Source organism: Algoriphagus oliviformis (assembly GCF_017254915.1).
Classification (GTDB): Bacteria; Bacteroidota; Bacteroidia; order Cytophagales; family Cyclobacteriaceae; genus Algoriphagus; species Algoriphagus oliviformis.
Genome location: NZ_JAFKCT010000009.1, coordinates 57,672 through 115,342 on the forward strand (window position 1 = coordinate 57,672; position 57,671 = coordinate 115,342).

Annotated in this window: 48 protein-coding genes (2 of these 48 cut by a window edge); 46 read left to right on the plus strand and 2 right to left on the minus strand. The window is 51.6% G+C overall.

The window, feature by feature from the left end:
* The 15 genes from J0A68_RS18090 to J0A68_RS18160 form a co-directional block, all read left to right on the plus strand.
* Positions 1-258: the 3' portion of a hypothetical protein gene (locus J0A68_RS18090; RefSeq protein ID WP_206579646.1), read on the plus strand. The gene continues 114 nt to the left of window position 1, outside the view; 258 of the gene's 372 nt are visible here — the last part of the coding sequence; its start codon lies beyond the left edge, outside the window; the stop codon is at positions 256-258.
* Positions 259-530: 272 nt separating this feature from the next.
* The gene (rfbA, locus tag J0A68_RS18095; protein WP_206579647.1) at positions 531-1,415 is read left to right on the plus strand and encodes a glucose-1-phosphate thymidylyltransferase RfbA; all 885 of its coding nucleotides are present in this window, start codon (positions 531-533) and stop codon (positions 1,413-1,415) included.
* Positions 1,412-1,984, plus strand: a complete 573-nt coding sequence (gene rfbC / locus J0A68_RS18100; protein WP_206579648.1) for a dTDP-4-dehydrorhamnose 3,5-epimerase — start codon at positions 1,412-1,414, stop codon at positions 1,982-1,984. The genes rfbA and rfbC overlap by 4 nt, the downstream gene beginning before the upstream one ends.
* Entirely contained in the window at positions 1,977-2,831 is an 855-nt protein-coding gene (rfbD, locus tag J0A68_RS18105; protein WP_206579649.1) for a dTDP-4-dehydrorhamnose reductase, read from the plus strand. The genes rfbC and rfbD overlap by 8 nt, the downstream gene beginning before the upstream one ends.
* A 179-nt stretch (positions 2,832-3,010) precedes the next feature.
* Positions 3,011-3,529 carry a DeoR family transcriptional regulator gene (locus tag J0A68_RS18110; protein WP_206579650.1) on the plus strand — a complete coding sequence of 173 codons (519 nt, stop codon included), beginning with the start codon at positions 3,011-3,013 and terminating at the stop codon, positions 3,527-3,529.
* Between the two features lie 174 nt (positions 3,530-3,703).
* Entirely contained in the window at positions 3,704-6,310 is a 2,607-nt protein-coding gene (locus tag J0A68_RS18115; RefSeq protein ID WP_206579651.1) for an SLBB domain-containing protein, read from the plus strand.
* Between the two features lie 12 nt (positions 6,311-6,322).
* On the plus strand, positions 6,323-7,642 hold the full coding sequence (locus tag J0A68_RS18120; RefSeq protein ID WP_206579652.1) for a UDP-glucose dehydrogenase family protein: 1,320 nt from the start codon (positions 6,323-6,325) through the stop codon (positions 7,640-7,642).
* A gap of 343 nt (positions 7,643-7,985) precedes the next feature.
* Positions 7,986-9,080, plus strand: coding sequence for a Wzz/FepE/Etk N-terminal domain-containing protein (locus J0A68_RS18125; protein WP_206579653.1), 1,095 nt, complete (start codon positions 7,986-7,988; stop codon positions 9,078-9,080).
* 76 nt (positions 9,081-9,156) lie between these two features.
* Positions 9,157-10,401: a flippase gene (locus J0A68_RS18130; protein WP_262898041.1), complete on the plus strand. Its 1,245-nt coding sequence runs from the start codon at positions 9,157-9,159 to the stop codon at positions 10,399-10,401.
* Entirely contained in the window at positions 10,394-10,996 is a 603-nt protein-coding gene (locus J0A68_RS18135; RefSeq protein WP_206579655.1) for a class I SAM-dependent methyltransferase, read from the plus strand. The genes J0A68_RS18130 and J0A68_RS18135 overlap by 8 nt, the downstream gene beginning before the upstream one ends.
* A 39-nt stretch (positions 10,997-11,035) precedes the next feature.
* The gene (locus J0A68_RS18140; protein ID WP_206579656.1) at positions 11,036-12,034 is read left to right on the plus strand and encodes a glycosyltransferase; all 999 of its coding nucleotides are present in this window, start codon (positions 11,036-11,038) and stop codon (positions 12,032-12,034) included.
* A gap of 41 nt (positions 12,035-12,075) precedes the next feature.
* Positions 12,076-13,974 (plus strand): asparagine synthase (glutamine-hydrolyzing), encoded by a 1,899-nt coding sequence (gene asnB, locus J0A68_RS18145; protein WP_206579657.1) that lies wholly within the window; start codon positions 12,076-12,078, stop codon positions 13,972-13,974.
* Positions 13,962-14,759 (plus strand): glycosyltransferase domain-containing protein, encoded by a 798-nt coding sequence (locus J0A68_RS18150; RefSeq protein WP_206579658.1) that lies wholly within the window; start codon positions 13,962-13,964, stop codon positions 14,757-14,759. The genes asnB (J0A68_RS18145) and J0A68_RS18150 overlap by 13 nt, the downstream gene beginning before the upstream one ends.
* 21 nt (positions 14,760-14,780) lie before the next feature.
* Entirely contained in the window at positions 14,781-15,542 is a 762-nt protein-coding gene (locus J0A68_RS18155; RefSeq protein WP_206579659.1) for a hypothetical protein, read from the plus strand.
* An 18-nt stretch (positions 15,543-15,560) separates the two neighbouring features.
* Positions 15,561-15,752 (plus strand): hypothetical protein, encoded by a 192-nt coding sequence (locus J0A68_RS18160; protein WP_206579660.1) that lies wholly within the window; start codon positions 15,561-15,563, stop codon positions 15,750-15,752.
* A 187-nt stretch (positions 15,753-15,939) separates the two neighbouring features.
* Here J0A68_RS18160 and J0A68_RS18165 read toward each other — a convergent pair whose 3' ends face one another.
* Together J0A68_RS18165 and J0A68_RS18170 are read right to left on the minus strand one after the other, a co-directional pair.
* Positions 15,940-16,260, minus strand: coding sequence for a hypothetical protein (locus J0A68_RS18165; protein WP_206579661.1), 321 nt, complete (start codon positions 16,258-16,260; stop codon positions 15,940-15,942).
* Positions 16,261-16,296: 36 nt separating this feature from the next.
* Positions 16,297-16,605 (minus strand): hypothetical protein, encoded by a 309-nt coding sequence (locus J0A68_RS18170; protein WP_206579662.1) that lies wholly within the window; start codon positions 16,603-16,605, stop codon positions 16,297-16,299.
* On the opposite strand from J0A68_RS18170, the gene J0A68_RS18175 reads away from it, so the two are divergent.
* The 31 genes from J0A68_RS18175 to J0A68_RS18325 all read left to right on the plus strand — a co-directional run.
* Positions 16,574-17,455, plus strand: coding sequence for a glycosyltransferase (locus J0A68_RS18175; protein WP_236025660.1), 882 nt, complete (start codon positions 16,574-16,576; stop codon positions 17,453-17,455). The genes J0A68_RS18170 and J0A68_RS18175 overlap by 32 nt on opposite strands.
* 27 nt (positions 17,456-17,482) lie before the next feature.
* A complete protein-coding gene (locus tag J0A68_RS18180) occupies positions 17,483-18,574 on the plus strand; it encodes a DUF1972 domain-containing protein (RefSeq protein WP_206579664.1) in 1,092 nt (363 codons plus the stop codon).
* A 5-nt stretch (positions 18,575-18,579) separates the two neighbouring features.
* The gene (locus J0A68_RS18185) at positions 18,580-20,259 is read left to right on the plus strand and encodes a capsule assembly Wzi family protein (RefSeq protein ID WP_206579665.1); all 1,680 of its coding nucleotides are present in this window, start codon (positions 18,580-18,582) and stop codon (positions 20,257-20,259) included.
* Positions 20,260-20,474: 215 nt separating this feature from the next.
* Entirely contained in the window at positions 20,475-21,779 is a 1,305-nt protein-coding gene (locus J0A68_RS18190; protein ID WP_206579666.1) for a nucleotide sugar dehydrogenase, read from the plus strand.
* A gap of 61 nt (positions 21,780-21,840) precedes the next feature.
* Positions 21,841-22,653 carry a polysaccharide biosynthesis/export family protein gene (locus tag J0A68_RS18195; protein ID WP_236025661.1) on the plus strand — a complete coding sequence of 271 codons (813 nt, stop codon included), beginning with the start codon at positions 21,841-21,843 and terminating at the stop codon, positions 22,651-22,653.
* Between the two features lies 1 nt (position 22,654).
* The gene (locus J0A68_RS18200; protein WP_206579667.1) at positions 22,655-25,024 is read left to right on the plus strand and encodes a GumC family protein; all 2,370 of its coding nucleotides are present in this window, start codon (positions 22,655-22,657) and stop codon (positions 25,022-25,024) included.
* Positions 25,025-25,028: 4 nt separating this feature from the next.
* Positions 25,029-26,030: an N-acetylneuraminate synthase family protein gene (locus tag J0A68_RS18205; RefSeq protein WP_206579668.1), complete on the plus strand. Its 1,002-nt coding sequence runs from the start codon at positions 25,029-25,031 to the stop codon at positions 26,028-26,030.
* A 22-nt stretch (positions 26,031-26,052) separates the two neighbouring features.
* Positions 26,053-27,207, plus strand: a complete 1,155-nt coding sequence (gene neuC, locus J0A68_RS18210; RefSeq protein ID WP_206579669.1) for a UDP-N-acetylglucosamine 2-epimerase — start codon at positions 26,053-26,055, stop codon at positions 27,205-27,207.
* Positions 27,208-28,200: a polysaccharide deacetylase family protein gene (locus J0A68_RS18215; protein WP_206579670.1), complete on the plus strand. Its 993-nt coding sequence runs from the start codon at positions 27,208-27,210 to the stop codon at positions 28,198-28,200.
* 35 nt (positions 28,201-28,235) lie between these two features.
* Positions 28,236-28,937: an acylneuraminate cytidylyltransferase family protein gene (locus tag J0A68_RS18220; protein WP_236025662.1), complete on the plus strand. Its 702-nt coding sequence runs from the start codon at positions 28,236-28,238 to the stop codon at positions 28,935-28,937.
* A gap of 1 nt (position 28,938) precedes the next feature.
* Positions 28,939-30,654, plus strand: a complete 1,716-nt coding sequence (gene asnB, locus J0A68_RS18225) for an asparagine synthase (glutamine-hydrolyzing) (RefSeq protein ID WP_206579671.1) — start codon at positions 28,939-28,941, stop codon at positions 30,652-30,654.
* 1 nt (position 30,655) lies between these two features.
* On the plus strand, positions 30,656-31,513 hold the full coding sequence (locus tag J0A68_RS18230; RefSeq protein ID WP_206579672.1) for an ABC transporter permease: 858 nt from the start codon (positions 30,656-30,658) through the stop codon (positions 31,511-31,513).
* Between the two features lie 2 nt (positions 31,514-31,515).
* Positions 31,516-32,769, plus strand: coding sequence for an ABC transporter ATP-binding protein (locus J0A68_RS18235; protein WP_206579673.1), 1,254 nt, complete (start codon positions 31,516-31,518; stop codon positions 32,767-32,769).
* Positions 32,766-33,653, plus strand: coding sequence for a glycosyltransferase family 2 protein (locus J0A68_RS18240; RefSeq protein ID WP_206579674.1), 888 nt, complete (start codon positions 32,766-32,768; stop codon positions 33,651-33,653). Before J0A68_RS18235 ends, J0A68_RS18240 begins: the two co-directional genes overlap by 4 nt.
* Before the next feature lie 49 nt (positions 33,654-33,702).
* Positions 33,703-34,821, plus strand: coding sequence for a non-hydrolyzing UDP-N-acetylglucosamine 2-epimerase (wecB, locus tag J0A68_RS18245; RefSeq protein WP_206579675.1), 1,119 nt, complete (start codon positions 33,703-33,705; stop codon positions 34,819-34,821).
* Entirely contained in the window at positions 34,818-36,053 is a 1,236-nt protein-coding gene (locus tag J0A68_RS18250; protein WP_206579676.1) for a glycosyltransferase family protein, read from the plus strand. The genes wecB and J0A68_RS18250 overlap by 4 nt, the downstream gene beginning before the upstream one ends.
* Before the next feature lie 3 nt (positions 36,054-36,056).
* A complete protein-coding gene (locus J0A68_RS18255) occupies positions 36,057-37,457 on the plus strand; it encodes a hypothetical protein (RefSeq protein WP_206579677.1) in 1,401 nt (466 codons plus the stop codon).
* Positions 37,454-38,635, plus strand: a complete 1,182-nt coding sequence (locus tag J0A68_RS18260) for a glycosyltransferase family 4 protein (RefSeq protein ID WP_206579678.1) — start codon at positions 37,454-37,456, stop codon at positions 38,633-38,635. The genes J0A68_RS18255 and J0A68_RS18260 overlap by 4 nt, the downstream gene beginning before the upstream one ends.
* Positions 38,632-39,633 (plus strand): glycosyltransferase family 2 protein, encoded by a 1,002-nt coding sequence (locus tag J0A68_RS18265; RefSeq protein WP_206579679.1) that lies wholly within the window; start codon positions 38,632-38,634, stop codon positions 39,631-39,633. Before J0A68_RS18260 ends, J0A68_RS18265 begins: the two co-directional genes overlap by 4 nt.
* Positions 39,630-40,742, plus strand: a complete 1,113-nt coding sequence (locus J0A68_RS18270) for a glycosyltransferase family 4 protein (protein ID WP_206579680.1) — start codon at positions 39,630-39,632, stop codon at positions 40,740-40,742. The genes J0A68_RS18265 and J0A68_RS18270 overlap by 4 nt, the downstream gene beginning before the upstream one ends.
* Positions 40,739-41,815: a glycosyltransferase gene (locus J0A68_RS18275; RefSeq protein WP_206579681.1), complete on the plus strand. Its 1,077-nt coding sequence runs from the start codon at positions 40,739-40,741 to the stop codon at positions 41,813-41,815. The genes J0A68_RS18270 and J0A68_RS18275 overlap by 4 nt, the downstream gene beginning before the upstream one ends.
* Positions 41,812-43,224 (plus strand): O-antigen ligase family protein, encoded by a 1,413-nt coding sequence (locus J0A68_RS18280; RefSeq protein ID WP_206579682.1) that lies wholly within the window; start codon positions 41,812-41,814, stop codon positions 43,222-43,224. Before J0A68_RS18275 ends, J0A68_RS18280 begins: the two co-directional genes overlap by 4 nt.
* A gap of 14 nt (positions 43,225-43,238) precedes the next feature.
* A complete protein-coding gene (locus J0A68_RS18285; protein ID WP_206579683.1) occupies positions 43,239-44,282 on the plus strand; it encodes a glycosyltransferase in 1,044 nt (347 codons plus the stop codon).
* 6 nt (positions 44,283-44,288) lie between these two features.
* On the plus strand, positions 44,289-46,133 hold the full coding sequence (gene asnB, locus J0A68_RS18290; RefSeq protein WP_206579684.1) for an asparagine synthase (glutamine-hydrolyzing): 1,845 nt from the start codon (positions 44,289-44,291) through the stop codon (positions 46,131-46,133).
* A gap of 40 nt (positions 46,134-46,173) precedes the next feature.
* Positions 46,174-47,496 (plus strand): phenylacetate--CoA ligase family protein, encoded by a 1,323-nt coding sequence (locus tag J0A68_RS18295; RefSeq protein ID WP_206579685.1) that lies wholly within the window; start codon positions 46,174-46,176, stop codon positions 47,494-47,496.
* A complete protein-coding gene (locus J0A68_RS18300; protein WP_206579686.1) occupies positions 47,493-48,695 on the plus strand; it encodes a glycosyltransferase family 4 protein in 1,203 nt (400 codons plus the stop codon). The genes J0A68_RS18295 and J0A68_RS18300 overlap by 4 nt, the downstream gene beginning before the upstream one ends.
* Before the next feature lie 14 nt (positions 48,696-48,709).
* Positions 48,710-49,888, plus strand: coding sequence for an acyltransferase family protein (locus J0A68_RS18305; RefSeq protein WP_206579687.1), 1,179 nt, complete (start codon positions 48,710-48,712; stop codon positions 49,886-49,888).
* Positions 49,885-50,799 carry an NAD-dependent epimerase/dehydratase family protein gene (locus tag J0A68_RS18310; protein ID WP_206579688.1) on the plus strand — a complete coding sequence of 305 codons (915 nt, stop codon included), beginning with the start codon at positions 49,885-49,887 and terminating at the stop codon, positions 50,797-50,799. Before J0A68_RS18305 ends, J0A68_RS18310 begins: the two co-directional genes overlap by 4 nt.
* 5 nt (positions 50,800-50,804) lie before the next feature.
* The gene (locus J0A68_RS18315; protein ID WP_206579689.1) at positions 50,805-52,256 is read left to right on the plus strand and encodes an MBOAT family O-acyltransferase; all 1,452 of its coding nucleotides are present in this window, start codon (positions 50,805-50,807) and stop codon (positions 52,254-52,256) included.
* A gap of 2 nt (positions 52,257-52,258) precedes the next feature.
* Positions 52,259-53,401 (plus strand): hypothetical protein, encoded by a 1,143-nt coding sequence (locus J0A68_RS18320; protein ID WP_206579690.1) that lies wholly within the window; start codon positions 52,259-52,261, stop codon positions 53,399-53,401.
* Between the two features lie 224 nt (positions 53,402-53,625).
* On the plus strand, positions 53,626-57,671 hold the 5' portion of the coding sequence (locus J0A68_RS18325; RefSeq protein WP_206579691.1) for a PKD domain-containing protein. The gene runs 4,765 nt beyond the window's last position; the window shows 4,046 of its 8,811 coding nt (coding positions 1-4,046); its start codon is at positions 53,626-53,628; its stop codon lies off the right edge, out of view.

Here is a 57,671-nt window from a genome sequence, read left to right on the forward strand (position 1 = left end):
CCCAATGGGTTCGGCGGATTCATGGGAGGTGGCCTGGGGATGGGCCTGACTTGGCTCGGGCAGTGTATCTATTTGGCGATCAATACCAACAGCCCGCTTCCTGATCGGATGGGAGAGCTGATGGGGTTGGGATCGGGTATGACCCTGGTGGCGGTCACGGCTGTGTTGGGCTTTTTGCTGGGCGCATTCAGCGGCTGGGCCGGAGTCCTGTTTCGCAATCTGCTCCAGCATACTCCCGAAAACGTCTACAGGGGATAGCGGTCGGCTTGGCTGCGCCCCTTTCCTGCCGGACTTGTATTTTATTTTTACAGTCGATGGGAATGAGTACCTTTGTTGCTCACTTGATACGAAGTGTCAGAAAAATTCATGCAGTGGGAAGGTAGGTGACTATAACCTTTTTTCTATTCCTCTCCGTTTTGAGATTTTGAAATGTAAAAGAAATGAGGTGCCGCTTCGAACTCGGGAACTGTGCGGTAGCTTTTTTGTCCCAACACTATTTGTCAAAATATAGACCAGCTAATATCTAAATTATGAAAGGAATTGTTCTTGCCGGCGGATCCGGCACGCGGCTGTACCCGATTACCAAAGGGACTTCGAAGCAGCTGCTCTCGGTATATGATAAGCCTATGGTTTACTATCCGGTTTCCGTCCTGATGTTGGCGGGCATACGGGAGATTTTGATCATTTCCACTCCAGACGACCTGCCCAATTTCAAGAAGCTCCTGGGTGACGGGAAGGAATTGGGGCTGGAGTTTAGCTACGCGGAGCAGCCCAGTCCGGATGGTCTAGCCCAGGCATTCGTCATCGGCGAGGAGTTTATAGGAAATGATTCGGTCTGTCTCGTGCTGGGAGATAACATCTTCTATGGGCATGGCTTTACCGAACTGCTGAAGAAATCACTCCGAAATGTGGACGTGGAGGGCAAAGCAACCATTTTTGGCTACTACGTGAATGACCCCGAACGCTACGGAGTGGCCGAGTTTGACCAAAGTGGCACGGTCATTTCCATCGAGGAAAAGCCAAAACTGCCCAAGAGCAACTATGCCGTGGTGGGACTTTATTTTTATCCCAATTCTGTCGTACAGATCGCCAAGACGATCAAACCCAGCGACAGGGGAGAGCTGGAGATCACCACCGTCAACCAAGAGTATCTGGTGTCTGAAAACCTGAAAGTAGAACTTCTCGGTAGGGGTTATGCCTGGCTGGACACCGGAACGCACGAGTCTATGCTCGAAGCGTCAAATTTCATCCACACCATAGAGAAGAGACAGGGGCTGAAAGTTGCCTGCTTGGAGGAGATTGCCTTCGAATTGGGCTACATCGACGCCGAGCAGCTTTTGGCATTGGCTGAGCCGCTGAAGAAAAATGAATACGGCCAATATTTGATCAAAAAAGTAGAACAAAAAAGAAAATGAAGTTTCAGAGAACGGCAATTCCAGACGTGGTCATAGTCGAGCCCAGCGTCCATGGAGACGAGCGGGGATATTTTTCGGAGACCTTTCGCTTGGACAAGCTGGAGCAGTTTTTGGGATTTAGGTTGTCCTTTTGCCAGGACAACGAGTCAAAGTCGGAGTTTGGAGTCCTGAGGGGCTTGCATTTTCAGCTGCCGCCGTCCGCGCAGACCAAGTTGGTCCGAGTCACGGAAGGGAAGGTACTCGACGTGGCAGTGGACATCAGGAGAGATTCGCCCACCTTTGGCAAACATGTAGCCGTGGAGTTGTCAGCCGAAAACAAGCGACAGCTGTTTGTACCCCGCGGGTTTGCCCATGGATTTGTGGTGCTCAGTGAGTCAGCGGTGTTCAATTACAAAGTGGACAGCTACTACGACCCCCAAGCGGATAGAGGCTTGGCCTTTGACGATCCCGCGTTGAATATCGACTGGATACTAGATCCAGGCAAGTTCAAGCTGTCTGAAAAAGACCGAAAGCAACCTTTGCTCGCGTCCGCGCAAGTTTTTGAGAATTCACAAAATCTGTATGAATAAAATACTAGTTACGGGTGCTTCTGGCCAGCTTGGATCGGAGATCAGGCACCTTTCCTCCCAGTATCCCTTCGAATTTATCTTCACCGACGTGGCTGAGTTGGATATTACCGATGAGCAAGCGGTGAGGCATTTTTTTGAAACCAACAAGCCGAATGCAGTGGTGAACTGTGCGGCCTACACGGCCGTGGACAGGGCCGAGGAGGATATCGAAACGGCCGATAAGATCAACCATCTGGCAGTGAAGTATCTCGCACAGGCAGCGCAGGAGTACGGGGCAAAACTTGTCCATGTGTCCACAGACTATGTCTTTGACGGTAACGGACACCGGCCTTATGACGAATTGGCCACGCCCGATCCCCAAAGTGTGTATGGCGACACCAAATTGAAGGGGGAGCGTGCAATCATTGAGCTGGGGATTGCCGATTCGGCGATTGTCAGGACATCTTGGGTGTACAGTACCTTTGGCAACAACTTTGTCAAAACCATGCGTCGACTCGGTGCCGAAAGGTCCGAGCTCAACGTCGTGGCAGACCAAGTCGGTACTCCGACCTACGCCCGGGATCTGGCAGCGTTTATTTTGGACATGCTGCCGGATTTTGCCAGTCCAAAGACTGAGCTCTTCCACTTTTCCAATGAAGGCGTCTGCTCTTGGTATGACTTTGCGCTGGCGGTGATGGAAATGAGCGGGCTGGATTGCAAGGTCAAGCCTATCCCATCTGAGAAGTACCCTACTCCGGCCAAGCGGCCATTCTACTCGGTCATGAGCAAGGAAAAGGCGAAGGCGCAGCTTGGGGTGGAGATCGGCCATTGGAGGGATGCTTTGCAGCGATGTATAGGTGAAATGTAGGCGAGGTACAACAATCTGGAGGCTTGGGAAAGGGTAGGGGAAGAGAAGATTTTGAGCAGCAGGAAAGCGATGGGCGAGGCCAAATCGGGGGAACCCGTATTTCCGCCGCCTGTCGTATTTTTATTTTTACAGTTGATGGGAATGAGTACCTTTGTTACTCATTTGCTAGCTGACTTTTTATGCTCGAATCGTTAATCACTTCAAAGACCCGATTGCGGCTTCTGATAAAGTTTTTTGTCAATTCGCAAAACCACAGTCATCTAAGGGGACTAGCGGAGGAGTTTGGGGAGTCAACCAACGCAATCCGCAAGGAATTGAACAATCTGACTGATGCGGGAATCCTGGTCAAGCACTCCGACAAAAACAAGATCGAATACCAAGCCAATACGCTTCACCCCTTTTATACCAACATCCGTGACATCATCCGAAAATATCTCGGACTGGATATGCTTTTGGAGCAGATATTGGAAAGAATGGGCGATGTGGATCAGGTAGTTCTGACTGGAGACATCGCTAGGGGTAGCGATACGGGGACGATAGACGTACTGGTAACTGGAGCTAGCCTCAACGAGGACTATTTCCATCACCTCACCAAGCGATTGGAACAATTAATCGACAGAAAAGTGATCTTCAGCCTTTCCTCCGGGCGGTTTGTCTCGGATGGCTTGGTCCTTTTTGACCGGTCTACGGGAATCTGAGTTTTTATCGCGTGCTGAAATCGATGGACATGCTAGGCGCAAGGAATGTGACTGAAAGGGCGAAGCTGTGCGGGATTTGGAGAATTTCGACAAAAGATGCGACTTTAGCAGGTCTTAAAATTTGAACATTTAATTTTCAAGGATAAAATAGTGGAGCATTTTCAAACCCAAGTTTTGTACAAGAAGGCATTGCTGGCAGTGCTTTTTGTTCTGTTTGCCGGACTGGCTTGGGCCCAAAGCCTCAGCGATCTGAAAAATCTGAAGGTGGACAACCTGTCTGACGCGCAGATCGAGCAGTTGATCAAGCGAGCTGAATCCAGCGGATTGACGTCCTCGCAGATGGAAGCCATGGCAAGGGAGCAGGGGCTTTCGCCGATCGAGGCAAGCAAGCTGCGCACCCGCATCCTGAATCTCCAAAGGACCGTGGGAAAAAGCGGCAGCGGGATGATGGGAACCGGAGGTAACGACATGCGGCAGATGGAGGATTCTACGTCCGACTATCTTTTCGACTCGATCCGAAAGTCTGACCCCTACTACGATCTGACCCCGTTTCAGAAGAAGATTTTCGGTTATAAGCTTTTTCACAACCGGAACCTGAATTTCACCCCGAGCCTGAACCTCCCAACCCCGCAAGGCTACATCATCGGTGGAGGAGACCAGCTGCTCATCGATGTGTATGGTGCCTCCCAAGAGTCTTATGACCTGACGGTGTCCTCGGAGGGTCGCATTCTTGTGCCCAACGTGGGGCCAATCCAGGTGGGCGGCGCGTCTATCGAGGCGGCCACGGCCAGGCTCAAGACCTCCTTGGGCAGGATCTATTCGGGGCTGTTGGGGAGCAATCCCAATACTTTCCTCCAGGTTCGCTTGGGGAATATCCGCTCGATCAAAGTGTCCATGGTAGGTGAACTGTCGAAGCCAGGAACCTATACGCTGCCGTCCTTCGCCTCTGTTTTCAATGGCCTCTTTGCCGCAGGCGGACCAAACGAAAACGGGTCCTTCCGAAATATCCAGGTGTACCGTGACAGCCGTCTGGTGACCACGGTGGATATCTACAAGTTTTTGGCTAGGGGAGAATCCGAGGCAAACATCACGCTCCGGGACAACGACGTGATCATCGTGCCTCCCGTGCAGTCCCGCGTGGAGATCATCGGCCCGGTGAGGAGGGAGGGATTTTTTGAATCCCTGCCGGAAGAATCCCTCGCCGACCTGTACATCTACACCGGAGGCTTCAAGAGTGAGGCGTACCGGGATCGATTGACTGTCCGGCGCATCGAAAACAACGAACGGAAGGTAATCGACGTGCCCCAGGCAGAGCTGAAGAACTTCAGCCCAAAAGACGGCGACGAGATCCTGATAGGGGAGGCGCTGGATCGCTTTGTCAATCGCGTGCAGGTGTCAGGGGCAGTTCAGAGACCTGGGGAATACGCACTCGAAGATGGCATCTCCGTAAAAGGACTGATAGAAAAGGCCCAAGGGCTCAAGCCGGAGGCTTTTGTAAACAGAGCCACGCTCTACCGAACCAGCGATGACCTGACCTTGGCTGCAGAGCCCCTGGACTTGAAGGGGATCATGGATGGGACGATTCCCGATCTGGTCTTGAAAAATGAAGACCTCCTTTTTGTACCCAGCCGCTACGACATACAGGAGGAGACCTATGTGAAGATCTCTGGAGAGGTAAACGCTCCCGGCACTTATCTGTATGCTACGACGATGACTGTAGGCGACTTGATCCTGCAGTCGGGTGGCCTGCTCGAATCCGCGTCCAATTCGTACATAGAAATAGCCAGAAGGGTGCGGGATGCCAGCTCCGGTAGGCTTGCCGAACTCATCACGCTGTCCATCGATCCCAATCTCCAGCTCACCGAAGCCGAGAAGAACCATCCATTGATGCCTTTTGACCACGTCTTTATCCGCAAGAGCCCGGGCTTCGAGCGGGAGCTTTTGGTGACCATTCAGGGCGAGGTGAACTATCCCGGACAGTTTGCCATCTCGTCGGCTGACGAGCGCATCTCGGATGTGATCAAGCGTGCCGGCGGACTCAATAAGTTTGCCTATCCAAAAGGGGCGAGCTTGGTCAGAAGGACGGTTTACTTCAAGGAGCCGACGCCCGAGCAGGTGAAGGAAAAGACGCTGAGAGACATCCGGGACAAAGTAGACCCCGAAAAGAGAGATCAGGTCAACCAGGCCGAGCTCATCATCTTCGAAAGATTGGACCAGAAGATCACTGCCCTGGAGGAGGAAAAACTCATCGAAGAACAGAAGAAAATTCTACAGGCAAATAAGGAGTTGTTTTTTGCGGATTCGCTCATCAGAGACTCGCTCTTTAGCGAGGTGAGGTTTAAGCAACAGGACGTCATCGGGATAAATCTGGAAGAAATCCTGAAAAACCCGGGTTCTGGGGAAGACCTGATTCTACACGAGGGTGACGTATTGCGGATCCCAAAGGAGCTCCAGACCATCAGAATGGTGGGCGAGGTGCTGCTGCCTACTACGGCCCGCTATGTGCCAAAGGCAAACTTCAGGAGATATATCTCCCAAGCGGGGGGCTTTACCGAGGATGCTAGAAAGAGCAAAGCCTATGTCATCTACGCCAATGGAGACGCCAGAAGAACGCACTCCTTTCTGATGTTGAAGTTTTATCCACACCTGGAGCCCGGAGCCGAAATCGTGGTTCCCAAGAAGCCTGAGCGCGAGAAATTGGGTGCGGCGGCATGGCTAGGTATAGCGTCTAGCTTGGCGACCCTGGGGATTTTAGTACAGTCGTTGATCAACAATCAATAAAAGAAAGTTTTTATGAAAATTGCAGTAGTAGGAACGGGCTATGTAGGCCTAGTGTCTGGAGCGTGTTTTGCCGACGTGGGAATCGAAGTCACCTGCGTGGACATCGATCAAAGAAAGATCGAAAACCTCAAGAACGGCGTCATGCCGATCTATGAGCCAGGCCTGGAGGAAATCGTAGTCCGCAACTATAAAAGCGGTCGTCTGCACTTCAGTACCGATTTGGGAGAAGCAATCCAAGGCGCAGAAGTTGCCTTCATTGCCGTCGGAACGCCTCCTGGCGAAGACGGCTCTGCGGATCTCAAGTATGTGCTTGCCGTCGCCGATGAGATCGGGAAAAAGATGACCGACTACATTGTCGTGGCCACCAAGAGTACAGTGCCCGTCACTACCGGAGAGAAGGTACGGGCGGCCATCAAATCCGCGCTGGATGGGAGAGGCTCTGACCTGCCTTTTGCCGTGGCTTCCAATCCCGAATTTCTCAAGGAGGGCGCAGCGGTGGAGGACTTCCTCAAGCCAGACCGCATTGTCATCGGAGTGGATGACGAGCGGGCCGAGCAGATCATGCAGCGCCTTTACAAGCCTTTTCAGCTCAGCGGTGAGCGCATCATCTACATGGATATCCCCTCCGCAGAGATGACCAAGTATGCCGCCAATGCGATGCTTGCCACCAAGATTTCCTTCATGAATGATATCGCCAATCTGTGCGAACTCGTCGGAGCTGACGCCAACATGGTCAGAAGGGGAATCGGTACTGACCCGAGGATCGGAAACAAGTTCATCTATCCCGGTGTGGGATATGGGGGGTCTTGCTTTCCAAAGGATGTGAAAGCAATCATCAAAACCGCCAAGCAGTATGGCTATGAGCTTCGCGTACTCCAGTCTGTGGAGGACGTGAACGACGATCAAAAATACATCTTGGCAAACAAGGTCAAGGCCCATTTCGGTGGGGATCTCAGCGGGATGACCTTTGCCATGTGGGGGCTGAGCTTCAAGCCGAATACAGACGACATGAGGGAGGCTCCAGCCTCTGTGATCATTGACCAGCTTCGGGAAGCGGGCGCCAAAGTCAAAGCCTACGATCCCGTGGCCATGAAAGAGGCGGAGGCACACTATATCTTCGACAAGGTCACGTATTGCAAAGATGCCTACGACGCCCTGGTCGATGCGGATGCCCTGCTGCTGGTGACGGAGTGGTCAGAGTTCCGAATTCCCAGCTGGGAAGTCGTGGGCAAGCTGCTGAATAACAAGGTGGTGTTTGACGGTCGCAATATCTACGACAAAAAGTATCTGAATTCATTGGGCTTTACGCACTATGGAATTGGAAATAAATGAAACAGTCAAAGTAGGGGAAATCAAATCGATCCAAGAACTGTGATTGATGCGGCTCATTGAAATTTGGAGTTGCCCAAAAAAATTACAAGGCCGACTTGGGAAAGTTTGGTCGAGCAGGGACACTTTTCTCGCAAAAGTGTCCCTGTTTTAGGTAGCTACGTCACATAAGGATGTGGGATAGGCCCAGTACTAGGAAAAGGTCTCCGGAAAATAACGGTCAGTTTGTTGACAGAATTGAAGAGGTTCGGCTTTCCATCGGGCTGGATTTTGTCCTTTTTTGAATTTGCTTTGCAAAAAGCCTGTAGTGTATCCAGTTGATCTCATTTGGTAATTAAATAGTAGTATGTCGGAAAACGCCTCAAAATCTCCCTTTGAAGAACTCACGTTGAGCGGTCTTGCAACGGTTGTTTGGAACAGGCGCAAGGTAGTCTATCAGGTTACCCTCCTGTTTGTTGTGTTGGGAGTCGTTGTTGCACTGGTTTCCCCCAAAAGGTTTTCTGCTACTTCGACCTTCATCCCACAGGTGGGGGAGTCGCCTAGTTCCCAAGGAGCATTGGGTGGATTGGCCTCTTTGGCTGGGTTTAATCTTAGCGGAGTGTCAGGCAGCTCAGATGTCCCGCCTGCTTTATATCCCAAGATAGCCCTGTCCGTCAGCTTTCAAAAGGCTCTCCTCAATGCGAAAATCCACGTGGACGCTTTAGACAGCGCCATTACTTATCAAGAATACTACGATGAGATCTATTCGCCAGGAGTGATGGAGTCTGTCAAAGACTACACCGTCGGCCTACCTGGCAAATTGGTGAAAGCGCTGAAGGGAGAGCCTAAGGAAGTAATAGTCCAAGAGATCACGGGGATTGTCAGGGTGAGTCAGGAGGAGTACTCCCATTTCAAAAGACTCAATTCTCAACTGAAGGTCCTTCCAAACGAGAAAGACGGCATCGTGACTGTCCACTTCGAAATGCCCGAGCCTTTGATGGCTGCCGAGATGACCAAATTTTCGGTCGATTTGCTGCAGGAAGAAGTGATCCAGTTTAAGATAAAGAATGCGAAGGAGCAGTTGCGCTTTACCGAAGAGCGTTTTTCAGAGCGAAAGAAGGAGTTTGAAGATGCCCAAATGAAATTGGCCAACTTCAAAGACCGCAACCAGAATCTGAATTCAGCCTATGCACTCAGTCAGCTTCAACAGTTGGAAGCAAACTATAACTTCTATTTCGATGTGTACACCGAGCTGGCCAAACAAGTAGAGCAAGCTAAATTGCAAGTGGCAAAGGACACCCAAGTTTTTTCTATCCTTCAACCTGTCACTCTTCCAATAGAAAAGTCAAATATTCGAGGCTCTTTTGTCCTGATTATTTTTACAATGATGGGCTTTTCATTTTCGATTGTTTACATTTTGGTGTCTGAGTATTTTAAAAGACTGAAATTGCAATCGCAATGATATCATGTCGATAGACTCCGTGCCTGTTTACTTTCGCTATTTCCACTCAAAACAATTAGTTTAAATAGTATACTCTTTGGGTAGGGAAAGTCTTTTTTCAAACATTTTTAATTTACTTCTATTACAAGGTATGAACTATATCATGCCCTTGGTGACCTTTCCATATCTGGTCAGGGTTTTAGGAGTTGATCAATACGGAGTGCTGGCCTTTTGCCTGGCCGTTTCTTCCTATTTTATTTTGATTACTGACTACGGGTTTAATCTTTCTGCTACTAGGCAGGTGTCGATAAATAGGGATGATCCCCAGAAGATCAGTGAGATTTTTGGTTCAGTCCTGTTTATCAAATTGTTGTTGATGGCTGCCTGTTTCTTGGTGATGGTATGTCTTGTTTTCTGGATCGAGAGGTTCAGCCAAATACAGGGTCTGCTGTTTATTTCATTTGGGATGGTTTTCGGGCAGATTTTATTTCCCATATGGCTTTTTCAGGGGATGGAGAGAATGAAGTATATTACCTACTTGAGCATTTTGGCTAAGTTGATTTTTACTGTAGGTATATTTCTTTTTGTGAATAATGAAGCGGATATCTGGTTGGTTCCTCTACTCAATTCCATCGGTCTTATTTTTATCGGAGTGGTTTCGATTTTTATAGTCGTCAGGCAATTTGGGGTGAGGTTTTATATTCCAAATAGGCAAGTTTTAGTTTTTTACCTCAAGGATGGATGGGATCTATTTACGTCTAATTTGGCTATACTGGGGTATAAGAACAATTCGATATTGCTTTTGGCATTTTATCTTGATCCGATAAATCTTGGGTTTTACTCGATAGGCAAGAAGATTTTTGAGGCTATCAATGGATTGAATGTGGTGTTGTCCCAGGCCTTTTTTCCGAGTGTCTCCCAGGCCCAGAAAGACACGGGTTTAGCCATTTCCAATAGATTGAGAAGTCTTTTCTCTATTTCGATTATACTTTCTTTTTCGATTTTCCTTTTCACTTTTTTCTTCGCCGGTTACATTTCGTTGATTGTGTCAGGCAGTCAAGAGGCTGTCGTTATAGAGATTCTCAGAATGCTGGCAATTGCCTTGTTTATCATAGGTATCAATGTTCCTGCAGTGCAGTACCTTTTAACCACGGGGAATTCCAGAAGATTTAGTGTCATTGTGTGGTGTGGTGTCCTTATTGACCTGGCTTTGTTGTTTTTGCTCGTGCCGAAGTTTGACTATCGGGGGGCACTCTATGCTACCTTGATTTCCGAGACTTTGATCACGCTCTCATTATATTACTATAGCTATTCGATATTTAATAAGCGAAAATATGTTTGATGAAATTTTAGACCAGTACCAGAATAGATATGGTAAGAAAGTACTGGAGCTTGGGCCTGGAGAGACTAAGCAGTTTGAGTATTGTATTGGCTTGGATATGGTCAAGAAGGATAGTGTGGATTTTGTTTGTGACTTGTCTGAGGGCTTTTCTTTTATAAAGGATAGTTGCATAGACGAGATTCATACTAGCCACTTTTTGGAACATATAGATGATTTGCCTCTGTTTCTCAAGGAGGTATTTAGGGTCTTGAAGCCTGGGGGTAGGATGGTCAATGTCGTTCCCCATTTTTCAAATCCATACTACTACAGTGACTATACCCACAAGGGTTTTTGGGGCCTGTATTCTATTTCTTACTTCAGTAAAAATTCCTTTTTCAAACGAAGAGTTCCTATGTACTACAATGACATCGACTTCGAGATTTTGGATGTCAAGTTGATTTTCAGGTCTGACTTTCGGTTTAGAAACCTCTTCAAAAGGATGTTAACGTCTGTTTTTAATTCCTCCAACTACATGAAGGAGCTGTATGAGGAGACGTTTACATATATCTTTCCTTGCTACGAGATCTTTTTTGTCATCCAGAAAAGCAAAAACTGAAATAGAGTCGGAGACAATTGTGCTTTAAAATAGATCGGTTTGATTAACACTATTGCTGTAATTGTCACTTATGGCGACAGATTTGTATTCTTGGAGCAGGTGGTTCGAGCGGCTGTCAAGGAAGGTGTGTCCCAAGTTTGGATAGTGGACAACGCATCTGTGGCTGAATCGAAAAGGCAGATAAGTTCGCTGACATCGGAGCTGGGAAATGTGACAGTTTTCACCAATGAATCCAACTTGGGTACCGCAGGCGCCTATTCTCTTGTTCTTGATCATGCCTTTCGACTTCAGGACGAGTTTTGTTTGTGGTTTTTGGATGATGACAACTGCCCCAGATCGGGCTGCCTTGGCGCTCTGCATAGTGCGTATTCGCTGTTGTCAGAGGACTTTGCCCGTCCTGTTTTGTATTGCTACAGGGGAAACCATTGGCGGGATGATTTGCTCGCGGTTTCGACGGGCTTGATCAAAGGTCCGGTAGCCAATGGTTTTTGTGGGTTTGACATTGTGAGCTATTTGGGCGGCAAATTGGGGGGTAAAAGAGCGACTCCCGATGAAAACGACATTCAATTTCCTGTCATAAAGGTTAAATATGGACCGTATGGCGGACTTTTTACCCACGTAGATAATTTAAGGGAAATTGGTTTGCCCAAGAAGGAGTTTTTTGTCTATGCCGATGACCACGAATACACGATCAGGTTCTCAAAACTTGGGATAAAGCAATTTTTGGTTTACTCCAGCCAGATTGAGGACCTGGATATGTCCTTCAAGGAGGGGGAGGATATTTTTAGCCCGAATATATCGCTGTTTAAGTTGTTTTATTCATTTCGAAACACCGCATACTTTTACAATAGCATAAAAACCAATAGCTACAAGTATCACTTAAATCGGATTTCCTTCTTTTTGATTATTTGCTATTGGGGCTTTTTTAAGTTTCTAAAAAAGCCGGCTTTTATATATGGCCGGATCAAGTTCTTGTTTTCTGCGGTTAGACTGGGAGAGAAGGGCGTTTTTACAGTAGTTCCTGGTTCTTTTGAATAGTTTGTCTGTTCGTTTGATTTTCCTTTTGAAAAAGTAGCCTTATGTGTGGAATAGCCGGATTTGTTGACTTGAATTCGTCTTCAGATCAACATGTGTTGAAGAAAATGACCGATGCTATGTTGCATCGTGGACCGGATGACTCGGGATACTACTTTCAAAATGCGGCCTCGTTTCAAATAGGGCTGGGGCACAGGCGTCTTTCTATTTTGGACTTGTCGCCGCAGGGCCATCAGCCGATGGCGTTCGGGCAGTATCAGATTATATTTAACGGGGAGGTCTACAATTTTAAAGAGATCCGCACCGATTTGGAAAGGGAGGGTTTTTCCTTTAGTTCAAATTCCGATACGGAAGTCATATTGAAAGCCTACAGCCACTGGGGCAAGGCTATGGTCCATCGCCTAAATGGCATGTTTGCCATAGCGATCTATGATAGCATCCGGGAAGAGATCACGCTTTTTCGAGATCGCGCCGGAGTCAAACCAGTGTACTGGTATTTCAGGGATGGCTTGTTCATGTTTGCAAGTGAACTCAAAAGCTTTCATGAGCATCCCCGTTTCAAAAAGGAGATTAGCGAAGAGGGGTTGGGTCTGTTTTTTCAATATGGATACATTCCGCAACCCTATACGATTTTCAGACATACCCATAAGCTGAAGGCCGGTCATATGCTGGAATTCGCTATTTCCAATGCGGAGATCAAGACCTCTACCTATTGGGATGTCATATCATGCTACAATCAAGAGAAGCTTTCCATCAGCGAAGAAGAGGCCAAAGCTGAGACCGAACGACTGCTAAAATCCGCCTGTGAATATAGGATGGTAGCGGATGTCCCGGTAGGGGTCTTCTTGAGTGGGGGCTACGATTCCTCTGCCGTCACGGCATTGTTGCAGAGTTCTCGAAGCGAAAAAATCAAGACATTTTCAATTGGTTTTTTGGAGGAAAACTTCAATGAGGCCCACCATGCGAAAAAAGTCGCCGACTACCTCGGGACTGATCATACGGAATATTACTGCAGACCGGAGGATGCGGTGGACGTTTTGCCCGATTTGGCTTTTTATTTTGATGAGCCTTTTGCGGATAATTCGATGATCCCCACCATGTTGGTGAGCAAGCTGGCAAGGGAGAAGGTGACTGTTTCCCTGAGTGCTGATGGCGGGGATGAGTTGTTTGGCGGGTACGAGAAATATCTGATAGCGGGGAAATACCATGACAAATTCAGTCAGTTCCCCTATAGAAAGCAGATGTCCGGCGTATTGGAGAAGCTGTCACCCCGTAGGCTTCACCTCAATGCTGTTTTTCCCAAGTCCAGCGAGCGGTTTTACAGAGCCCTGTCCTTTTTGAAGTGTGAGTCCCCGGCCGATTTCATGGGCAGTTTTCAGAAGTTTTTCACTTCAGAGGAGGTGAAAGAGCTGGTTCATTCTGGATCGGGGCAGGTATTCACGGGTTTTGACGATTTGGAATATTTGTCGGGTGGGTTGTCGGATTTGGACAAGATGATGGCGATTGATTTTAAGACTTACCAGCAGGATGATATTCTGACAAAGGTGGACCGGTCCACTATGTCGGTAAGTCTAGAAGGGAGGGAGCCCTTGCTGGACTATAGGCTGATTGAATTCGTCTCCCGCTTGGATCCCAGCCTTAAGATCAAGGACGGCAACAGAAAGTACCTGTTGAAAGACATTACCCATAAGTACGTTCCAAAGGATCTGCTCGACAGACCAAAAATGGGTTTTAGTATTCCCTTGGAAAGATGGTTGGTTGAGGGATTCAGGGATCATCTGGAGTTTTATTTTCAGCCTGATAGACTGAAAGAGCACAGCTTGTTTGACGTTTTTGAGATGGTCAAGATAAAGGAGCTGTTTCTCAACGGACATTCTTATTTGTTGGGAAAGGTCTGGACTGTACTGGTGTTCCAAATGTGGTATGACAAATGGATGAGGTAAGGAAGAGTCGCTTGGTGGTCTATACCGCTCTTTTCGGTGACTATGATCAATTGATAGATCCGATTGGAAAGTTTGATCAAGTCGATTTCGTCTGCTTTACCGACCAAAACGATTTGAAGTCGGATATTTGGCAGATCCGACAGGTCAGCAATGCCGCGCTAAGTTCATTGGAGCTCAACAGGATGTACAAGTTTTTCCCCCATCGGTTTTTGGGAGAATATGAAATGAGCTTCTATGTGGATTCCAACATCCGCATAAAAAACGCGGCCAATAGCCTGTTTCGCCAATTGATCGATAGCGACTATACGTTTGCTCTTCCCGATCATTTTGGCCGACGATGCGTCTACGATGAAGCCAATGTGATCATTCTGTCCAAAAAGGGCAACGAGGAGGTCGTGAACTCCCAAATGAAAGGCTACGAAGCGGAAGGCTTTCCTGTAGGGTTTGGGTTGACAGAAAACAACCTTCTTTTCAGAAGACACACTGACCCAAAGCTGATCAAGACGATGGAGCTCTGGTGGGAGGAGTTTCAGCATAAAAGCAAAAGAGATCAGCTCTCGCTGATGTATGTGTTGTGGAAATCGGGTCTGGACTTTACGACAGGCGTATTTTCATCCCGACGCAGTCCCTACTTTTCGATGGAGCCGCATAAGGGTGCTGTCACCGGATTTACCAAGCTGATCGGCTACGTCAGATTCAAAAGATTCTATGACTCTAACCAGCCGCTACCTCTGGTTTTTGACTATTTGGACAGGATTTATGGGAAGATCGTCCGGATGCTTTAGTGTATATGCTTTCGAACTGTTTTGGAGACTAGGTTGACGACGGTCGTTTTTGCGATGTATGAGCGGAATGCCACACTGAGGGAGGATGTGATCGCCTTCTTGAACAGGATTTCCCAAGCGTCGGATTTCGAGGTGTTTCTGGTCTATAATGGCGAGCTGTCTAATCTGGACAGGCTCCCCAGCAGTGTTCGAAGCATTCCAAATCCTACCCAAGGATATGATTTGAATTGCTACATCAGGGGATTTTTGGAGGCTAGACTGACTGGGAGGGCGAGATTTGTATTTCTGAACAATTCGGTTTTCATCTCAAATCCCGAGGTGTTCATGCGCACCATTCTCTCCATGAGCCGAAAGCTGGAAGACAACCCATTTGTCGCCTTTAGCCTGAGCCATGAGATCAGAAAGCATTTCCAGTCCTTTTTGTTTGGGATTGATTTCACAGGCCATGAGCAGGTGATGGAGACGGTCACCGATACCTGTGTTCGCTACGACCGGGCCTTTACCAGGGAGGAAGTGATTGGGCTTTTTGAGTTGAAAAGCTATGACTATGTGGTCAAGGATTTCAAGTTGGGCTTTTCTGTGATGTTCCAACCCCACCTTTTGACCAAGCTAAAAGGGTACCTCGCCTTTTTGCTTCGGCTGGGATTCTTGGACAATATGCGGGGTCTGATCCATTTGGATAGAGTCAACTTCAGCCTGTTTCTCAAAAATGATATTGAAAAACAATTTGGCTTTAGAAAGATCAAGTCCACGACTGTATTAAACAAGCTGAATGAAAGTTAAGGACATCCATCTGACCAATTGGATTTTCTCTGTTTGGCCGTTGTTCTTGTTTGTCAGCCAGAAGGCCCTTCTTCCTTTGCAGTTTCTTTCTTTTTTGATTTTGAAGAAGGAAAAGCTGTTGGTTTACTTTCTGGTTTTTTTTTCCGCATTTGCCTGTTTTTTGACACTTTTTTGGCTGAACAACTCGATGAAAAACGACTTCGGCTTTAGTCATTTTTTGGGGTTTGTATTGTTTGTTGTTTCGGTTGTTCTGATTGGGCACTCCTGTAGAATAAGTTTTGACTTGGATCTGAAATGGATCACGATATTCAATTTCGTATCCATCGTATTGGCAATTGTATTCTTTGTACTCAACCTTGATTTCAGCTTTTTTAGGGGATTGAATTTTATCCGGGGTTCAGATGGAGCGATCCACCGGGTATTCATCGAGACCACTCCATTGCTTATTCTCAATGACTACAGCTTGTTCAAAAACAAGCTGCTCAACATCTTTTTGTTTTTGTTGACCTTCGTTTATGTTTTTGTGCTGTGCAAGAGTTTTTTCATCATCATTTTCTTTGTATGGAGGCTGTGGGTTGACCATAGTGATCTGATAAAGAAAAAGTTCTGGTATTTCTTTCCGCTGATGTTGGCGGGAGTGGTCTTCATGGGCGTCGAGCTGGTATCCTACGTGGTGAGAGCGGATCTTGCGTTGAGCATCGTGTTTAAATACAATCAACTGCTGGGTATCTTGGAGCTGATTAGCGGCGATTTTTTATTTTTTGGGAGAGGATTTGGTTTTGTTATTGAAGAATATGTCACGGATTTCAGCCAACCCTACCAGATAGAGATGCAGCTTCCGATGTTGTTTCTCCAGTTTGGATTGATTGGATTTCTCCTGTTTGCGACGTTTATCTTCTCGATTTTTTTTATCAGCGGAATACATAAGCCGCTGCAAAGCACCCTGATGTATTTTTCTGTGGGTTTTGTGAATCCCTGGTTGTTTTTGCCTATCTGGTTTTTGACCTGTTGTTACTTCTTTAGAAAATAGAATGTTGAAAATTGCCTTGATTTGTTCCCACAACGGGGAGGACTTTATAGCGCAGCAAGTCGAGAGTATAGCCAAACAGTCTTTGCCCGTGGATTTTATCATCGTGCATGACTATTCGTCTACCGACTCCACTCGGGAGAAGATCAAAGGCCTGAGCGAGAAGTACCTCAATTTGTCTTATGTTTTTTTCGACTTTGCCAAGTCGGCTTGCCATTCTTTTCTGAATTCGATTGCTGTAGTAAGAGAGGCGCAAGCCGGCTCGGAGTACGTTCTCTATCTCTGTGATCAGGATGACGTCTGGGCCTACAACAAAAATGAGCGGGTATTTGCGGAGATTCGGAAAGGTGCGGAGTTCGTATTCCATGACGTGATCATTTCCGACTCGGATCTAAATCCCATCAAAACATCTTTCTACCACAAGTTTTGGGATGTTCGTCGGGACTTTGTATTGCCCAGCTTGTTTTTGTCCAACTGCGTGATTGGGCACACGATTGCTCTATCCAGTGTTTTTTTGAGCCAATTGGATCTGGACTTCGACGAACGGATCCCGATGCATGACTGGTATATTTCCTTGTCGGTGCTCAATCGGTCAGTTTCCTATAGCTTCATTCCAGAACAGCTGAGCTCCTATAGACAACATTCCAGTAATGTACTGGGCGCTTCGCAGGCAAATCCCTTGGCGAAAATCAAAAAGTCCTATAGACATGGTAAGGCGCTATTGCTTTACCAAGAGTTTCTTTTGTCCAAGGGCTTTCCGACCACCACAAATCTGCTGCGGCTTTTTCGCAATTCACTCAGCCTAAGGCCTTTCAGCAAATTGGGGTTTATAGTTCTTACTCTGACTTTTTCGTCGTTTTTCAAGGCGACAAGACAGATCAAGTAGTCGCTCTTTCCAGAGCACGATATTAAAATGGCAAAACAAAAGTTAGCAATACTCGGTACAGTGGGCGTTCCGGCTACCTATGGGGGATTTGAGACCTTGGTGGACAATCTACTGGATCATCTTCCAGAGTTCTATGAAGTGACGGTATTTTGCGAGAGCAAATCCTATCCGGACAAGCGCAAACGCTACAAAGGGGCGGACCTGCTGTACCTAGACCGAGCGGCAAACGGCGCCAGCAGCATTATCTACGATGCCGAGTCACTGCTGAAGACCTACAAGAGCCAAGACTACATTCTGTTGTTGGGAGTCTCCGGGGCCTTGATGATCCCTTTGCTCAGGCCCTTTACAAAGGCGAAAATCATCACCCATATCGATGGGCTGGAGTGGCGAAGGGAAAAGTGGGGTTTTCTGGCAAAAAAGTTTCTGAAGTTTTCCGAAGCCCTTGCCGTGAAGTTTTCCAGCGGGGTGATAGCGGACAACAAGCACATCCAAGATTACGTGCGCAGCAGGTATGGAAAAGATTCGTTTCTGATCGCCTATGGAGCCAACCACGTGGCCGCTGTTTCTCCCGAACCCTTTCTCAAGAAATACCCGTTTCTAGGTACTCCGTATATGTTTACCGTCTGTCGTATCGAGCCTGAAAACAACGTGGAAATGCAGCTGAGGGCTTTCAGAGAGTCATCGGTGGGGATGCCGTACGTGGTGGTGGGCAACTGGAATGCCAGCGACTATGGGATGAGCCTGTATCGGGAGTACTCCAAAGTGGACAATATCATCCTATACAATCCGATCTACGAGATGGAGGAGCTCAACGCACTCCGTTCCAACTGCTATTTTTACCTCCATGGCCACAGTGCAGGCGGCACCAACCCCTCCCTCGTGGAAGCCATGTACTTGGGCTTGCCGGTGATTGCCTATGGGGTCAACTATAACCGGGAGACCACCTTTGGAAAGGCCCGCTATTTTGCGGACATCGAGGAGCTGAAAGGCCTGCTTTCAGAAATCCACTCCATCGATCGGGAAGAGATGAAGGAGACGCTGGCTGTACTTGCCAAGACACATTACTCTTGGGAAGCCATCAACAGAAAATACATGGAGATGCTGGAGGCCCTCAGATGAATTGGATGGCTAGCAGGTTTTTCGGTCTGCTGTTCCTCTCCGCTTGCCTCTGCTGGGGCGCGCTGGCCCAGACGATTCCGGCTGGGTTTCCTGTTTTGGAGGAAGCTGCCAGACGGAGAAATCTGCTCGACGTAGATTACAAAAACTCCTCCTTTGCCCTGAGACCGGTGCGGATGTCGGCATTTCCGGCGCTTGACATGGCTGGAGGCGTAGACTCCGTATCTGGGAAGAGAAAGCATGCGGAGTTTAGGTTTTTGCCGCTGTTGAACACCACGGTGTACAATTCCAATCGACCCTATGGCTGGGGCAATTCGGCTATGCTCAACGGTGCCGGCTGGCAAAATCTGTTTTCGCCGGGGATTTTTGCGCGTTTGTTTTTCCTGGAAATCCAGCTGCGCCCGGAGTGGGTCAGAAGTGAAAATAAGAGCTTTAGGGGGTTTATGGGTGGTTTTTCGGACAGGATCAATTTCGCCAGATTTCGATATTGGAATTTCGGAGACAATCCCGAGTATTTTGGGGACGGCTATTCCAACTTCCTGACTCCTGGGCAATCCTACGTCTCCCTGCATCTGGCCAAGATAGAGGCGGGAGTGGGGACACAAAACATCTGGTGGGGGCCTGGCCAATTTACTTCCCTGATTTTTTCGAACAATGCCCGGGGTATGCCGCACGCCTTTTTGAGGACTTCGGCACCGGTCAACATTGGGATAGGACACCTGGAGGGCGAGATAATCGCCGGTCGGGCAGAGGACTCCGGATTGGATCCTACCCAAAACGAGGCGCTCAACCGGCGGTATTTTCGCGCGCCCTCCGGCGACTGGAGGTATGTGACCGGGTTTTCGTTTACCTATCAGCCGGCCTTCATGAAAAATCTGTTTGTCGGTGTCAACCGGACGTTTCAGCAATATGAAAGGAATGTAGAGAACAGCTTTAAGGGTCGCCTACCGATCTTTGAGGCATTTCAAAAGAAGAAGTTTTTTGAAAACGGACACTCAGTCGGCTACGACGGAGAGCAACAAGACCAGCAGGTTTCGGTATTCTTTAGGCTAAAAGCCCCCAAGGCCAAAGCCGAGCTATACGCCGAATACGGGAAGCACGATCACAGCTATAATTGGAGGGAATTTATTCTCAATCCAGAGCATGCTAGGGCGTACATGTTTGGGTTTACAAAACTCGTGGCGCTCCCTGGCAAAGACCAATACCTACAGTTTAGGGGAGAGGTCATCCAGCAATCCGAGTCGATCAATAGATACGTAAGGTATACTGAGCTGGGAATATTGAATACCAGCTGGCACACCCACTATCAGGTACGGGGCTTCACCAACTATGGCGAGGCAATGGGAACCGGAATAGGGGTGGGATCAGACGCTCAGATTTTGGAGGTGGCCAAGGTGACCAGCCACCAGAAGATCGGGGTGCTGCTCCAGCGGATAGTCAATCACAAGGATTTCTATTACTTGGCTGCGACCGAGAGACCGGACACAAAGCCATGGATCGACTACAGTATGGGATTGCTTTGGGATCGCCAATGGGGCGGTTTTGTCCTGAGCGCTGTCGTCCAATCGATTTACGGCACCAACTACCAATGGAGGGGAGGAGCCACCAGCAGTGTTGATTTCCCATCAGGAAACAACATATTCTCATTTTCCAGCCAGATTAACTTGGTTTACACTTTTAATCAATGATCGTCTGCTGGAAGGGTTTTTTAGTCTAATTCTGTTAGTTTTGCGCACCGAAACAAGTGAGTAATTTTGGTACTCATTTGTGCGGTGCCTTTTTCTTTACCTACTGTCATCCAGGGGGAAACGTAAAAGCAGTCCTTTTTAAACAACAAGCAAGCCAAGGCTAAGTCTTTGTGACTGAGGAGGCGAAGCTGTGTCAAAACCATTCAGATCAATTTATGACTAAACCACAAACCAGTCCCAAGATTGCGATCATCGGCCTCGGATATGTAGGGCTTCCCCTGGCCGTGGAGTTTGCCAAGAAGTTTCCCGTAGTCGGTTTCGATATCGACCAAAGGCGCATTGCCGACCTTCTGCTGGGCAGAGACCACACCCTGGAAGTGGAGGATGAGCTGCTCCAGTCTGTGGTGTCACCCACTCCTCCGACTGTGGGGGAAGCGGGGCTGTATCCGTCCTTTGATTCCGATTCTCTTGCCGACTGCCAGGTGTATATCGTCACCGTGCCGACTCCCACCGACAGGCACAACCGTCCCGTATTGACGCCGATGCTGAAAGCGTCCGAAAACATAGGGAGGTACCTGAAGAAGGGCGATGTGGTCATCTACGAATCGACCGTGTACCCGGGGGTTACCGAAGATGAATGCGTGCCTGTTCTGGAGCGGGTGTCCGGACTGAAGTTCAACGAGGACTTTTTTGCCGGCTACTCCCCAGAGCGGATCAACCCCGGGGACAAGGAACATACCGTCGCCAAAATCCTCAAGGTCACCTCCGGAAGTACGCCAGAAGTGGCAGAATACGTAGACCAGCTCTATCGTCAGGTGATCACTGCCGGCACCCACAAGGCCTCCTCGATCAAGGTCGCCGAAGCTGCCAAAGTCATCGAAAACTCCCAGCGTGACATCAACATCGCCTTTGTCAATGAGCTCTCCAAGATATTCAACCTCCTGGGGATAGACACCCACGAGGTGCTGGAAGCAGCTGGGACAAAGTGGAATTTCCTGAAGTTCAAACCCGGCTTGGTAGGCGGGCACTGCATCGGCGTAGACCCCTTTTACCTTGCGCAAAAGGCACAGGAAGTGGGCTATCATCCCGAAATAATCCTTGCCGGACGCCGCCTCAACGACAGCATGGGCAAGCATGTGGCCACCGAGGTGATCAAGCTCATGATGCGAAAAGACCTGAAGGTGATCGACTCAAAAGTCCTCATCCTGGGCTTTACCTTCAAGGAAGACTGTCCGGATGTGAGAAATACCCGCGTGATCGACATCTACAGCGAGCTGAGATCCTTTGACATGGACGTCGACGTCTATGACCCCTGGGCCAATCCAGCCGAAGTACAGCACGAATATGGGATCAAGATCATTTCCGGAGAAAAAGCCCCTGCTTTGTCAGACTACTCGGCCGTCATCTTGGCGGTTTCGCACAAGCAGTTTGGAAAGCTGACGATTGCCAAGTCGCCCAGCCAAGTCGTCTACGACGTGAAGGGCTTCCTCGACAAAAAGCTCGTTGACGCGAGATTGTAGGCGAGGAGTTGAAAAATTATCCCAAATTGGCGCACGTTCCATGCAAAAGACAAACACAAACATGATGAAGAAAATAGGATTTGTTTTCCTGTTAGCTCTGACCTCTTGTATTTCAAACAAGAAGTTGATCTATCTGCAAGACCAGGGAGCCCAGACCCAACCTGGCTATCAGGCGTCCGAGAGAGTCCCCTACCGCTACGAAGAATACGTCCTGCAAAAGTTTGACATTGTCGATATTGAGATCAAGACCTCGATTCCCGAACTCAACGCGCTGTTTGAAGTGTCCAAGGCCAGCTCTGGCAGCATGAGCATGGTGGGGGGAAGCGAAGGTGGGGGAGATGTCTTCTTCATGAACGGCTATACCATCGATGAGGAGGGCAATGTGGAGCTGCCTCTGATGGGCAAGGTGGAACTTCATGGAATGACCGCCGAGGCCGGCAAGGAAAAAATCGAGAGGGAGCTTGTCAAGTTTGTCAACGAAGGCAATTTTTTCGTCCGGGTAAGACTGGGAGGCATTCGCTTCAGCGCCCTTGGCGAATTCAACAACCCTGGCAAACTGACCATTCTCCAGAGTAGGGCGACCATTTTCGAGGCGATTGCGGCTGCAAATGACCTGAGCATCATGGCCAAGCGAGACGAAATCGTCTTGGTGAGACAGTATCCTGACGGATCGCAGATACACCGGATCAATCTGAACGACAAAAACCTCTTGGCATCGGACTACTACTTCATCAAGCCAAACGATATCCTGTACGCCGAACCGTACAAAATCCGGGAATTTGGCAACACTACCAACTTCATCCAGACCTTCACCCTGCTGACCACCTTGGTGACTGCCGTGGCTCTGGTGCTCACATTAGTCAACAACAATTAACATGAATTTTGACCAAAACGACGACGAGTTCGTCCAGTCGGAGGAGTCATCCTTTGACTTAAAATCATTTGTAGGAAAGCTATTCAGGATTTGGCCTTGGTTTATCGTGTCAGTGGGGGTCTCTCTGGCCATCGGGTTTTACTTGTCCAAGACCACGGAGCCGCTTTACAGGGTTAGTTCCAAGTTTTTCATCAAGGAAAAGGAGTCCGCGCTGGCACTTTTTGAAAATCCCGCGATCACAGACGTGGGAAACCTGGGCCTGCAAAACGAAACCATCATCCTCAAGTCCAAGCCTGTAGCCGCCTTGGCAATCAGCCAGTTGGATTTCGACGTGGAGTATTTCGTGGAAGGGACCTTCATAGACCAGGAAATCTACAAAAACACGCCAGTCCTGATTACCGTCGACTGGACCAATTCCCAGATCATCAATGGGCTGGTCACCTTGGAATGGGAAAACAACGAGCAGTTTTCCTTGGCCTTTGACGATAAGGGCTATACCCAATACCTATCGGACGGTTCCTATGTCGGGATGAAAAACATGCCCGAAAAGCAGACGTACAAATTCGGCGAATGGGTGGAAAATGGCCAGTTCCGAATCAAAGTCGACAAGATAGACCCAGATCCAGCGGGCTCCATCATGTACAAGCTGAGGGACCATAAGTCGCTCGCAAGGATCTATTCCAACCTACTCTCGGTAGAGCCTGTGGACAAAAACTCTTCGATTCTTGAGCTGGGCATCAATACCCCCAACGTGGCCAAGGGAGAGGTATATCTCAACGCGCTGATGGGATCCTACCTGAGACGTGAGCTGGACGACAAAAACGAAGTCTATACCAACACCATCACCTTCATCGACAATCAGGTGTCGGGCGTGGAGGATTCACTCAGCTACTTTGAGCGCGAGCTGGAAAACTTCCGATCCAAAAACAGAATCTACGACCTGAGTTCCGAGGGTACGGCGGTTTTTGAAAAATTGTCTGGACTGGAGACCCAGCTGAGGAATGAGGAGTTCAAAAGATCCTACTACCAAAGCCTGAGAGACTACCTCCTCCAAGGCAACTACAAGGAGCTCGTCGTCCCATCGGGAATCGGAATCGACGACCCCATCCTGAATGCGCTCATCGAAAACCTGCTGGCCTTGCAGGTGGACAAGTCGCGGGCGCTAGCCACCCAGACCGAGATGTCCCCGGCTGTGAAGGAGGTCAACCGAAAGATAGAAGATGCCAACAAGAGCATCCGTGAAATCCTCAAGAACGTGGACGCAAACTCTGCCCGTGTCATCCAAGACCTACAGGCGCAGATCAGGGAGATAGACGTGTCCTTCAGGGCCTTGCCTCAGACCGAGCAGAGCTTGATCCGGATCGAAAGACAGTTCAAACTCAACGAGAACCTCTATACCTTCCTGATGGAGAAGCGGGCCGAGGCGGCGATCACCAAGGCCTCAAATGCCGCCAGCAACAAAATCATCGAGCCTGCCGAAGGTGGGATGATGATCAAGCCCCAGCCCGTAAGAAACTACCTGGCCTCCTTTGTGCTGGGCATGTTGATTCCGGTTTTGCTGTTGTTTTTGAAAGAATTTTTCAGGACCAAGATAGAAGATGTCAAATACCTGGAGAGCCGACTGAAGATGCCGATTCTCTCCACCATCTTGTTTAATCGTACAGACGATAGCCTGGTGGTGCTGAAACACGGGAAGTCGGGACTTTCGGAGGGTTTCAGATCTCTTCGTGCCAACCTCAAGTTTGCGGTGCCAAACGAGGATCAGATCACCATCATGGTCACCTCCACCATTTCCGGAGAGGGAAAGACCTTCTGCGCGATCAACCTGGCCTCCGTGTATTCGCTCACGGGCAAGCGGACTATCCTGGTGGGCTGTGATATGCGAAAGCCCAAGATTTTCCCGGATTTCTCCATCCCCAACGACCAAGGACTTTCCACCTACCTGAGTGGACAGGAGAAGGATTGGAAAAAAGTGGTAAAGCGATCCGGCTACGACAACTTTGACATTCTGGTGTCTGGGCCGATTCCTCCCAACCCAGCGGAGCTGCTGTTCAACGACCGCTTCAATACCTTGATGCAGGAGCTGAAGGAAAACTATGACGTCATCATCCTGGATACTCCGCCGGTTGGCTTGGTCAGCGAGACCCTGGATCTGCTCTCCAAGGTGGACGTGACGGTCTTTGTCTTCAGACAGAATTACTCACAGCGTTCTTTTATCGACGGAATCAATGGTCTCAAGATCAGCAAGGGCATCAAGAACATCTACTCGGTGTTTAACGGAGTGGATGGGAAGAAAGTGACCTACGGCTATGGCTACACCTATGGCTATGGCTATGGCTACTACGATGACGACAAAAAGAAGTCAAGCTAAGATCATGAAGAAGGCTTTTATCATAGCCGAAGTCGCGCAGGCGCACGAAGGAAGTCTGGGGATAGCCCACTCCTACATCGATGCTTTGGCTGAGACTGGGGTGGACGCGGTGAAGTTCCAGACCCACATCGCAGAGGCCGAGAGCAGTAGCTTCGAGCAGTTTCGGGTGAAATTCAGCTATGAGGACAATACTCGCTATGACTACTGGAAGCGCATGGAGTTTTCTCCGGCGCAGTGGGCGGAGCTGAAAAAGCACTGCGACGAGGCCGGTGTCGAGTTTATTTCTTCTCCCTTTAGCTGTGAAGCGGTGGATCTGCTGGAGGATATCGGCGTGAAGCGCTACAAGGTAGGCTCTGGGGAAATCACCAACCACTTGCTCCTGGACAAGCTTGGGCGCATCGGAAAGCCGGTGATCCTATCCTCCGGGATGAGCGACTACGCGGAGCTGGGTGATGCGTTGGCGTTTATGGAAGGTTTCGGGACCGAGGTCTCGCTTTTGCAATGTACTACGGCCTATCCTACGCTGCCGGCCCAGTGGGGGCTGACGGAAATCCCGAAGCTGAGGGAGCGTTTTCAGATTCCGGTAGGCTATTCTGACCATTCGGGTAGGATAGAGTCCAGCGTGGCAGCCTTCACTCTTGGCGCTTCAATTTTGGAATTTCACGCCGTGTTTGACAAAAGGATGTTTGGCCCGGACGCCAAGGCTTCCCTGGAAATCGACCAAGTGGCGGAACTGGTAAGCTCCGTGCGAAACCTTGAGGAGGCCTTTGCCTCTTCCCATTCCAAAGATGACGTCGCTGGCTTTGCGCCTTTGAAGACCATGTTTGGAAAGTCGCTGGCGGTCAACAAGGATCTGCCTGTGGGGCATAGGGTAACAGTAGCGGATTTGGAATCGAAGAAACCTGGAGACAGGGGGATATCGGCCAGACTTTTTCAAACCGTCCTCGGCAAGGAGCTGAAGAGGGCAAAAACCAAATGGGACTTTTTGGAGGAATCGGATTTTTGATCTTTTTCTCAAGCAAACAACTATGAAAAGGAAAGTAGCGGTAGTAATCACAGCCAGACCAAGCTATAGTCGGATCAAGACCGCCCTGTACGCCATCAAAAACCACCCGGAACTGGAGCTGCAGATCATTGTGGCGGCTTCGGCGCTTTTGGAGCGCTATGGGTCGGCGGTCAACTACATCGAGCAGGACGGCTTTGAGATAGCGGCAAGGGTGTTCAATGTATTGGAGGGCGAAAACCTTACCGCCGCGGCCAAGACCACCGGCATAGGGATATTGGAACTCAGTACGGTCTTTGACAATCTCAAGCCGGACGTGGTCGTGACTATCGCAGACCGCTTTGAGACGATGGCCACCGCCATCTCGGCTGCGTACATGAATATCCCCTTGGTACACATCCAGGGAGGGGAAGTGACTGGCAACATCGACGAGAAGGTGAGGCATGCTATCACCAAGCTTGCGGATTACCATTTTGTGGCCTCCAAGGATGCCTATGAGCGGGTGCTCAAGCTGGGAGAGTCGCCGGAGTCGGTATTCAATACCGGCTGCCCATCCATCGATCTCGCACAGATGGTCTTGGATGAGCCGAGCCTGGATTTTGACCCCTATCAGAAATACGGCGGGGTCGGTTTTAGCCCAGATTTGAGCAAGGGATACCTGGTGGTGATGCAGCATCCCGTGACTACAGAATACACCCAATCGCGAAACCATATCAACGAAACCCTGCAGGCGGTCAATGGCATAGACTTGCCAGTGCTTTGGTTTTGGCCCAATGTGGATGCGGGTGCCGATGGGACTTCCTCAGGCATCCGAGCGTTTCGGGAGAAAAACAAACCTGAACAGATCCATTTCTTCAAAAACATGGAAGGCCGGGATTTTCTGAAGGTCTTGTTGGCTTCCAAGTGCCTGATCGGCAATTCCAGCGTGGGAATCCGGGAGTGCTCGTTTTTGGGAGTGCCGGTGATCAACATCGGAACCAGACAAAACAAGCGGGAGCGTGGCCACAACATCATCGATGTGGGCTATGATCGCCAGGAGATAGCCAAGGCCATTGATTTTTGGCTCTCCAATCCCCGACCGGCCCAGTCGCACGTGTACGGGGGCGGCAGAGCCGGAGAAGAAATCGCACAGTTGCTCAGCAAGGTGGAGCTGAAGTTTTCAAAGACTATTTCCTACTAGATGCTGATAGCGGTCAATTTTCACTACATCCGCGAGGAGTCGAACTATCCTTTTTCGGCTATCCATGGATTGAGTGCAGCTCAGTTTAAGAGCCAGATCCAGAGCCTGGGCAAAGAGGGGACTTTTGTGTCCCAGGATGATATCCGCCGTTTTTTGGCCCATGAGTCCGAACTACCCGAGCGCAGCATACTGGTCACCTTTGACGATGGATTGCGAGAGCAATACGAGATAGCCTATCCTATCCTGCAGGAGCTGGGGGTTCCGGCGGTTTTTTACGTCAATCCTCTGAATATCCAGGAAGGAAAAATTTCAAACGTTCACCAGGTTCATCTGCTCAGGTCGTTTGTGTCCACGGCGGACATGCTGGATGGATTGGGTAAGCTCGACCTGCCGCTACAGCTGACGGATGCGGAGCGGCAGACTGCGGTCAGTCACTACAACTATGACTCCGCCGAGGAGGCGGTCTTGAAATACATCCTGAACTTCAAGATGGATTTCCACACCAAGGACGAGGTCGTAAACCGGCTTTTTGAGGAGACTTTCAGCGCGGAGGAGACGAAGCGTTTTCATGAGGCCTTCTACATGACCGACCACATGCTCCGGGGTCTGTCGGAGGACGGCTGCTTGGGCTCACACACCTATAGCCATCAGCCTTTGGGGCTGCTGTCTCCGGAGGAGCTGGATGCTGAATTTGAGAAGTCTCGTGCTTTTTTTGAATCCAAAGGCTTGGCAATGCCCCGCACCGTAAGCTACCCTTATGGCAGCAGGGCTAGTTGCGCACAGCCGGTTTTGGATAAGGCAAAGGAGTTCGACTTTGAATTTGGATTTACCATGGAGCGCGCCGGGAATATCCAAATCCGTGAAAACGCGTTGAATTTAGCCCGTTTTGATTGCAATGATGTGATCGGCGGGAAGTCCAACCTCTTTGAGGAGGGGCGGATGTTTGACCAGATTCCCGTAGCCTCTTGGGAGTTTTCGGGCTGTAGCGCCTAATACCAAAGGGATGGGCTTAGGCCCATTTACTGTTTTTGTCAAAGTTGAAAATACTCGGAATCATACCTGCCCGCAGCGGCTCAAAAGGCATACCTGGTAAAAACACCAAGTTGCTCAACGGCCTGCCCCTGATCGGATACGTGGCCCGCGACGCCAAAGAATCCCTGCTGCTCGACTCGGTGATTGTCAGTACCGACAGTGCGGAGATCGGGAGGATTGCCGAAGGGCTCGGCCTGGATTTTCCCTTCTTGAGACCAGACGAGATCTCCGGTGACAAGTCGCCTTCCATTGATTTCGTAAAACACGCCATCCTGGCGCTGGCCGAGCAGGGCAAGCACTATGACGCGATATGCCTTCTCCAGCCGACCAGCCCCTTCAAACCAAAAGGGTTCATAGATGCCTGCATCCGCCGATTTGTCGATGGAGACTTCGATTCCCTGGTTTCGGTATTGGAGGTTCCGCATGAGTTTAATCCCCACTGGGTTTTTGAGGAATCTGCCGATGGCTTGCTCAAGATTGCGACCGGGGAAGAACAACTGATCCCCAGACGTCAGGATTTGCCCAAGGCCTATTACCGGGACGGGTCGGTGTATTTGGCCAAGACGGACTTGATCCTGAAAGAAAGCAGACTGGTGGGAGGGAAGCTCGGCTACGTGCTTTCCGACGAGTCGTTTTATTGCAACCTGGACACCATGAAAGACTGGTATCTGGCCGAGGAAAAAGTAAAAAGCCTGTAACATGTGCGGAATCTCCGGAATAGTGGGCCCAATGAGTGACTATGCCGTCCCAGTGGGACAGATGGTACAGGCACAGCGCCACCGGGGGCCGGACGCGCATGCGGTGTACTGCGATGCGCAGGTCGGCCTGGGACACAACAGGCTCTCGATTATCGACCTGCATGAGACCGCAAACCAGCCTTTTCACAGCAGCTGCGGCCGCTATGTGATGGTGTTCAACGGAGAGATCTACAACTATCGGGAACTCAAATCCCGATTGTTTGGCCATCCATTCAGAACAAACTCTGATACCGAAGTCCTGGTGGAGCTCTACTCGAAGTACGGCACCGAGATGCTGGAATGGCTGAATGGAATGTTCGCCTTTGCCATATGGGACAAAAGCGAGCGCCGGCTGTTTTGCGCCAGAGACCGATTTGGGGTAAAGCCCTTCTACTACGCCATCCACCAAGGGAGCCTCTATTTTGCAAGCGAGATCAAGGCGCTACATGCGGCAGGGGTAGAAAAAAACATCGACCAAACCGTGCTCGCTGATTACATCGCCAAGGGCTCCTACGGCATGCCGGATGAGAGCTTTTGGAGTGGGATCAAGCAGCTGCCTGGCGGATGCACGCTGAGCTTTGAGCCGTCCAGAGGCCAGGTGGAGCTGAAGTCCTACTATGATTTTGTCTCCCGTGTCCAGCACACGGCGCAGCTGCACAGCGAGGCCGAGCTGAAAGCGGCCTACCATCCCCTGCTTCACGATGCGGTATCCCTTCGTTTTGTGGCGGATGTACCCGTCGGCTTCAACCTGAGCGGAGGGCTGGATTCCTCCCTGTTGCTGGCTTTCGTCAACGCTGCCAATCCAGACAAGGGAGAGCAGATCGAGGCCTTTACCTTTTACACCGGCGATCCCAACTACGACGAGCTGCCCTGGGTGGAACTCTTGCTGGAGCAGGAGAAAAATCCTCTAAATCGCGTGAAACTTTCCGTGGATGAGCTTCCACGACTGGCAGAGGAGGTAGCGAAGTTCCAAGACGAGCCTTTCGGGGGATTTCCCACGATCGCCTATTCCGGGATATTTCGGCAGGCGAGGGAAAAAGGCGTCAAAGTCCTCTTGGACGGGCAGGGCATGGACGAAGCTTGGGCAGGATATGACTACTACCGTTCTCCCGCTTCGCAAAGTTTGGTTCAGGGCACGAAAAGTCCCCTTACCCGCCCGGCAGTCTTTGAGGCTGACTTTCTCGGCGCCGGACGCAATGTGTCTTATCCCAAGCCTTTTGACTCGGAGCTGCTCAATCTCCAGTACCGCGACATATTCTACACCAAGATACCCCGGGCACTCCGCTTCAACGACCGCGTGAGCATGCAGCACTCGGTGGAGCTGAGGGAGCCATTTCTTGACTACCGTTTGGTGGAGTTTGGCTTTGCGCAGGAGCAAAAATGGAAAATCAGGAATCAGGAGGGGAAATGGTATCTCCGCCAGTTTGCGCAGGAGGTAGTGCCCAAGCGGCTTTCCCTGGCCCCCAAGCGCCCGCTGCAGACTCCCCAGCGGGAATGGCTCCGAGGTGAGCTGAGAGACTGGGCCGACTCCCACATCCAGCAGCTGGCGCAGCGTGACTTCATCCGGGGAAGCGAATTGTCCAAAGAGTGGGAGGCCTACCAAAAGGGCCTCTCTGACAACAGCTTCTACGTGTGGCAGTGGATTAATCTGAACATCATTTTGAATACGAATAACTAGAATGGAATCAAGCAATTCTTCCCAGGACTGGGATTTGGTAATCGAGAGCAAGAGTTCCCTCTTTGACCTGAAGCTCTATGATCTCTGGAGGTACCGGGATCTGCTTCGGATGTTTGTGAAGCGGGATTTCGTCAGCTTCTACAAGCAGACCATCTTGGGACCATTGTGGTTCTTTATACAGCCGATCTTCACCACGCTGGTGTATGTATTCGTGTTTGGCAACCTGGCGGGGATCTCCACGGACGGTCTGCCCCAGTTTTTGTTCTATCTCTCGGGGATCACCGCCTGGAACTACTTTGCGGACTGCATCACCAAGACCAGCACAGTATTCAAGGACAATGCGAATATCTTTGGGAAGGTCTATTTCCCGCGTCTTATCCTGCCGTTGAGCATCGTGGTGAGCAACCTGGTCCGCTTTGGCGTACAGCTGATCCTCTTCTTCTCGATGATGGTTTATTTCTACCTGGATGGCGCAGACATCCAAGTCACCTATGTCGCCTTGCTGTTTCCGGTATTGGTATTGTTGATGGCTTTTCTGGGCCTTGGGATAGGCTTGATCATCACCGCGATGACCACCAAATACCGGGATCTTTCTTTTCTGGTGACCTTTGGGGTTCAGCTGCTCATGTATGCCACCACCGTGATCTACCCGCTGAGCTCGGCTCCAGAGCAATACCGGGGATTTATCGAGATGAACCCGATGACACCGATCATCGAGTCATTCCGCTATGCGTTTCTCGGCGCAGGGGAGTTTAGCTGGAACAACCTGCTCTATACCACCCTCGTCACCCTGGTGGTCTTCATCCTCGGACTGGTGATATTCAACAAAACCGAACGAACCTTCGTCGACACGATCTGATCATGGGCAAGACAGCTATAAAAGTAGAAAACCTCTCCAAAATCTATCGCTTGGGCGAAATCGGAACCGGTACCGTCAGCAGGGACTTGGAGAGATGGTTTAGGATGAACGTGCTAAACCAGGACGATCCCTTCCTCCAAATCGGCCAAACCAACGACCGCGCCACCAAAGGCGACTCCAACGTAGTGTACAGTCTTCAAGACTTGAATTTTGACATCCAAGCCGGAGACGCGGTGGGGATCATCGGCAAAAACGGAGCCGGCAAAAGCACCCTGCTCAAGATCTTGTCCCGAGTGACAGCGCCCAGCGTGGGCAGTGTGAAGGTGAAAGGAAGGGTGGCCAGCTTGCTGGAAGTGGGGACTGGCTTTCACCCTGAGCTGACCGGAAAGGAGAATATCTATCTCAACGGGGCGATTTTGGGAATGACCAAGAAGGAGATCACCCGCAAGCTGGACGAGATCATCGACTTCAGCGGCGTGGAGCGCTACGTGGACACACCGGTCAAGCGCTATTCCAGCGGCATGTATGTCCGCTTGGCATTTGCCGTCGCAGCACACTTGGAGAGCGAAATCCTGATCGTTGATGAGGTGTTGGCTGTGGGAGATGCGGAGTTTCAGCGAAAATGCCTGGGCAAGATGGGCGAGGTCAGCAAAAACGAAGGCCGCACCATCCTCTTTGTCAGCCACAACATGAATGCGGTAAACAACCTTTGCAAAAAAGGGATAGTCCTGTCCAACGGCACCATGGCCTATCAGGGAAATGCGGAAAGCTCCGTCCACTACTACCTCAACAACAACCAAAACAGCAAAGGGGCGGATCTGAAACACAAAGAAGTGAGTATCACCGCCCTCACCATCAATTCCCGCTTTGGGGATGTCAACACGGTCGAGGCTTTTGAGCGATTTCAGCTGACCATTGAGTTTGAAATCGAAAAAGGCGAGATGCAGGACTTGTACCTGGGTGTGTTCTTCAAGGACGCGTATGGATCCCGGATCAGCTCCATTTCCAATTGGCTCAACTCCCAGGACTTCAAGGCAGCGAAGAAAAACAAAATCACTGTGGACTTGACCCACGGGGTTTCTTTCCGGGAAGGAAACTACTCTGTGGATTTGGAATTCTTCATCCCCAACAAGGTGTATTTCGAAAACGCCCTGAGTTTTGAAGTGATCAACTCTTCCACCACGGGCTACAAGAAGGAATTCAAAAGCGAGTACGGCAACGTGTACGTTCCCAACAAGATCATCCACGAGGTATGAGAATCCTCTTTTTTTCCTCAGTCTGCAAAAGCCTGGAGATCTTCCAAGTCGCCTCGGAAAGCTACCTGAAGCTAAATCGGGAGGGCTTTGAGCTCGACTATTTGTTTCTCGACGACAATCGGGACCCGAGGACGAAAGAGTACCTGGCCAAGTTGGTCGCAGAGCGGGAAGACGCCTCCTTTTTGGATTTCCAAATGGATACCCAGACGGAATATACCAACCACGACTGGGACAGCAAGAAGATCGACCGCATCATCGCAATCAAGAACGCGGCAATCCGGGAAGCCCTCAGTGGAGGGTACGACTACCTGTTTTTGGTGGACTCCGACCTGGTGCTGCATCCCGATACCTTGGCCAGCTTGGTGGAGGCCGGAAAGGATTTCATATTCAGTATATTCTGGACCAAATTTCGGGAGGATTCCCCCTATACGCCAAACGCATGGGATTTTCATTCCTGGAACTACCATTCCGAAGACTCCTACTATCGGCTCAAGGAGCCTGGCGTGTTCGAAGTGGGGGGAGGAGGAGCCTGTACGCTGCTCTCCCGAGAGCTCCTCGAAAAAGGACTGAACTTCAACCGGCTCAGCAGCATGAATTTCCAGGGGGAGGATCGGCATTTCTGTACCCGGGCGCAAGCCTTGGGCTATGGGCTGTTTGTCGACTCCAGGCTGCCATGCTACCATATTTTTCAGGATGAAATGGCCCCCGAGGCAGCCGCGTGGTATGCGCAGGGAGCGAGAAGGGATTTTTTTGACCGCTGGCTGGACGCACAGTGGAGACAGGAGGTTAAGAGGCGATTTGAATATGATCCCCGTTTTTCCGTGCGGGTGAAAAAGTTCTTGTACGAGGTCCGCAATTCCTTTTCCAACCATTTTTTGGCCTAAGCCAAGAGATGGGCAGTAGACGGCTTCGTCAAAAAAACAAATAGCTAAAATGCACAACCAAAAAGTAATCCTGGTTTTTGGTACTCGACCAGAAGCGATCAAGATGGCCCCTTTGGCCTTGAAGTTCAAGGACAATCCGGCCATTGACCTGAAGATCTGCATCACTGCACAGCATCGCCACATGCTGGACCAGGTGATGGAGTTTTTTGGGCTCCAGGCAGACTACGACCTGGATCTGATGAAGGCCAACCAGTCACTCAATCAGCTGGCTTCCAGAATACTGTCAGCTTTTGACGAGGTGCTGGAGCGGGAGCAGCCGGATTGGATCTTTGTCCATGGCGACACCACTACCAGCTCCATGTGCGCCTTGGCGGCGTTTCATCGCCGGGTGAGGATTGCCCACGTCGAGGCTGGACTCCGGACCTACATCAAGGATTCTCCTTTTCCGGAGGAGATCAACCGTCAGATGACCGGCAAGATCACCGATCTGCACTTTGCGCCTACGACCTCATCCCGAGACAACCTCCAGCGGGAGGGAGTGGAGGAGCAGGACATTCTCGTCACTGGAAATACCGTCATCGACGCCCTGCATCTGGCGGTACAAAAGCTCCAGTCAGGCTATGAAGACGATGAAATCGCCCAGCTGAAATCGGTCATCACCGCTGGCAAGAAGGTCATCACCGTGACAGGACATCGCAGGGAAAACTTCGGTGGTGGCTTTGAGCGGATCTGCGAAGCGATCAAAAAGCTGTCGGCCATCGAGGACGTGCAGGTGATCTTTCCCGTACACCTCAATCCCAACGTCCAGCAGCCTGTCAACGACCTGCTTTCCGGCATTGCCAATATACACCTGATCAGTCCCTTGGCTTATCCTGCCTTTGTGTACCTGATGCAGGCATCCCATATCATCCTCACCGATTCCGGTGGAGTGCAGGAGGAGGCGCCCTCGCTGGGCAAGCCGGTGCTGGTCATGCGCGAAAACACCGAGCGTCCGGAGGCCGTGGAAGCGGGAACGGTGAAGTTGGTGGGGACGGATCCCGAGAAGATCTATTCCGAAGTGGCCGCTTTGATCCAAAATCCGGAAAATTACCAGCGCATGTCCTCCGCATACAATCCCTATGGCGACGGCCAGGCGGTCGAGCGGATCAACCAGCTCTTTGTCGGATGAGAATAGCCGTCATCGCCGAGTCGATCAATGTCAACGACAGCAGTGGATCCAAGGTCAACGTAGAGCTGATCAAAAACCTGGCGAAAATATGCGAGCAGGTGACGGTGTACCACTACACCCAGCGGGACATCCAGCTCGCCGGGATTCCCTGCATCAGTATCCGGGAAAGGAAGCTGTCCCTAAACTACGTCCTGAGCAGGTCCCAGCGGTACTTTACCAAGTTTACCGGGATTTCGCTCCATCGTCCTTTGGAGAGCCTGTTTGGGTTTTCGTTTACCTTCTTCAGCGACACGCGGAGTATCCGGGCGGTTTTGCCTGAGATAGTCCAGGGAGACTATGACTCGGTGATCACGCTGAGCAAAGGCTCCAGCTTTAGACCCCACTATGCGCTGCTGAAGTTTCCGGAGCTGCATGGCAAGTGGCTGGCCTATATCCACGATCCTTACCCCTTCCATTTCTATCCAAGGCCTTTTACCCAGGTGTTGCCCGGCTATAGGCAAAAGGAGGAGTTTTTCAGGGAGCTTTCAAAAGTTGCCCGCTACGTAGGCTTTCCCAGTAAGCTGCTGTCTGAGTGGATGGGTTCCTTTTTCCCGGAGATGGTCGGCAAATCCGTCATCATTCCCCACCAGATCAGCGAGTTTGATCCCAACGAGCGCCTGGACCTTCCCGGATGGTCATCCGGCAATTTCAACCTGCTGCACGCCGGCAACTTGCTCAAGGAGCGCCCGGTGGATAGTTTGATTTTGGCCTTCCAACGCTTTCTGAAGCAGCATCCCGAGGCCAAAGCCCACGCAAGGCTGTTTTTCGTAGGTCCGGCCCAGCACCATGAAGCAAAACTCAGGGACTATTGCAGCCAGATCGAGGAGCTGACGGTGATTACCGATTTCATCCGCTTTGAGCATGCGCTATATCTCCAAAAGGAAGCCACCGTCAACGTGATCGTGGAGTCCAAGTCCGAGATCAGTCCCTTCCTTCCGGGCAAATTTCCCCATTGCGTCTTGGCCGATAAGCCTATTCTGCTGATGTCTCCCCTATATTCGGAGACCAGAAGGCTGCTGGGCAAGGACTATCCCTATGTGGCTGAGTCTGATGACGTCGAGGGCCTAAGCCAAGTCATCGCCGAGCTCTATTCCCAATGGGTAAAAGAAAAGAATTTGAAATTAAACCGTCCCGACCTGAAGGACTACGTGGGAGTAGACCACCTCAGGCAGGTCATGGCCAGTATCGCGTAGTAGATGAGTACAAAAAAAGTTCTGATTCTGATCCCCGATGGTGTGGGGCTGAGAAATTTCGCCTTCAGCAATTTTGTGAAGCGGGCCGAGGAAGCTGGATTGGAAATCGTGTATTGGAACAATTCCAGCTTTGGGCTGGCGGACATAGGGCTGACGGAAGTCAAAACACCCAAACCCCGACCTCACTTCCTCACCGATATCGTCAAACGCGTCAAGATCGAAAACTACATCGACTGGTATGCCGAGGAGTTTGAAGACCAGGCTTTCCACGACTATAAGTTTAACGCAGGCAAGCCGTCCAGCGCAAAAGACCGGGTCAAAGCCGCGTTTTTCAGTTTCTTCAAGATGTACCTGGCCGGGGATCGCAGGAAGCAATCCCAGCCGCTGATCAATGTCCTGGAGCGTAGAACCGCTTACTTTCGCGACTGCGTGGCCCAGCTCCAGCAGCTCAAGCCAGACTATGTCTTTTGCTCCAACCAGCGGCCGATCACGGCCGTGGCGCCCATCGAGGCGGCCAAGTCGCTCGGAATCCCTACAGGCACGTTCATTTTTTCTTGGGACAACCTGCCCAAGGCCACCATGGTGATCGATCCTGACCACTATTTTGTGTGGAGTGACTATATGAAAAAGGAGCTGACCAAATACAATCCCGAGATCGCTCCAGAGCGGATCACGGTGACGGGTACGCCCCAGTTTGAAATCTACAGGGATGAAGCGCTGCTTGCCAACAAGGAGCAATTCTCCGAGCGCCACCAGCTCAAACCTGGAGTGAGGTACATCTGCTTTTCCGGGGATGACCACACCACCAGCCCCTATGATGAGTACTACCTCCGGGACTTGGCGGAGTCCGTCCGCGAGATCAACGAAGAGGCGGGAGTGGAGCGATTCGGAATTCTGTTCAGAAGATGCCCGGTGGACAAAAGCCGCCGGTACGACCCTGTGCTGGACGAGTTTAGCGACCTGATCCGCGCGGCAGACCCCAAGTGGGAAGCCGCTGGGGAGGTTTGGAATCAAATCATGCCCATGCCCGCAGACCAAGAGATGCTGGTCAATACCGTCTACCATACCGATATCGTCTTCAATGTCGGCTCATCGATGGTCTTTGATTTTTACGCTTTGGGCAAGCCATGCTGCTACTTCAACTATGATCCGGCGGAGGCGGGGGGCGGGCGCTGGAGCGTCAAGACACTGAACAACTTCATCCATTTTCGCTCACGTCCCAGCGAGGACGCCGTATTTTGGATCAACGACAAAAAAGAGATCAAGGCGCGTATACTGGAATATTTTGCCCAGCCCAGCTCCTGGAATGAGCAGGCGACCAAGGCCTGGTATGAGCTGGTCATCCACCAGCCTATCGACCGGGCATCCCGAAATATCTGCTCCAAAATCAGGGAATTGGCTTGAGGCAGGAGCAGACCCCTACGATGAAGACCGTCGCCTTCCTCACCCCGGAGTATCCCCTGCCCAGCATGGGCTATACCGGAGGCATAGGAACGAGCATTAAAAACCTGGCCGATTTCTATGGAAGTCAAGGGCTCCGGGTTTTTATTTTTGTTTATGGCCAGCGGGAAGATAGGGTAGAGGAGCGCGAGGCCAAGACCTTCGTGTTTATCAGGCAGGTCTATGCCGGGAGCATAGGCTGGCTGGTGAACCGCTTCAGGATTCAGCGGGTGGTCAATCGCTGGGTCGCCAAAGCCGGGATAGAATTGATAGAGGTTCCCGATTGGACGGGGATTTCGGCGTTTATCCGTTTTGACTGCCCGACGGTACTGAAGCTTCACGGCTCAGACACCTTTTTTTGCCATCTGGAGGGGCGGCAGGTCAAGTCGAGAAACCGCTGGTTTGAAAAGACCGCTTTCAAAAGTGCAGACCATATCGTGGCAGTCAGCGATTTCGTGGGGCGAAAGTCCTGCGAGCTGTTTGGAACCCGGCGCAGCTACGAGGTGATCCACAACGGGATCCACTTGGATGCCTTGGAGCCTCAGACGGCCGGTTCACAGTCTGGTGCCAAAACGGTCTTTTACTTTGGAAGCCTGATCCGAAAAAAGGGCGTGCTGGAGATTCCCGCGATCTATAACCTCGTCCATCAGCAACACCCCAATGTGCGTCTTGTACTGGCTGGCAACGACGCCTTTGATATCCATACAGGATCGGGCTCCACCTGGGAACTGATGAAGCAGGCATTCAGCACCGAGGCTTTTCCCTCGGTGGAATACTTGGGACTGGTCAAGCATGGGCAGATCCGACGACTGATCCAGCAGGCGGATGTCTGTATTTTTCCGTCCTATGCCGAGGCCTTTCCGGTCTCATGGCTGGAGGCGATGGCTCAGGGCAAAGCGCTGGTGTGTAGTGATATAGGCTGGTCTCCGGAGGTCATTCTGGGAGAGGAAGTCGGCTTTACCGCCCATCCTGCTGATCATCGCGCTTACGCCGCGCATGTCGTCAATTTGTTGGAAAATGACCAACTGAGGGAGAAAATGGGCAAGTCCGCCCTTGCCTCTGTGCAGGCAAATTTCTCGATCGAACAAGTGGGGAGGCAGCATTTGGATCTCCTCAGTCAGAAAATCAAAAAAAGAAGATGAAAATCTCCCTCGTCATCTGCACCTACATGCGTCCGGATGCGATCATGGATCTGCTGGAGTCTGTGAAGCCGCAGCGACTACAGCCCCACGAAATCATCATCGTGGACGGGTCGACCAATGAGGAAACCAAGCGTGCCGTTTCGGGTTTTTCTTGCGAAGTGCCGGTTCATTACCATCTGGTGGAGCCCGGGCACAGAGGGCTCACCCGACAGCGGAATTTCGGCACGGCCCGGGTAGCCGCAGAGTCGGAGATCGTGGCCTTTCTGGATGACGACGTGGTACTTCACCCCCAGTATTTTGAGGAAATAGCCAAGACCTTCGCAGCGCACCCCGAGGCAATAGGAGTAGGGGGACTGGATGTCAGGGAAAACGGCTACTTCAAGCTGCAGCCCGGGCAGGAGGTTTCGAGGTTTTCGCACTATGTTTTTGACGGCTATGCGACCCCGGATTCGCTTCGGTTTAAGATCAGAAAGCTGTTTGGCTTGATGCCCGATTTGCCTCCGGATATCATTCCCGCCTATTCCCACGGTCGCAGCGGGCACCCGCCGAGCGGGAAGACGTATGAGGTAGAGCACCTGATCGGACTGAGCATGGCCTATAGGAAGTCGCTCTTTGGGCACATCCGGTTTTCTCCTTATTTCGAAGGCTACGGCCTGTACGAGGATTTTGACTTTTCCCTGCGGTCTTTGGCCTATGGCAAGCTGTACGTCAACACCAAAGCCACCCTGGAGCACTATCACGTGGCTCCCGGCCGCCCCAATTTCTACAAGTATGGCCAGATGGTCGTCACCAACGGATGGTATGTATGGAGACTTCGGTTTCCCAAAACCCGCCTTGCGGATACCCTGAAGTGGCACCTGACCTGTCTCCTCCTCACCCATATCCGACTGCTCATCGTGGTCAAAGGCCCCCACCGAGGAGATGCGGTGCGGGACTACCTGGGTCGGATGAAGGCTTGGTTTGTGCTTTGGTTCAAAAAGCCCCGGGTCGTACTATGAGGTTTTTGGTGGTTTCGCACGCGGCGCATTTTGCAAGGGAGGGAAAGTGGTATTCCTACGGACCTCTGGTCAAGGAGATGGTACTCTGGGAAAAGTGCGTGGATCAGATGGAGATCTTTGCTCCGGTAGTCCCGTCCAATGAGGATGCCATCAACCTGCCTTACCGCGCTGACAGTACCTTTGTGAACGAGTCGCCTTCCCTGGACTTTACAAGCCTTGGCGAAGCAGCCAAGAGCGCCGTCAAGCTTCCCTGGATTGTGGTAAAGATGTGGGTGGCCATGTGGTTCGCCGATCACATCCACCTGAGATGCCCCGGCAATCTGGCCTTGGTCGGCTGCCTGCTGCAGGTTTTTTTCCCTTGGAAAAAGAAAACCGTGAAATATGCGGGCAACTGGGATGCGAAAAGCGCCCAGCCCAAGACCTACAAGCTGCAGCAGTGGATCATCAACCAGCCCTGGCTGAGCCGCAACATGACCGTGCTGGTCTATGGCGACTGGGCCCACAGTTCCAGCAATGTCCGTCCCTTTTTCACGGCTAGCTACCAGGAGGCGGACTTTGCTCCTGTGGAAAAATCGCCCGTCTCCGAAGGGATCAAACTGGTCTATGTCGGGGGACTGGTGAGCGGAAAAAACCCAATGATGTCCTTGCAGGCGTTGAAGCTGCTGGTGGACGCGGGACACGATGCCCGTTTGGTGTTTTGTGGGGAGGGGGCCGAGCGAAAGGCCCTCGAAGCCTTCGTCGCATTGCATGGACTGGATTCGCGGGTGCTGCTGCGTGGCAACGTGAGTGCACAGGAGGTGAAGCAGGAGCTGGTCGAAGCCCATTTTTTGGTGTTCCTGTCCGACTCTGAGGGGTGGCCCAAGGTCGTCGCCGAGGCGATGAGCTGGTCCTGTATCCCCATCACGACTGCCGTCAGCTGCGTACCCGAGATGGTCGGTCGTGGCAGACGCGGCGTATTGGTGGACAAAGAGCCGACTCAGATCGTGGAGGCTATCCTCGCTATCAATCGGCACCCGCAAAAGCTCCGGCAAATGCAAGAGGAGGCTCGCGACTGGGCGAGGCAGTTCACCCTGGAGCGCTTTGCGGCCGAAATCGAAAAACTGGTATGAGGATACTGCAGCTGATCGATTCCCTGGACACCGGTGGAGCGGAGATGATGGCGGTGAATATTTCAAATGCCCTGCACGAAGACGGGAATCCCGTGATCCTCTGTGCTTCCCGCAGGGGCGGGGCTTTGCTCAACCGCAAGCACAAACAGGTACCCTACATTTGTCTAAACAAGGCGAATTCACTCGATTTCAGGGCCTTGTTTCGATTGGTCGCCCTCGCAAAACGGGAAAACATAGAGCTGATCCATGCGCACTCGAGTTCGGTATTTTGGGCTTTGTTTGTCAAGTTGGCGCTCTTTGGCCGAGTCCAAGTGCTCTGGCACGACCATTTCGGAAATCGTGTCCACGAAAAGGCCAACGTATTTATGGTGCTGTGTTCCTACCTGCTCGACTATGCGATCTGCGTCAACGAAGAGCTAAAGAACTGGTCTCTGGCCCATATGAAAATCCCACAAGACCATATCGCCCAGATCAATAACTTCCCTGCGCTGACCATCAGCAGAAAGAGCGGGTTGGAGACCATGGACAGTCCGAAGATCGTCTATTTGGCGAGTTTCAGGGAACCAAAAAACCACCTCAATGCCATCCAGGCATTTCAAAAATACCTGCAGCTGGGAAATCCAAACGCCCAGCTGATCTTGGCAGGTAAATACCACCAAAACACCTATTACCAACAAGTGACAGACTACATCCAAAGTCAAGGACTGTCTGGGAAAGTCCAGCTGACCGGCAATGTCGAGGATGTGGGCCTTCTCTTGTCCGAAATGCACATCGGGATTATCTCCTCTGATTTCGAAGGACTTCCGGTGAGTCTGTTGGAGTATGGCTTGGCAGCTCTGCCTGTGGTAGTCACCGAGGTGGGGGAGTGTCCCAAAGTCCTGGACTACGGCAGGTTTGGCAAAATCGTCGAGAAGGGCAATCCACTGCAGCTGGCCGAGGCCTTGCATGACTTGGTGGGCAACTGGGAGCAGGCCATCGCTACGGGGAGAGAGTTCAGGTCACACGTTGACGAAAATTACGGAACCCGTAACTTTCTCTCCACTTACTATCACCTGATAAAGGGCAATCGATGATCAAGCAAATCGCCTCGGTCAAATACCTCAATTTTTGGATTGTTTTCCATATCCTCCTGGGCGTGGCGACTACCGTCACCCCTTGGGCGCTGATCGGGTGGTACTATCTGGTTTTTGTTTTTTCGATCCCTCTGCTGCTAAACAAATCCAAGTACAACGGCTCGGTGAGCTACCTGCTGGTGTACCTGGTCTCCTTTGAAGTGTTTTCCAGGATGGTGAAGGCGACGCCTTTCATCAGCTATGAGCAGAGCAAATACATGACGTTTTTCCTGACTTCATTTGGGCTGCTCCATGGCGCCAACCGGATGGGCAAAGAGGGCCTGCTGATGGTGGTGTTGCTTTTTCCGGCCCTGTTCTACGACTTTTCGGGGATGGTATCAGTTCCCTACATCATCTTCGACGTGCTCGGGCCGATCAACCTGGGGCTTTGCATTTGGTTTTTCTCCAACCAGCGCTTTACTCCTTCGGGGTTTCTGGCACTTATCCGCCTGATGGTGTTTCCGATCATTTCGGCCCTGTTTTTCACGTTCATCAAGACTCCGGATTTCGATTCCATCGAGTTTGACCTCGGTGCCAATTTTGAGACCACCGGAGGCTTTGGCTCGAATCAGGTGTCGGTACTCTTTGGCCTGGGGATATTCCTGATGTTTATCTTCATCATTTTCAAATGGCGCTTTTCCGGCAATTTCTGGATTGACTCCTTTTTTCTCTTGGGATTTGCGTTCCAGGGCTTGTTGAGTTTTTCCCGTGGAGGCGTGATCGGGGGAGCAATAGGCATCCTGGGGCTGTTGTTTGTGCTGAAGCGGAACTCGGGGAAGATCAAGGATCTGGCAAACATCCCGAAAGTGGGCAGGTATCTGGTGCCTGCGATCCTGATCCTCATGGTCACCTTCGTCGTGGTAAACAATATCACCGGGGGCCTGCTCATGCTGAGGTACAGCGGGGAGACCGCCGGTACGATGGCTGGAGCAAAAGAGCGCTCTCTGGACACCTTTACGTCTTACCGCGCCGGGATCGCCTTGGAAGACCTGGAGATTTTCATGGAGAATCCCATTTTGGGAACGGGTGCGGCGTCTTCCAGATACCTGAGGGAGGAGCATTTTGGCACTGCCCCGCACATTGAGCTGAGCAGGCTGTTTGCCGAGCATGGCATGTTTGGCATCGCGTACTTCGTGGTCGTGGCGATGGTGTTTTTTGGCCTTTTCCGCAAAAAGGCCAATATCAAAGTCAAAAGTGTCCTGCTAGCCTTTGCCATGGTGGCGGTATATACCACCTTCCATGCGGCGACTCGGACCTACATCACCCCCTTGTTGTTTGGACTGGCGATGATCACCGTCACTACGCCCCGTAGGCGCAAGCTTGCGGACTCCAGCGATGGGCCCATCAAAACTCTGCCTACTAAAAAATAACCGGTTTTGGTCGAATGAAAATCTTGTTTTTGGGAGAAACCTACCGGGCGGATGCGATCACCTGGATGAGAGGGGTGGAGCAAAATGCCGGTGTCAAGCTGCAAACGCTGGAGGTCGCCCCGTCGCCCGTGCGCTGGAAGCGCGTGGCAAACCTTGGCCTGTTCTTTTTCAGCATCATCCAAATCAATCGGCAGCAGTGGGACTTGGTATTGGCGGAGCGGGCCACCAGCTATGGTTTTTTTTCCCTGTTTGTCAGGGCCAAAGTGAGAATAGTGGCGCAGCAGGGCATCACGGATGCCTTTCCCTTGGAGGGATTTGCGGTGCATATCAAAAGATGGCTGCAGCGAAGAGTCTATAGAAATGTCGACCTGATCCACGCTTGGGGACATGTGATGGTGCCTGCCATGCTCAACTCCGGGGCAGATCCGTCCAAAATCACAGTGCTGCCCAAGGGGATAGACCTGAATCGCTTCCATGGGCAGAAGCGCAAAGTGGAGAGCCCGCAGGGCAAGGTCATCGGGATAGTGACCCGCTCGCTATATCCCGAGTATCGCCACGAAGACATCCTCATGGCTATGGCGGAGGTGAGAAAAACCTTCCCGAATGTGGAGGTTTGGATCGTGGGAGATGGCGTGTTGAAAGCGGCATTGGAAAGGAAGTCCCAGGACTTGGGACTGGAGGAAAACCTGAAGTTTTTGGGCCGGATACCCAACGATGAACTCCCCGATCTGCTCGCCCAGAGTGATTTTTACCTTTCCGTACCCATTTCGGAGGGTGTCTCCGCCTCCCTGTTTGAGGCGATGGCCAGCGGCTGTTTTCCGATCGTGTCGGAGCTGCCGGCTTACAAGGCTTTTCTGAAAGACGGGCAAAACGGCCTCCTCGTGCCGGTTTGCGACAGCCAGGCTCTGGCCAAGGCGGTGCTACGCTATCTCGCTGACCCCGGGCGCTATGAGCCGGGAGTAATACAAAACAGGAAGTACATCGAGCAGCACGTGGACTTCCACCAAAACATGAAAGCGCTATATGGCCGGTATCTCGCCGAGCTGTCTAACAAATAAAATATTATGTGCGGAATAGCAGGTTTTTGGGAGTTTGAAAGTGAAGCTTCCCCATCCAAGATCAAAGCCATGTGCCAGGCGATCAGCCATCGCGGCCCCGACGCGGAGGGCACCTATGTGGATGGCAAGCTGGCCTTGGGACATCGCAGGCTTTCCATCTTGGACCTCTCCGAGGGAGCCAACCAGCCCTTTGTCAGCCCTTGTGGCAATTTCCACCTAGTCTACAACGGGGAGGTATTCAACTACCAGGACTTTTACCCGGAGTTGCGGCAGAAGGGCTACACATTCACCACCACTTCTGACACGGAGGTGCTGCTCTACCTTCTGATGGAGTATGGTACCCAGGTTTTGGGGAGGCTGAATGGCTTTTTTGCTTTTGCGTTTTGGGATGCGAGGGAACGAAAGCTGACCCTTGCCAGAGACCGTTTTGGCGTCAAGCCGTTGTTTGTGTCCACCAATGCGGAAGGGGTGTATTTTGCCAGCGAGCCCAAGGCGCTTTTCGCTGGCGGAGTAGCCAAGCAGGTGGACGAAAGCCAGGTGGACGAGCTGATGTTTTATCGCTATGTGTCAGGGGAAAACACCATTTTCTCCGGCGTGAAGCGACTGCTGCCGGGGTATGTGATGGAATTGAAGGGCAGCCCAGAGAAAGTAGTCAAACGTCGGTGGTACAAGCTTTCCGATGAGGCGCAACAGCACGATGCGATCAAAAATCCCCTGGAATGGTTTGAGGAGACTTTTCTGGACAGCGTGAGGCTGAGGATGATCTCCGATGTCAAGGTAGGCACGCTGCTGAGTGGGGGCCTGGACAGCAGCAGTGTCCTGTATGCCCAGCATGCGCAAGGATACCAGGACCTGAGCTCTTGGAACGTGATGTTCAAAGGCTTCAAGTACGACGAGTCCAGCGTGGCACAGCGTTTTTCCAACGATCTCGGAGTGCAGTACAACGGAGAGGAGTTTCTGGGCGATGTGCAGGTCGAGCTGTTGATGGACGCCATCCGCAACCATGACGAGCCGATCATGCACTACACGGACAACGTGGTGCTGGGCCTGGCCCGGATAGCGAAGCAGAAAGTTACCGTTCTGCTCTCCGGCGAGGGTGCCGACGAAATACTGGGTGGATACGTCCGCTACAAGCCCCATGACGGAATGATGCGGTATAACCTCCTGAAGACTATCCGCTTCATTCCCGATAACTACCTCAACAACCCCCGGCTCCTAAAGCTGAAAAACTACTTCCGTACCAACAACCGGGACTTTCAGCTGATGATGAACGCCAACGATATCTACCTCCACGACTTCGAAAAAATAGGGGTGGGTACGGCAAATCTGCTCCCGGAGTACCGGATTGGCGTATTGGAGGAGGCTAAAAAGCTCTATCCGGGCAATGTGTATCGCCAACTCCTCTACCTGGAGCAGCATACCCATTTGCAGACGTTGAACGACAAAAACGACCGTACCACGATGGGGGCGTCCCTGGAGTGCCGGGAGCCTTTTCAGGACTATCGCCTGGTCAATGGGGTGGCCTCGTTGCCGGATCGGTATTTCACTTCCAAGGGGAAGGGGAAGTACCTGCTGATGGATTCCATTGGCAAGAAATTGCCTGACTATATCCGCAAACATCCCAAAATCGGCATGTCCATGCCATGGGATGAATACATTCTCAACAATCCCGTATTCCGGGAGCATTTGGAAAAAATGCACCAGTCGGACTATTTCCAGTTCAGCTTCTTGAAGTACGTGGATGTCCAGGGCCTCGTGGAGCGCTTCAAGCAAAACCCCAAAGAGCACTACGGCTTTGTAAAGCAGCTGTTTTTCTGCTCACTTTGGTACGAGCTGAACTTCAGCTCTTGACGCGAGATGGACTTGTATTTGAAAAACCTAGAATCCCACTGTGATCAGTATCGTTGACCTGCTGAAGTGGCAGGGCTATCCCATCGCCGCCGCCCAAAAGAAGCTGGAGGAGATCCAGTCTTTTTCAAGGGACGAGTTTGCCGAGTGGCATCAGGCCAAGGCGTGGGAAATCGCCAGATTTCACTACCAAAACAACGCCCTCTATCGGAGTCTGGTAGGGCGGCATTTCCCCAGCCGCTGGGAAGACCTGCCGGTCGTGCGAAAAAAAGACCTGCAGTGCGGGATGGAACAGAAGCTCACCGGTTCCCTCGCCAAAAAGGACCTGCATTTTGGCAGCACCTCCGGATCGTCTGGCACGCCCTTGCGTTTTGCCAAGGACAAGTTTTGCCACAGCATGACCTGGGCACTGATCTTGGATCGGTATCGGGAGGTGGGCATCAGCCCCCATGACTACCAGGCGAGGTTTTACGGCATCCCGTTGGGCTTTCCCCACTATCACAAGGAAAGACTCAAAGACTACCTGATGAACCGGCTGAGGTTTTTGGTATTCGACCTTTCAGACAGACAGCTCGATGAAAATATCCGAAGGTTTTCCAAAGAGAAGTTCATCTACACCTATGGCTACACCAATGCCCAGACTTTTTTCGCAAGATATCTCAGGGGCAAAAATCTGGTGCTGAAGGATATCTGTTCCTCCTTGCAGGCCACCATCGTCACTTCCGAGCAATGCAGCGATGAGGACAGGGCGCTTCTGGAGCGGCAGTTTGGCGTGCCGGTGTACAACGAGTATGGAGCTTCCGAACTGGAGTTTCTGGCGATGACGGACTCCCGGGGAGTGAGGCGTCTGTCCTCCGAGACGCTGGTCACGGAGGTGCTGGACGAGAGCCATCAGCCCATGCCGGAGGGGGAGTCCGGCAGTCTGGTGTTTACCAATATCTTTAACCGAGCCATGCCCTTCATCCGCTATGAAGTGGGCGATGTGGGGGCTGTAAGGCAGGATCCCGCGCACCGCTGTGCAGAGCTCGTTCAACTCAGCGGCCGCCTCAACCATCTGATTTTCTTGCCTTCCGGCAAAAAGGCCGCAGGCTTTTCCCTATACTACATCTCCAAGCATCTGATGGCTTCCCTTAACGGCCTCCATGAATACCAGGTGCGGCAGGTCACCTTGGATACTTTCGAGGTGGATTTGGTCTTGGACGGGCAACTTTCCGCAGGGGATGTGAAAGCGGTGGAGGAGAGCTTTGGCCTGTATCTGGAAAAAGGGCTGAACGTGCTCGTAAGGCAGGTCGCCAAGATTGACCGGGAAAAATCAGGAAAGTTGAAGCATTTCATTTCCCATTTGGACAAGGAACCCAATTCATGAAGATCGTCTACTTCTACCAGTACTTTTCCACGCCCAAGGGATCCTGGGGCACGCGTGTGTACGAATTTGCCAAGGAATGGGTAGAGCAGGGGCATGACGTCACCGTCGTCACCAGCGTCTATTCCAAGTCGGATCTCAAGGCTGAAAAGCTCCTCGAGGATCAGGTGCACGAAGGCATCAAGCTGAAGGTGATCAACGTCCGTATCGACAACAAACAACCTTTTTTGAAGAGAATCTGGACTTTTGTCTTCTATTCCCTACTGTCCTCCTGGTATGCGCTGACACTGCCTGCGGACCTGGTCATAGCCTCTTCCGGCCCCATTACCGTGGGACTTCCAGGCCTCTTGGCGAGGTTTTTTCGCGGAAGGACGCTGGTGTTTGAGACCCGGGATCTCTGGCCGGAGGGAGCCATAGAGCTGGGCATCATCCGCAACAAATGGATGGTCAAGCTGGCCTATTGGTTTGAGGGAGTATGCTATCGCAATTCCAAACTGATCGTCGCCCTCTCTCCGGGGATGAAGCAGTATATCGAGGCCAAATCCGGACACCCCAACGTCATCTCCGTGACCAATGCGGCAAACATCGAGCTTTTTGCCCGGCCGGTAGCCTTCAAGGCCATCCACCCTGAGCTGCAGGCTGGACAGTACGCCATCTATACCGGAAACATCGGCCTAGTGAACAATAGCTATCTGCTGCTCAACGCAGCCCGCTATATCAAGGCAAAGGGCATCAGCGGACTGAGAATCCTGATCATCGGGGATGGGCAGCTCCGCGACGAGCTGGTGCGCGTGAAAGAACAAGAGGGACTGGACAGCCTGATCATCCATGGCTTGATCCCCAAGGTGGAGCTGGTAGGGCTCATCCAGCACGCACTTGCATCGCTGGTCCCCCTGCAAAACTCCCCAATCCTCGACACCTCTTCCCCCAACAAGTTTTTCGAATCTTTGGCGGCGGGAGTGCCGGTCATCCAAAATACACAGGGATGGATGAAAGACTTCCTTGACGGGCATCAGGTGGGCTATACGATCAGACACGACGATGCGGAAGCCCTCGTGCGCTGTCTCATAGAGCTGCGTGAGCAGCCGGCATTGCATGCTCAGATGGGGGAAAAAGCCCAAGTGATCGCCCGAGCCGAGTTTGACAAAGACGTGCTGGCTCGGCGGTTTAGAAATGCGCTGGAAAAACTGAACCCCGCCTAGCCACTCTGCCTGCCATGAACCTGATCGCTCTTTTCCGTCGCTCGACCAACTCCAAGAGTTTCATCCCGGAGATCGACGGCTTGCGTTTTTTCTCCATCGCCACAGTCGCGCTCTATCATCTCAACACGGCCTATTCCCGGCAGATCGGAATCGGTCTGGAAGGCTGGGGCGAGCAGGTGGGAATAGACCATATTACGCAGTTTGGCTGGTGGCTGATCCGGATGGATCTGGGAGTGAAGGTCTTCTTTGCGATCAGCGGATTTATACTTGGCTTGCCCTTTCTCAAATATTACTTTGGAGATGGGAAAAAAGTGGCGATCGGAGACTACCTGTATCGGCGTTTGACCCGTCTGGAGCCTCCTTTTGTGATCACCCTGCTCGGGTTTTACCTGGTGCACGTCTTCCTTTTGGGCGAGTCCGCGGCAGATCTGCTTCCCAATTTCCTGACCGGCTTGGTCTACAGCCACGTATTTGTTTTTGGGCTGCCCAATCCCATCAATCCGGTGACCTGGAGCTTGGAGACCGAGGCCCAGTTTTATCTGGTGCTTCCGCTTCTGTTTTTCCTCCTTTCCAAGCTCAGGCGACCCTTGCTGATTTTTGGCGCTTTTCTGGCGCTGCTGCTGGCTTCGGCCTATTTCCGGAGCTATTCCTTGGACTATGGCCTGCTGCATCTTTCCAGTTCGGTGTTTGCCTATTTCATCAATTTCGGGACGGGGATTCTCTTTGCCTACCTATATCTCAAGCGGCCCGCGTTCTTTGCCAAGACCAAAACCCTAGGCTATGACGGCTTGGTGATGGCGGCGATCGTGGGGATGTTTGTGTTTTACAAACCTCAAGCCTTGGTGTACAACAACCTGCTCTTTAACCTCTCAGTGCTGGCCTTTTTGGTCGGGACATTCCGCGGGAAGCTGGCCAATTGGCTGTTCACACGGCCGTTTGTCTATCTGGTGGGAGGGATGTGCTACACGATCTACCTGATCCACTACGCATTCTTCTATCTGGTCGTCGGCTTTACCGGCGGGATTTCCCTGGGACAGGGTTATTGGTTGGATTATTTTGTGCAAGGCGTCTTGATTTTCCCCTTGCTTCTGGTTCTTTCTGCGGCGTTTTTTCTTTTGGTAGAAAAGCCCTGCATGGACAAAAACTGGCCTAGTCAACTGAAGCACTCCCTAAAAACCAAACTCGCCGGATGAAATATCTGCTGACTGGAGCCAGTGGCTTTTTGGGGAGACATATATTGGCAGCCCTGCCCAAAGGCGCTGTCGTTACGTTGGGCAGAGGGCCTGAAAACGCTATCGAGTGTGATTTGGCCAGTTCGGTCCCAGACCTTCCCCCCGTGGACGTGGTGATCCACAGCGCGGGAAAAGCCCACATGGTGCCCAAGACGCAGGAGGAAGGGGAGGAATTTTTCCGGGTAAACCTCCAAGGCTCCAAAAACTTGCTTCAGGCGCTGGAGGACAGCCGGGCCTTGCCTCGGCAGCTGGTCTTCATCAGTACGGTGTCGGTCTATGGCAGGGAGTCGGGGGAGATGATTTCGGAAAACCATCCCCTCGAGGGTGAAAGCCCCTATGCGCTCAGCAAAATCGAGGCCGAGCGGGAGATGGAGCGCTGGGGGGAAAAGAACGGCGTGCCGGTGCTGATCTTGAGGCTGCCCCTGATCGTGGGAGACAGCGCTCCCGGCAACCTTGGGCGCATGATCCGGGGAATCCAAACCGGGCGATACGCTTCCATAGCCGGAGGGAAAGCCCGAAAGAGCATGGTGCTCGCTGAGGACGTGGCCGAACTGATCGCCAGAGTCGGAGGGCAGCGGGGCGTCTACCACCTGACCGATGGGTACCATCCTTCATTCAATGAGCTGGAGACGGCCATTGCCGCGCAGCTACACACCCGAATCCTGCTCAAGCTGCCCATCGCCGTCGCCAAAGTACTGGCCAAAATCGGCGACCTTCTCCCGTTCTTTCCGGTCAATAGCCGCCTGGTGGACAAGATGAGCTTGGACTTGACCTTCGATGATTCTCGTGCGCAGCGAGAGCTGTCTTGGGCTCCGCGCAGTGTTTTGGATTTTCGGTTTCTTGACATAAAAGGCCAGCAAGCCAACCAGTAAAAAGCATGCTATTCAATTCCTTTGATTTTGCCGTCTTTTTGCCCATCGTCTTCCTAGTCTATTGGGCTTTGAAGGATTTTCCGCTGAAGTGGCAAAATGTGGTCCTGCTGATTGCCAGCTACCTGTTTTATGGCTGGTGGGACTACCGTTTTTTGGGCCTGATCCTGATCAGTACGCTGATAGACTATGGCGCCGGTATCGCCATCCATAAGTATAGAGCGCAGCGGGACAAAAGTCGGCTCTTTTTGGTGATCAGTCTCCTGTCCAACCTGGGCCTGCTGTTTTTCTTCAAGTACTACAATTTTTTCGTCCAGAATGTGGACGACATGATGGTGGTCTTCGGCTATCATCTCAATACTTCCACGCTCAACATCCTGCTGCCTGTAGGGATCAGCTTCTACACCTTCCAGACGATGAGCTACTCCATCGATGTGTACAAAGGCAAGCTGGAGCCCAACCACGACCTGGTTTCTTTCGCCGTTTACGTGAGCTTTTTCCCCCAATTGGTAGCCGGCCCAATCGAACGCGCGGTAAACCTGATGCCCCAGTTTTACAGCAAAAGGAAGTTTGACTATGCCGAGGCGGTGCAGGGGCTCCGGCAGATCCTTTGGGGGATGTTCAAGAAGGTCGTCATCGCGGACAATTGCGCAGTCTATGCCAACCAGATCTTTGACCAGTATACCGACTACAATGGAAGCACCCTGATCCTGGGGGCTTTGTTTTTCACCTTTCAGATCTATGGGGATTTCTCCGGCTATTCGGACATTGCCATAGGGGTGGCTCGGCTTTTTGGCTTTACGCTGATGCGCAATTTTGCCTTCCCTTACTTCTCCAGGGACATCGCAGAGTTTTGGAGGCGCTGGCACATCTCCCTGTCCACCTGGTTCAAAGACTACGTGTACATCCCATTAGGCGGAAGCAGGGGTACGGTGTGGCTGGCGGTGCGCAATACCTTCGTTATCTTTTTGGTGAGCGGTTTTTGGCATGGCGCCAATTGGACGTTTATCGTCTGGGGGGGATTGAACGCAGTCTATTTCCTTCCCTTGCTGCTTTCAAACAAGAATCGCCGTCATTTGGGGGATATCGCCCCGGGGGGATTGCTGAGCGGAATCCGAGAGCTGCCCGCCATTTTGGGTACTTTCTGCCTGACAGTCTTTGCCTGGATATTCTTCAGGGCCGAGAGCATAGGCCACGCCTGGGGCTATATCAAGGGGATTTTCACGCAGGGGCTGTTTAGCCTACCCCATTTCCAGGGAATGACCGACGCTGCCTATACGGTCTTGTATGTCTGCTTGATGATCGTGATAGAGTGGCAGGCCCGCAATGAGGAGTATGCCCTGGAAACTATCGACACCAAACTGAGCAAGCCGCTGCGCTATCTGGGATATTATTCGTTGATAGCCCTTATATTCTTTTCCTTGGGCCAGGAGCAGGAGTTTATCTATTTCCAGTTTTGAGCATGCGAAAGTTCACAGTAAGACTTTCATGGTTTGTGTTTCCCGTTCTGGTTTTTTTGTCGGTTCCGGCCTATGTGTTTTGGAAGACCGGGGAGAGTTTTCTTTCCGAGTCCCAATTTAGGGAAGCCGTCGGGTCGGGAGACTTTTTGATTGGCTATCTATACAATGAATCCAACTATCGCGCCCTGAAAAAGGCTGCCGTGGAGTCGCGGCCTGCCGCGGAGGTGATGGTGTTGGGCTCTTCGCGGACTACCCAGTTTCGTGATTTCATGTTTGATGCGCCATTCTACAATTCCGGCTACACCATCGTCACCATCAACCAGTTCCAGGAATACTTGGAGTCGATGCCGGCTGAAAAACTCCCCAAGGTGCTGGTAGTAGGCTTGGATCAATGGATGTTTAACCCCCATTGGGACCAGGCCGATGCCATGTACGAGACCGACTACTTTGACCCCCAATCGGTCAGGATCTCCGAAACTCCCAAGCCCCAGCAAATCGAGGCCTTCTGGAGGGACTGGCTGTCGGGCAGCTACGCGTTGAAAAAGTCCGAGCTTGCGTCAGGGGCTGATTTCCAAACGGTAATCGGCCTCAACGGAAACTATTTCGCGATGGGCTTTCGAGATGACGGAAGCTTCTACTACGGGGCAAAAGTAGCCGGGCTCCTGAGGGGCGATTCCACTATTCAGGACTTTGGGTTTCGGGATACCTTTGAAAGGATAGACCGGGGAGTGGCGAGGTTTGAGTACGGCTCGGAGCTCAACGCCAAGGCAATGCAAAAGCTCGATGAGCTGGTTACTTTTTGTGAGGACAAAGGGATCAAGCTGATCGCCTTTTTGCCGCCTTTTGCCCCCTCCGTGGCGAAAAGGCTATCCGACTCGGGAAAGCATGACTACCTATGGATGCTGCCTGGCCAATTGGACAAAGCCTTGTCGGGCACGGGTGCAGAGCTTTGGGATTTTACCGACGTGCAGTCCCTTGGGATCGGAGATGATGCCTTCCTAGACGGCTTTCATGGAAGCGAATACTGCTACCTGAAGATGGTGGCAAACATGGTCGAGCGCCACTCCGTCTTGGAACGCTACGTGGACCTCGACAGAATAGAAAAGTTGGCCGCCCAGCCAAAAAACACGCTGGAGATACGCTAGGCCGTATCCTATTTTTTGGGGCCCTGGAGTAGGGTCCTTCTCGATTTTGACTGGCACCTTGCCGTCCCCCTCCCTTTGTTCCCCTGATTTTTTTCGCAAAAGGGGATCCCCGGATCTTTTCGTACGGTTTTTGTAAGTTCTAGGCGATCTCGTTTGGGGTTATTTTGGCCCCAGCCGCAAGGTTTGCTTTTGAAGCCTTAATTTTAACCAATCTTCTTCCTAATTTGCCAGCAGTATTACCCATCGGTGACATGTTCAGGATGCTGAAAAAAGAGTTGAGTAGTAAGAATTGGACTTTCAGGGTAATCGTTGGCCTATCCCTATTTTGGGCCATACTCGGAGAGGCGACAGCTCAGATTCAGGTGTCCAGACAGGGCTTTCCTTTCTGCGAGCCCTTTACCAGTACCGCCTACAATGAGGACGTGGTCAAAGGGATCAATTCCGACCCCAACAATTGGGCGCAAATCCGCAACAGCTCCCTTCAGCTGACGGATGATGTGGTAGGCCACTATACTATTCCTAACACCAGTCCACCTATTTCCGTCGACGGCAAGTTCGGCTATGTGTTCTTGGACGTTCCCTTTTCCTCGGAGTATGGTGTCAAAGCATCCTTCGAATACTTCATGTATGGAGGAAGCGGAGCGGACGGGTTCAGTTTTTTTCTGTTTGATGGAGATATAGGAGAAAGTGATTTCCGGGTGGGGTGGCCTGGGGGATCACTTGGCTATGCCCAGATAGATGTTCCTGGCAAATCCTATCCGGGCTTGAAAGGGGGGTACATCGGTATCGGCTTTGACAACTTCATGAACTGGGGCAGCTATTGGCAAGGCAAGGAGGGAGGCTTCAATGATCCTGACTATTCCCAAAAAAACGAGCTGAATCCCGGGGACAGCCTTAGGCATTTCAACTCGATTGCCATCCGTGGTCCGGAGTCCTCCAAGTACAAGTTCATCACCGGTAAGCGGGTCAACGACGGTCCAGACACCGACTCGGCCTCGATGAACCTGGATCCCAAATACTACCTCTATCCCAATCTCTTGGACAAAGGCAAAAGGTTTGATCTTTCGTCCGGATCGACGCGGGTGGAGTCCTGCCAGCTGCCAGGGTATCGGAAGGTTTTCTTCGACCTGTCCCCAGATCCCGGCAATCCAGGATACTACCTGGTGTCGGTCTCGGTCTTGGTGAACACCGCGACCGGAGGCCTGCGAGTCGAAAATATCATCGACAAGCATCCCTATCCCTATCCCGCTCCCCCCACGCTCAAGATCGGGTTTGCGGCCTCTACCGGCGACGACACGAATTTTCACGAGATCAGAAACCTGGCGGTCGATGTGGCCAAAATCGAGAGTCTCAATGACGCCACTGCGCCCGAAGTCGAGTTTGAGATTTGTGAAGACGCTCCCTACACCATCGAGTTTTTGTTGGATGAAAGCCAGCTCACAGACCCCAACGCGTTCATCCAGTGTATCAACCTCTATGTCGATGGACAGGATGGCTTCAACTACGCAACCCCCAGTACCTGGCCCTCCAACAGGCTGAAAATCGACAACCATTTGGTCGATGACAGCAACAATCCTTATTGCGGGATGACACCCATTTGTAATTCCTGCAATGAGCTGAACCAAGAAAAAGACACTCCCCTCGGCACCTTCACCCTCGATCTTCCCGAGTTTGACGAAACCAACAACGACAACAACAGGAAAGTAAAAATCCAGTTTGTGCCCCATGCAGGCGTATCTGGCCAGCAGAAGATCTACTATACCATCCTTGACAACTATGGACAGGTCTCCGAGCCGGGCATAGTGACCGCCACCGTCAATCCCTATCCCCAAGAAGTGGATGAGGATAACCGCATCATCGACTATCCTACCTGCGATGGCCAGGCAGACGGGGCTATCCGCAATGTGGTCATCAGTGACCTGGTTCCCGGTTTCGACTACGAGTGGTCGTGGGAAAGCACTGCGGGAGTCGTATCTGATCTGGGCAAATCCGGAGCTGCGGTAGATTTCAACGCCGGCAGCGGCCAGGGTGTTTTTACGCTCGCTGGGGTGAATTTGGGAGTGTACACGCTGCACGTCTGGAATCCCTCAGATGCTGATGGCTGTCCGCTTATCATCACTATTCCGGTGGATAGGCAGCTGGGGACTCCGGTGGAGTTTGAATCAGAAGTGATCACGATCTGTGAGGGGCAGCCCGCTTCGCTCAGTCCTTTCTTGGATCCCCAATACATCCCAAATGCCGGTGTCGCCCCGGTTTTCAGGTGGTATAGAAATTCAGATCGAACCGGTGAGCTGGTTGATGGCGGTACTTTTTTGGTAGACGGGGAGACGGTCACCATAGCCATTGCCGCCGACGGTGAGTTGACTTTGTCTGGCCTTCCTGCGGAGAATGCCACCACGCCGAGAACCTACGAGTTTTTTGTCGAGGTGGAGGCCAAAGACAACCTAAACACCAACGGGGCGCCGAATTTCTGTCCATTTGAGGGACTGATTGAGACGGTTGGTGAGATTACGGTCCACCCGGCTCTCACGGTGACCGAGAGCTTGGTTGCGGATTGGTGTAGAGAGGGGGCCGGTTCCATTACCATCTCCGCGCTGGGCGGAAATGGACTAAAAACCTTTAGCCTGTTTGCCGCCAGTGGCAGTCAGATCGGTAGCTCAAACAGTACCGGGGCTTTTCCGGGTTTGTTTCCAGGCGACTATTACGTAGAGGTGGTGACCAGCGCTCCAGATTGCTTCTACTCCATTCCTGCCGTGGTCGAGGGACCGGACGAGGAATTGGTCTTGACCGAAGTGGGCAAAACCGCAGCGACCTGCGGGATGGACAACGGAACCTATACTTTTAGCCTGGAAGGTGGTAACCTGCCCCATGATTTGGCGAGAATCCAGATCACCGGAGGCCCCAACTCGGGCCTTGTCCAAGATGCAAACGGCGAAATCACGATCTCTGGCCTGACTCCAAACGCAAACTATACTGTCTCCTACACCGATGAGAAGGGCTGTAGCGAGCAGCTCAACTTCACGATTGACGAGATACGCAAGCCGGATTTCTCGATACCGTCGGTTGGCAAAGTCTGTGTGGACCAGGGAAGTATCACGATCGGCGTTTCGCACAATTTCTATGAATTGCAGGGAGTGGCGGTGCCGGACTTCAACTGGTATCTGACCGAGACGGGAGGTAGCGCGATTGCCAACGGCGCGGGCCCCAATGGCATGAACTACGCCATCAACCACTTGACGGGAGAGCTGGGACTGACCAGCCTGACGCCGGGTGTGCATGTGTTGTATCTGGAAATGGGCGGGCCGAATTCCTGCGGCATTCCGCGCCAAAAGGTCGAGTTCGAGATTTTTGATGTGCCGGTGCTTCAGATCCAAAACCAGGCTGACATCACCTGTGGTGGAGGAGGCAATGGCTCATTCCAAATAGACGTCCTCAATGGAGCGGCTTCAGATTTTGAGTTTAGCTTGGATGGATCCACTTATGTGGATAATCAGGGAGCCTTTACCGAGATGGCCCCCGGAGTCTACACCGTCAGGGCCCGGAACAAAAACAGCGGCTGCGGCAGTAGCATAGAGGTGACTCTTTCCGAGCCGGCGCAGTTTGGACTGACACTGATCGAAGAAGTCGACGCCTCCTGTGAGGACGGCAACGGCGCTGTGAAACTGAGGATCTCCGGAGGAACACCCGCCTATACCCTTACCATGAACGGTGCAGCAGTGTCCGGTTTTGATCTGGGAAGCGACGGAGCGGAACTCTTATTGGAGAATCTGACCTCTGGCGATTATGTGTTTGTCGCAGAGGATCAAAATGGATGCTCCATCCAGCTACAGCACCTGGTCAAGAAAATCCAAGTTCCGGAGTTTGCTGTCTCCGCACCGGATCTGGTCTGCGAAAACCAGGCTGATCTCAGGTTTGACGTGAGCTATGACTTTTTCGAATTGCAAGGGACCGCCATTCCGGAATTCACCTGGTACACCGAGGAGCTTGGAGGTACAGCCATTGCCAACGGAGGCAAGTTCGCAGGGATGGACGTTGCTTTCGACGCAACTTCGGGAAGCCTGGTGCTGACCAATCTAGTCGCTGGCACCTATACCCTGTATCTGGAAATGGCAGGGCCAAATTCCTGTGATTTGCCGAGAGAAACGGTTGATTTTGCGATCGCTGATATCCCGCAACTGGAAGTGAAGGATGTGGCCGACATCTCCTGCTTTGGAGCTGCGGATGGATCTTTTACCATAGATGTGCTGAATGGGGTTGCTGGAGACTTTGA

Bases quoted from the DNA above. Each gene is read 5' to 3' on its own strand.
- J0A68_RS18250 (WP_206579676.1), top strand. From the start codon at position 34,818: ATGAGAATAGCCGTCATCGCCGAGTCGATCAATGTCAACGACAGCAGT.
- J0A68_RS18190 (WP_206579666.1), top strand. From the start codon at position 20,475: ATGACTAAACCACAAACCAGTCCCAAGATTGCGATCATCGGCCTCGGA.
- asnB (WP_206579671.1), top strand. From the start codon at position 28,939: ATGTGCGGAATCTCCGGAATAGTGGGCCCAATGAGTGACTATGCCGTC.
- J0A68_RS18150 (WP_206579658.1), top strand. From the start codon at position 13,962: ATGGATGAGGTAAGGAAGAGTCGCTTGGTGGTCTATACCGCTCTTTTC.
- J0A68_RS18180 (WP_206579664.1), top strand. From the start codon at position 17,483: ATGGCAAAACAAAAGTTAGCAATACTCGGTACAGTGGGCGTTCCGGCT.
- J0A68_RS18110 (WP_206579650.1), top strand. From the start codon at position 3,011: ATGCTCGAATCGTTAATCACTTCAAAGACCCGATTGCGGCTTCTGATA.
- rfbA (WP_206579647.1), top strand. From the start codon at position 531: ATGAAAGGAATTGTTCTTGCCGGCGGATCCGGCACGCGGCTGTACCCG.
- wecB (WP_206579675.1), top strand. From the start codon at position 33,703: ATGCACAACCAAAAAGTAATCCTGGTTTTTGGTACTCGACCAGAAGCG.
- J0A68_RS18270 (WP_206579680.1), top strand. From the start codon at position 39,630: ATGAGGTTTTTGGTGGTTTCGCACGCGGCGCATTTTGCAAGGGAGGGA.
- J0A68_RS18120 (WP_206579652.1), top strand. From the start codon at position 6,323: ATGAAAATTGCAGTAGTAGGAACGGGCTATGTAGGCCTAGTGTCTGGA.
- rfbD (WP_206579649.1), top strand. From the start codon at position 1,977: ATGAATAAAATACTAGTTACGGGTGCTTCTGGCCAGCTTGGATCGGAG.
- J0A68_RS18125 (WP_206579653.1), top strand. From the start codon at position 7,986: ATGTCGGAAAACGCCTCAAAATCTCCCTTTGAAGAACTCACGTTGAGC.
- J0A68_RS18240 (WP_206579674.1), top strand. From the start codon at position 32,766: ATGAGAATCCTCTTTTTTTCCTCAGTCTGCAAAAGCCTGGAGATCTTC.
- J0A68_RS18265 (WP_206579679.1), top strand. From the start codon at position 38,632: ATGAAAATCTCCCTCGTCATCTGCACCTACATGCGTCCGGATGCGATC.
- asnB (WP_206579657.1), top strand. From the start codon at position 12,076: ATGTGTGGAATAGCCGGATTTGTTGACTTGAATTCGTCTTCAGATCAA.
- J0A68_RS18215 (WP_206579670.1), top strand. From the start codon at position 27,208: ATGCTGATAGCGGTCAATTTTCACTACATCCGCGAGGAGTCGAACTAT.
- rfbC (WP_206579648.1), top strand. From the start codon at position 1,412: ATGAAGTTTCAGAGAACGGCAATTCCAGACGTGGTCATAGTCGAGCCC.
- J0A68_RS18255 (WP_206579677.1), top strand. From the start codon at position 36,057: ATGAGTACAAAAAAAGTTCTGATTCTGATCCCCGATGGTGTGGGGCTG.
- J0A68_RS18185 (WP_206579665.1), top strand. From the start codon at position 18,580: ATGGCTAGCAGGTTTTTCGGTCTGCTGTTCCTCTCCGCTTGCCTCTGC.
- J0A68_RS18200 (WP_206579667.1), top strand. From the start codon at position 22,655: ATGAATTTTGACCAAAACGACGACGAGTTCGTCCAGTCGGAGGAGTCA.
- J0A68_RS18275 (WP_206579681.1), top strand. From the start codon at position 40,739: ATGAGGATACTGCAGCTGATCGATTCCCTGGACACCGGTGGAGCGGAG.
- J0A68_RS18315 (WP_206579689.1), top strand. From the start codon at position 50,805: ATGCTATTCAATTCCTTTGATTTTGCCGTCTTTTTGCCCATCGTCTTC.
- asnB (WP_206579684.1), top strand. From the start codon at position 44,289: ATGTGCGGAATAGCAGGTTTTTGGGAGTTTGAAAGTGAAGCTTCCCCA.
- J0A68_RS18300 (WP_206579686.1), top strand. From the start codon at position 47,493: ATGAAGATCGTCTACTTCTACCAGTACTTTTCCACGCCCAAGGGATCC.
- J0A68_RS18310 (WP_206579688.1), top strand. From the start codon at position 49,885: ATGAAATATCTGCTGACTGGAGCCAGTGGCTTTTTGGGGAGACATATA.
- J0A68_RS18235 (WP_206579673.1), top strand. From the start codon at position 31,516: ATGGGCAAGACAGCTATAAAAGTAGAAAACCTCTCCAAAATCTATCGC.
- J0A68_RS18285 (WP_206579683.1), top strand. From the start codon at position 43,239: ATGAAAATCTTGTTTTTGGGAGAAACCTACCGGGCGGATGCGATCACC.
- J0A68_RS18230 (WP_206579672.1), top strand. From the start codon at position 30,656: ATGGAATCAAGCAATTCTTCCCAGGACTGGGATTTGGTAATCGAGAGC.
- J0A68_RS18305 (WP_206579687.1), top strand. From the start codon at position 48,710: ATGAACCTGATCGCTCTTTTCCGTCGCTCGACCAACTCCAAGAGTTTC.
- J0A68_RS18205 (WP_206579668.1), top strand. From the start codon at position 25,029: ATGAAGAAGGCTTTTATCATAGCCGAAGTCGCGCAGGCGCACGAAGGA.
- J0A68_RS18320 (WP_206579690.1), top strand. From the start codon at position 52,259: ATGCGAAAGTTCACAGTAAGACTTTCATGGTTTGTGTTTCCCGTTCTG.
- neuC (WP_206579669.1), top strand. From the start codon at position 26,053: ATGAAAAGGAAAGTAGCGGTAGTAATCACAGCCAGACCAAGCTATAGT.
- J0A68_RS18175 (WP_236025660.1), top strand. From the start codon at position 16,574: ATGTTGAAAATTGCCTTGATTTGTTCCCACAACGGGGAGGACTTTATA.
- J0A68_RS18195 (WP_236025661.1), top strand. From the start codon at position 21,841: ATGATGAAGAAAATAGGATTTGTTTTCCTGTTAGCTCTGACCTCTTGT.
- J0A68_RS18280 (WP_206579682.1), top strand. From the start codon at position 41,812: ATGATCAAGCAAATCGCCTCGGTCAAATACCTCAATTTTTGGATTGTT.
- J0A68_RS18135 (WP_206579655.1), top strand. From the start codon at position 10,394: ATGTTTGATGAAATTTTAGACCAGTACCAGAATAGATATGGTAAGAAA.